Annotated in this window: 51 protein-coding genes (2 of these 51 running past the window's edge); 30 read left to right on the forward strand and 21 right to left on the reverse strand. The window is 63.8% G+C overall.

The window, feature by feature from the left end:
- Positions 1-350, forward strand: partial view of a hypothetical protein gene (locus NLM32_RS12090; protein ID WP_375143555.1) — the 3' end only. It extends 751 nt beyond the left edge of the window; the window shows 350 of its 1,101 coding nt (coding positions 752-1,101); its start codon lies beyond the left edge, outside the window; it ends in the stop codon at positions 348-350.
- A 35-nt stretch (positions 351-385) separates the two neighbouring features.
- On the opposite strand, the gene NLM32_RS12095 is transcribed toward NLM32_RS12090, so the two are convergent.
- The 6 genes from NLM32_RS12095 to NLM32_RS12120 form a co-directional block, all read right to left on the reverse strand.
- The gene (locus tag NLM32_RS12095) at positions 386-1,132 is read right to left on the reverse strand and encodes a hypothetical protein (protein ID WP_254129199.1); all 747 of its coding nucleotides are present in this window, start codon (positions 1,130-1,132) and stop codon (positions 386-388) included.
- Positions 1,133-1,176: 44 nt separating this feature from the next.
- Entirely contained in the window at positions 1,177-2,619 is a 1,443-nt protein-coding gene (locus NLM32_RS12100) for an oligosaccharide flippase family protein (RefSeq protein WP_254129200.1), read from the reverse strand.
- Between the two features lie 182 nt (positions 2,620-2,801).
- Complete coding sequence (locus NLM32_RS12105) at positions 2,802-4,214, reverse strand: hypothetical protein (RefSeq protein WP_254129201.1); 1,413 nt, start codon at positions 4,212-4,214, stop codon at positions 2,802-2,804.
- Positions 4,215-4,283: 69 nt separating this feature from the next.
- Entirely contained in the window at positions 4,284-5,483 is a 1,200-nt protein-coding gene (locus tag NLM32_RS12110) for a glycosyltransferase family 4 protein (protein WP_254129202.1), read from the reverse strand.
- A 51-nt stretch (positions 5,484-5,534) separates the two neighbouring features.
- The gene (locus NLM32_RS12115; protein WP_254129203.1) at positions 5,535-6,722 is read right to left on the reverse strand and encodes a glycosyltransferase family 4 protein; all 1,188 of its coding nucleotides are present in this window, start codon (positions 6,720-6,722) and stop codon (positions 5,535-5,537) included.
- Between the two features lie 229 nt (positions 6,723-6,951).
- On the reverse strand, positions 6,952-8,055 hold the full coding sequence (locus NLM32_RS12120) for a polysaccharide biosynthesis/export family protein (RefSeq protein ID WP_254129204.1): 1,104 nt from the start codon (positions 8,053-8,055) through the stop codon (positions 6,952-6,954).
- Positions 8,056-8,721: 666 nt separating this feature from the next.
- Here NLM32_RS12120 and NLM32_RS12125 point away from each other — a divergent pair.
- On the forward strand, positions 8,722-8,859 hold the full coding sequence (locus NLM32_RS12125) for a hypothetical protein (protein WP_254129205.1): 138 nt from the start codon (positions 8,722-8,724) through the stop codon (positions 8,857-8,859).
- 11 nt (positions 8,860-8,870) lie between these two features.
- Here the strand turns inward: NLM32_RS12125 and NLM32_RS12130 are convergent, their stop codons facing one another.
- Positions 8,871-10,028 carry a glycosyltransferase gene (locus tag NLM32_RS12130; protein ID WP_254129206.1) on the reverse strand — a complete coding sequence of 386 codons (1,158 nt, stop codon included), beginning with the start codon at positions 10,026-10,028 and terminating at the stop codon, positions 8,871-8,873.
- A 67-nt stretch (positions 10,029-10,095) separates the two neighbouring features.
- A complete protein-coding gene (locus NLM32_RS12135) occupies positions 10,096-11,211 on the reverse strand; it encodes a glycosyltransferase family 1 protein (RefSeq protein ID WP_254129207.1) in 1,116 nt (371 codons plus the stop codon).
- Between the two features lie 272 nt (positions 11,212-11,483).
- Here NLM32_RS12135 and NLM32_RS12140 point away from each other — a divergent pair, with 272 nt between their 5' ends.
- The 3 genes from NLM32_RS12140 (at position 11,484) to NLM32_RS12150 (ending at position 14,978) form a co-directional block, all read left to right on the forward strand.
- Positions 11,484-12,503, forward strand: coding sequence for an NAD-dependent epimerase (locus NLM32_RS12140; protein WP_254129208.1), 1,020 nt, complete (start codon positions 11,484-11,486; stop codon positions 12,501-12,503).
- Between the two features lie 161 nt (positions 12,504-12,664).
- Positions 12,665-13,978 carry a UDP-glucose/GDP-mannose dehydrogenase family protein gene (locus NLM32_RS12145; protein ID WP_254129209.1) on the forward strand — a complete coding sequence of 438 codons (1,314 nt, stop codon included), beginning with the start codon at positions 12,665-12,667 and terminating at the stop codon, positions 13,976-13,978.
- 115 nt (positions 13,979-14,093) lie between these two features.
- Positions 14,094-14,978: an aldose 1-epimerase family protein gene (locus NLM32_RS12150; protein WP_254129210.1), complete on the forward strand. Its 885-nt coding sequence runs from the start codon at positions 14,094-14,096 to the stop codon at positions 14,976-14,978.
- Between the two features lie 103 nt (positions 14,979-15,081).
- On the opposite strand, the gene NLM32_RS12155 is transcribed toward NLM32_RS12150, so the two are convergent.
- The gene (locus tag NLM32_RS12155) at positions 15,082-15,930 is read right to left on the reverse strand and encodes an MBL fold metallo-hydrolase (protein ID WP_254129211.1); all 849 of its coding nucleotides are present in this window, start codon (positions 15,928-15,930) and stop codon (positions 15,082-15,084) included.
- A 296-nt stretch (positions 15,931-16,226) separates the two neighbouring features.
- Here NLM32_RS12155 and NLM32_RS12160 point away from each other — a divergent pair, with 296 nt between their 5' ends.
- Entirely contained in the window at positions 16,227-17,042 is an 816-nt protein-coding gene (locus tag NLM32_RS12160; RefSeq protein WP_254129212.1) for a response regulator transcription factor, read from the forward strand.
- A gap of 34 nt (positions 17,043-17,076) precedes the next feature.
- Here the strand turns inward: NLM32_RS12160 and NLM32_RS12165 are convergent, their stop codons facing one another.
- On the reverse strand, positions 17,077-18,228 hold the full coding sequence (locus NLM32_RS12165; protein ID WP_254129213.1) for a S9 family peptidase: 1,152 nt from the start codon (positions 18,226-18,228) through the stop codon (positions 17,077-17,079).
- 317 nt (positions 18,229-18,545) lie between these two features.
- On the opposite strand from NLM32_RS12165, the gene pgm reads away from it, so the two are divergent.
- The 4 genes from pgm to NLM32_RS12185 all read left to right on the forward strand — a co-directional run bounded on the left by pgm (position 18,546) and on the right by NLM32_RS12185 (position 23,300).
- Positions 18,546-20,192: a phosphoglucomutase (alpha-D-glucose-1,6-bisphosphate-dependent) gene (pgm, locus tag NLM32_RS12170; RefSeq protein WP_254129214.1), complete on the forward strand. Its 1,647-nt coding sequence runs from the start codon at positions 18,546-18,548 to the stop codon at positions 20,190-20,192.
- Positions 20,193-20,492: 300 nt separating this feature from the next.
- Positions 20,493-21,542, forward strand: coding sequence for a Rieske 2Fe-2S domain-containing protein (locus NLM32_RS12175; RefSeq protein WP_254129215.1), 1,050 nt, complete (start codon positions 20,493-20,495; stop codon positions 21,540-21,542).
- Between the two features lie 5 nt (positions 21,543-21,547).
- On the forward strand, positions 21,548-22,309 hold the full coding sequence (locus NLM32_RS12180) for a GntR family transcriptional regulator (protein WP_254129216.1): 762 nt from the start codon (positions 21,548-21,550) through the stop codon (positions 22,307-22,309).
- A gap of 10 nt (positions 22,310-22,319) precedes the next feature.
- Positions 22,320-23,300 carry a PDR/VanB family oxidoreductase gene (locus NLM32_RS12185; RefSeq protein WP_254129217.1) on the forward strand — a complete coding sequence of 327 codons (981 nt, stop codon included), beginning with the start codon at positions 22,320-22,322 and terminating at the stop codon, positions 23,298-23,300.
- Positions 23,301-23,306: 6 nt separating this feature from the next.
- Here NLM32_RS12185 and NLM32_RS12190 read toward each other — a convergent pair whose 3' ends face one another.
- Together NLM32_RS12190 and NLM32_RS12195 are read right to left on the reverse strand one after the other, a co-directional pair.
- On the reverse strand, positions 23,307-25,268 hold the full coding sequence (locus NLM32_RS12190) for a bifunctional diguanylate cyclase/phosphodiesterase (protein ID WP_254129218.1): 1,962 nt from the start codon (positions 25,266-25,268) through the stop codon (positions 23,307-23,309).
- Between the two features lie 356 nt (positions 25,269-25,624).
- Positions 25,625-25,765 carry a hypothetical protein gene (locus NLM32_RS12195; RefSeq protein ID WP_254129219.1) on the reverse strand — a complete coding sequence of 47 codons (141 nt, stop codon included), beginning with the start codon at positions 25,763-25,765 and terminating at the stop codon, positions 25,625-25,627.
- 273 nt (positions 25,766-26,038) lie between these two features.
- On the opposite strand from NLM32_RS12195, the gene NLM32_RS12200 reads away from it, so the two are divergent.
- A complete protein-coding gene (locus NLM32_RS12200; RefSeq protein WP_254129220.1) occupies positions 26,039-30,418 on the forward strand; it encodes an autotransporter domain-containing protein in 4,380 nt (1,459 codons plus the stop codon).
- Between the two features lie 92 nt (positions 30,419-30,510).
- Entirely contained in the window at positions 30,511-31,155 is a 645-nt protein-coding gene (locus NLM32_RS12205; protein WP_254129221.1) for an Isoquinoline 1-oxidoreductase subunit, read from the forward strand.
- A 1-nt stretch (position 31,156) separates the two neighbouring features.
- Here NLM32_RS12205 and NLM32_RS12210 read toward each other — a convergent pair whose 3' ends face one another.
- Positions 31,157-31,522, reverse strand: coding sequence for a nuclear transport factor 2 family protein (locus NLM32_RS12210; RefSeq protein WP_254129222.1), 366 nt, complete (start codon positions 31,520-31,522; stop codon positions 31,157-31,159).
- A 100-nt stretch (positions 31,523-31,622) separates the two neighbouring features.
- Here NLM32_RS12210 and NLM32_RS12215 point away from each other — a divergent pair, with 100 nt between their 5' ends.
- The 3 genes from NLM32_RS12215 to hemC are packed head-to-tail and all read left to right on the forward strand — an operon-like array spanning position 31,623 to position 34,897.
- A complete protein-coding gene (locus tag NLM32_RS12215) occupies positions 31,623-32,213 on the forward strand; it encodes a TetR/AcrR family transcriptional regulator (protein WP_254129223.1) in 591 nt (196 codons plus the stop codon).
- Between the two features lie 53 nt (positions 32,214-32,266).
- Positions 32,267-33,892, forward strand: coding sequence for a GMC family oxidoreductase (locus NLM32_RS12220; RefSeq protein ID WP_254129224.1), 1,626 nt, complete (start codon positions 32,267-32,269; stop codon positions 33,890-33,892).
- A gap of 24 nt (positions 33,893-33,916) precedes the next feature.
- On the forward strand, positions 33,917-34,897 hold the full coding sequence (hemC, locus tag NLM32_RS12225; protein WP_254129225.1) for a hydroxymethylbilane synthase: 981 nt from the start codon (positions 33,917-33,919) through the stop codon (positions 34,895-34,897).
- Positions 34,898-35,077: 180 nt separating this feature from the next.
- Here the strand turns inward: hemC and hemE are convergent, their stop codons facing one another.
- Complete coding sequence (gene hemE, locus NLM32_RS12230; protein WP_254129226.1) at positions 35,078-36,112, reverse strand: uroporphyrinogen decarboxylase; 1,035 nt, start codon at positions 36,110-36,112, stop codon at positions 35,078-35,080.
- Between the two features lie 112 nt (positions 36,113-36,224).
- Between hemE and NLM32_RS12235 the strand changes: the two genes are divergently transcribed.
- Positions 36,225-36,440, forward strand: a complete 216-nt coding sequence (locus NLM32_RS12235) for a hypothetical protein (RefSeq protein WP_254129227.1) — start codon at positions 36,225-36,227, stop codon at positions 36,438-36,440.
- A gap of 166 nt (positions 36,441-36,606) precedes the next feature.
- The gene (locus tag NLM32_RS12240) at positions 36,607-38,508 is read left to right on the forward strand and encodes a diguanylate cyclase (RefSeq protein ID WP_254129228.1); all 1,902 of its coding nucleotides are present in this window, start codon (positions 36,607-36,609) and stop codon (positions 38,506-38,508) included.
- Between the two features lie 6 nt (positions 38,509-38,514).
- Here NLM32_RS12240 and NLM32_RS12245 read toward each other — a convergent pair whose 3' ends face one another.
- The gene (locus NLM32_RS12245) at positions 38,515-38,733 is read right to left on the reverse strand and encodes a SlyX family protein (RefSeq protein WP_254129229.1); all 219 of its coding nucleotides are present in this window, start codon (positions 38,731-38,733) and stop codon (positions 38,515-38,517) included.
- On the reverse strand, positions 38,723-39,490 hold the full coding sequence (locus NLM32_RS12250; RefSeq protein ID WP_254135295.1) for a rhodanese-related sulfurtransferase: 768 nt from the start codon (positions 39,488-39,490) through the stop codon (positions 38,723-38,725). Before NLM32_RS12250 ends, NLM32_RS12245 begins: the two co-directional genes overlap by 11 nt.
- A 195-nt stretch (positions 39,491-39,685) precedes the next feature.
- On the opposite strand from NLM32_RS12250, the gene ggt reads away from it, so the two are divergent.
- Entirely contained in the window at positions 39,686-41,272 is a 1,587-nt protein-coding gene (gene ggt / locus NLM32_RS12255) for a gamma-glutamyltransferase (RefSeq protein WP_254129230.1), read from the forward strand.
- 73 nt (positions 41,273-41,345) lie between these two features.
- Complete coding sequence (locus tag NLM32_RS12260; RefSeq protein WP_254129231.1) at positions 41,346-41,810, forward strand: FKBP-type peptidyl-prolyl cis-trans isomerase; 465 nt, start codon at positions 41,346-41,348, stop codon at positions 41,808-41,810.
- 105 nt (positions 41,811-41,915) lie between these two features.
- Here the strand turns inward: NLM32_RS12260 and NLM32_RS12265 are convergent, their stop codons facing one another.
- Positions 41,916-42,134 (reverse strand): CsbD family protein, encoded by a 219-nt coding sequence (locus tag NLM32_RS12265; protein WP_254129232.1) that lies wholly within the window; start codon positions 42,132-42,134, stop codon positions 41,916-41,918.
- A 127-nt stretch (positions 42,135-42,261) separates the two neighbouring features.
- Here NLM32_RS12265 and NLM32_RS12270 point away from each other — a divergent pair, with 127 nt between their 5' ends.
- The 3 genes from NLM32_RS12270 to NLM32_RS12280 all read left to right on the forward strand — a co-directional run bounded on the left by NLM32_RS12270 (position 42,262) and on the right by NLM32_RS12280 (position 43,849).
- Entirely contained in the window at positions 42,262-42,777 is a 516-nt protein-coding gene (locus NLM32_RS12270) for a cupin domain-containing protein (RefSeq protein ID WP_254129233.1), read from the forward strand.
- Between the two features lie 128 nt (positions 42,778-42,905).
- Positions 42,906-43,334, forward strand: coding sequence for a VOC family protein (locus NLM32_RS12275; RefSeq protein ID WP_254129234.1), 429 nt, complete (start codon positions 42,906-42,908; stop codon positions 43,332-43,334).
- 26 nt (positions 43,335-43,360) lie between these two features.
- Positions 43,361-43,849 carry a VOC family protein gene (locus tag NLM32_RS12280; protein WP_254129235.1) on the forward strand — a complete coding sequence of 163 codons (489 nt, stop codon included), beginning with the start codon at positions 43,361-43,363 and terminating at the stop codon, positions 43,847-43,849.
- Positions 43,850-43,975: 126 nt separating this feature from the next.
- On the opposite strand, the gene NLM32_RS12285 is transcribed toward NLM32_RS12280, so the two are convergent.
- Together NLM32_RS12285 and NLM32_RS12290 are read right to left on the reverse strand one after the other, a co-directional pair.
- A complete protein-coding gene (locus NLM32_RS12285) occupies positions 43,976-45,115 on the reverse strand; it encodes a hypothetical protein (protein WP_254129236.1) in 1,140 nt (379 codons plus the stop codon).
- A complete protein-coding gene (locus tag NLM32_RS12290) occupies positions 45,103-45,804 on the reverse strand; it encodes a FecR domain-containing protein (protein WP_254129237.1) in 702 nt (233 codons plus the stop codon). The genes NLM32_RS12285 and NLM32_RS12290 overlap by 13 nt, the downstream gene beginning before the upstream one ends.
- Positions 45,805-46,022: 218 nt before the next feature.
- Between NLM32_RS12290 and NLM32_RS12295 the strand changes: the two genes are divergently transcribed.
- Complete coding sequence (locus NLM32_RS12295) at positions 46,023-47,270, forward strand: phospholipid carrier-dependent glycosyltransferase (RefSeq protein ID WP_254129238.1); 1,248 nt, start codon at positions 46,023-46,025, stop codon at positions 47,268-47,270.
- A 64-nt stretch (positions 47,271-47,334) separates the two neighbouring features.
- Here NLM32_RS12295 and NLM32_RS12300 read toward each other — a convergent pair whose 3' ends face one another.
- Positions 47,335-47,976, reverse strand: coding sequence for an OmpA family protein (locus NLM32_RS12300; RefSeq protein ID WP_254129239.1), 642 nt, complete (start codon positions 47,974-47,976; stop codon positions 47,335-47,337).
- Between the two features lie 522 nt (positions 47,977-48,498).
- On the opposite strand from NLM32_RS12300, the gene NLM32_RS12305 reads away from it, so the two are divergent.
- The 4 genes from NLM32_RS12305 to NLM32_RS12320 all read left to right on the forward strand — a co-directional run bounded on the left by NLM32_RS12305 (position 48,499) and on the right by NLM32_RS12320 (position 52,043).
- Positions 48,499-49,914, forward strand: a complete 1,416-nt coding sequence (locus NLM32_RS12305; RefSeq protein ID WP_254129240.1) for a caspase family protein — start codon at positions 48,499-48,501, stop codon at positions 49,912-49,914.
- 250 nt (positions 49,915-50,164) lie between these two features.
- The gene (locus NLM32_RS12310; RefSeq protein ID WP_254129241.1) at positions 50,165-50,401 is read left to right on the forward strand and encodes a hypothetical protein; all 237 of its coding nucleotides are present in this window, start codon (positions 50,165-50,167) and stop codon (positions 50,399-50,401) included.
- Between the two features lie 101 nt (positions 50,402-50,502).
- Entirely contained in the window at positions 50,503-50,748 is a 246-nt protein-coding gene (locus tag NLM32_RS12315) for a hypothetical protein (RefSeq protein ID WP_254129242.1), read from the forward strand.
- Positions 50,749-50,882: 134 nt separating this feature from the next.
- Entirely contained in the window at positions 50,883-52,043 is a 1,161-nt protein-coding gene (locus tag NLM32_RS12320) for a winged helix-turn-helix domain-containing protein (RefSeq protein ID WP_254129243.1), read from the forward strand.
- Between the two features lie 84 nt (positions 52,044-52,127).
- Here NLM32_RS12320 and NLM32_RS12325 read toward each other — a convergent pair whose 3' ends face one another.
- On the reverse strand, positions 52,128-52,556 hold the full coding sequence (locus NLM32_RS12325; protein ID WP_254129244.1) for a DUF2809 domain-containing protein: 429 nt from the start codon (positions 52,554-52,556) through the stop codon (positions 52,128-52,130).
- 77 nt (positions 52,557-52,633) lie between these two features.
- On the opposite strand from NLM32_RS12325, the gene NLM32_RS12330 reads away from it, so the two are divergent.
- From NLM32_RS12330 to NLM32_RS12340, 3 genes are all read left to right on the forward strand, one after another.
- Complete coding sequence (locus NLM32_RS12330; RefSeq protein WP_254129245.1) at positions 52,634-53,962, forward strand: MFS transporter; 1,329 nt, start codon at positions 52,634-52,636, stop codon at positions 53,960-53,962.
- A 297-nt stretch (positions 53,963-54,259) separates the two neighbouring features.
- Positions 54,260-55,366, forward strand: a complete 1,107-nt coding sequence (locus NLM32_RS12335) for an efflux RND transporter periplasmic adaptor subunit (RefSeq protein ID WP_254129246.1) — start codon at positions 54,260-54,262, stop codon at positions 55,364-55,366.
- Between the two features lie 181 nt (positions 55,367-55,547).
- Positions 55,548-57,671: the 5' portion of an efflux RND transporter permease subunit gene (locus NLM32_RS12340; RefSeq protein ID WP_254129247.1), read on the forward strand. Its footprint extends 1,014 nt past the window's final position; only the first 2,124 of its 3,138 coding nucleotides appear in the window; its start codon is at positions 55,548-55,550; its stop codon lies off the right edge, out of view.

Genomic DNA, 57,671 nt, shown 5'->3' on the forward strand with positions numbered 1-57,671 from the left:
TGTTCAAGAAGCTCGCGACCTATGGCAAGCCGGTGGTCTTCAACGAGGTCAATTGCGCGGAGATCTACAAGCCGGCCTACGAGAACGAAGCCGGCAAGCCTCTCACCGAAACGTGCTTCAAGAGCCTGCACGCCACGTTGAGCTTCATCGCCAATCAGGTCGATGCCGACGTCGAGAGCGTGCTGATCTACGAGCTGTTCGACGAGCCGAAGAAGGCCCCGCCGGAAAACCGCTTCGGCCTGATGTATGACCTCAAGACGCCGAAGATCCCGCTCTACATGGTGTCACGTTTTGCGGGAAAGGAGCTCGCGCCGCACGAGGCTGAAGAACTCAACAAGCGCGGAATGTAGACGCGGCACATGCCGCGTCTAGGGGCACATCGGGTCTAGATCCAGAGCCATGGACAGACGGTGTCCAGGGCGACCCGGATATAGAACTTCCAGATGTTGTCGGTTGCATATCCCTTGTTGTCGAGGCCGCGGATGCCGCTCACGAGCGGCACCGTCCGGAACCGTGGAAGGAATTTTGACGTCTTCGGCGCGGCCTCGAAATCATCGCGCAGCGCCTTTTCGGGGAACGCGGCGGCGGAGGTCTCCTCGTAGAGCTTGCACTTGCCCTGCAGGTATTGGCGATAGCCGGCCTTGGTCCACGCCATCATGTACATGTCGACCACCCTTTTGGGGTAGTTCCGCATGTTGACGTAGAAGGCGAACCCCTTCGGGGTTTTCTGGATCAGCTTGGCCAGATTCAGGACGATATAGCGGCCGGTCATCTTCCAGATCGGCGTGTCGGCGTCGCATTCCCTGATGAAGCGCGAGTTCGCCATCGCGTAGTCGAGCAGGAACAGCTCGCCGTAGCCGCGGCCGTACATCTGGGGATAGTCGAGCCCGGGAAAGGAAATGAACTCGATCTTGTCGACGATGTTCAACTGCTTGGCGATGGCCTCGAGACTGGACAAGTCGGATTCCGAGTTCTCGACGAAGACGATCTGGTCGATGCACTGGCCGACCAGCCGGCCGTAGAACCAGAGCGCGTCTTCATAGTCCTTGCGGCGGAGGGCGGGATCCTTCCGGCCGAGGCTTCGCACGTCGGCTTTCGGCGTGATGGTCGCCGTCATGATCAGGATATTCATGGGTCCTTTCGATGTCATCTCATCAATCTCTCGCGGCGGGATGGCTAGGTCGCAGCGACGCGCTCCTTGTTCAGTTCGAGATCCCGCAGGCCGAGCAGGCTCCGTGCCAGTTGCCGATGAAACAGCAGGTAGCTGATCGCGATCGTCAGGACGTATGCGGTCGTGCCGAGCAGCCAGGCTGACTTCGGCGTGGCGGCCATCTCCATGACGCGATTTGCGGCAACGAGGCCGAGCAGCGTGGCGACGGTTGCGGGCGCAAGCGCCTTGACCAGATCGAATACCGGCAGCCTGGTCTCCCAGGAGGTGATCAGCATCGTGGCGACGGACACGATGAGCGTCACCGCAAGATAGATCTTGATGATCCCGATCAGCCCGAATCTCAGGCCGATGACGAACGCCACGATGGTCGAGATGCTGTTCGCGGTCGAAACCCAGAATTGCAGCTGAGCCTTGCCCCGCGACAGCAGCATGGCGCCGCTATAGGCGGTGATCGACTGCGCGGCGCCGGCTATCGACATCAGCCCGACCAGCGGAATGATGCCGGTCCATTTGGCCGGAAAGAACGCGGTGAAAAGATAGTCGGCGCCGAACGTGAGATAGAGCATGCCGGGAAAGACTACGGCCGCCGTCAGCGATAGCACGCCGCAAATGATCTCGTTGCGCTCCTGCAGCGATCCTTTGGCGGCTTGACGGCTGAGCGTCGCCATGAGCACGCCGCTGCCGGGCCAGGTGATCACCATCAGCGGCAGGATCATGATCTGGTAAGCCAGACCGTACAGACCGACGGCGGCCGCGCCCACCGCGCCGCCGATCAGGACGTTGCCAACCGCGCGACCGGCAAAGTTGAGCAGATTGCTCGCCAGCACCCAACCGCCGAAGGTCAGGATCGAACGCACGCGGCCCCATTGAAAGTTGAGCTGCACATCCTTGCGCGCGATGATGGCGAAGGCCGCGGCGCGAACGATCTGGACCACCACGTAATAGGCAACCAGCGCCCAGACGCCCCACCCCAGGAAAGCGCCGAGAACGCATGTGAGCACCGAAACGATGACGGCGACGATCTCGACGCTGGCCACGACCTGGTAGCGCAGGTGCCGTTCCAGCACGGCGCGCGGGCCGAGGGCGGCAATGGAGAGCACCACCGAAATCGACAGCGTGGCGAGCACGCTTCCCAACCCCTCCATCTCGAGACCTGCGGCGAGAGGCGCGGAGATGATCGCCAGGATCACGGCGCAGAGCAGGCCGATGGCGCAGATCAGCGTGATCGCGGCGCCCGCGTCGTCGCGATCGAGCGTTTGCCGCTGCACCATGGCGCTCGACATGCCCAGATCGGTCAACAGCGCGATGAATCCGACGAACGGCAGTGAAAAGGTGACGAGACCGAATTCGGCCGGTGCCGCGAAATACGTCATCATGACGGTCATCGCGAACTGCAGGCCGGATTTGAGAACGTTCATGCCGGACATCGACAGCAGGTTTTTCAGCATTACGTCGATCTCCGGGCGCCACGGGATGACGCCCACTCAGGTTCCATGCGGCCCAGCCCTGCACCCGCGCGTTTATCTCGCACATGCACAACTGGCAAGACAAGCAATCGGGCAGCAGGCATTGCCAAGTTGTTGGGCAGGCCATTTTTCATTCTGGCGAGCATCGCGGCGTCACGCTGTCGTTACACATCCGATCGGGATGCGCCGGCGGGCTCGAGGAAGCGCCCTTTCCACGCGAGGAGCGCGACGATGGCGGTTGCGGCCACAATCTTCGCAACCAGCCCAAGCGCGGACGCCGAGGGCACCGCCGAAAATGCGCCGATGAGCGTGGCGCCCGCGACGGATGCTGCGACGAGCCCCCATCGCGGGGTTGCGCCGAACCGCATCATGGGTCCAGCCGCGAGCACGATGACGATCCCGGTTGCGATGATCGCACCGACCAGGACATAGGTCGGCGCTCCCGTGATCGCCTGCGTCGGCGCGGCTATTGCGAGGACGAGCAGCAATTGGCAGAGGGCGACGACGACGAGACGCGTGGCGGACTTCGTCAGATGGGGCGTAATCGCGAGCGTGGATTGCAGATGGCAGTGCATGAAATAGAAGCCGGCCGCGGCCACCGAGGTCTGGAGAAAGCTCGCCAGAATGGGCGCCGGAACGAATAATTGTCCCGCGTCCGGCAGAAAGCCGATCAGGCCGCCGAGCATCACCAACGTGGCGCATATGATGAAATCGAGCAGATGGGCGACGGCCGCGCGGGAGTCGTCGGCACTGCCGCGCTCATATTGATGGACGACTTCGGGATAGTTGACGGTGTGGATGGCCGCGACCAGCACTGCAAACGGCCGCTGCAGCAGATCGATCGCCATCGAGAAGCCCGCGGTGACCGCGGGAGCGCTTGCGCCCAGCGCTGAAACGACGACGAAGCGGATCGAGACCGGGACCGAAAGGTGGAGCACCGAGGCGCCGGCGGCAAGCATCCCGTAGCCGGCGAAGCCGCTCCAATCCTCCAGCAGGGTCGGGCGCGTTACCTTCTGAAGTTTGTGAGGATGCAGCAACTGCCCGGCGATCAGGCTGGCGATTTGCGCGCCCAGCATGCCGAGCAGCGCCGCCTGCGCCGTGCCGTACAGCCACGCTGCGGCCGTCGCGCCGCCCACCATCAGCGTGGCTCGCAGAATGAGCAGAAACGCGGCTGCGCCAAGCCGGTGCGAGACGCGGACAACCATGAAGTGGAGATCGGTCGCGCCCTGCGCTACGGCCAGTGCAAGGCCGACCAGACCTACGCTCGTGGCGATCGGGGGCGCGATCGACACGGCGAGGCCCCCGATCACCAGAAGCGCGAGTGCGCTGGCGAGCGCGGCGCCGAACAGGGACGTTCTCAGTCGCGCCGCGTCGTCCGGCATGGCGGCGGCCAGAAAGCGCACGCCGGCCAGTTGCAGCCATTCGAACATCAGCACGCTGAGCAGCTGACTGGAGGCGAGCGTGAGGGAGAAATTGGCGTAAGCGAGCGGCGAGAGGATGCGGCCGAGCACAAAGATGAGGATGATCGCCGCCGCACTCTGGTAGACGACGCCGACAAGCGCGAACAGACGGGTCATGGGAGGTTCAGGCCGCGGGCTGAGGCGCAGGACGGAATGGGCTCGTTGCGCAAACCGGTCATCCCAGGGCTATTGCTTGTGCCGGCTCAGGAGCTCGAAGGCGTCGCGATATTCGGCGATGACGTCGGTGAATGTCCGATGGTTGTTCTTTTCGTTGAGCTTGTCGACCATCGCCGCCAGCTCCGCGGGATTCGACATGATGCGCAGAATGCTGTCCGCGAGCGACTTCGGATCGGGCGCGGTCAGCCAGCCGACGGCGCCGCGCTTCACGGCCTCGGGAATTCCGCCGAATTGCGTTCCGAGGAAAGGCTTTCGTGCGGCTTGCGCGTCAGCAACGACGAGCGGGCCCGGCTCCTCCCAGATCGGCGGAATCACGACGACGTCGATCTGACGGTAGAATGTCTCGGGCTCGACGAAGCCGAGAAACTCGATCCTCGCCTTCGGCGCCATGGCCCGGATCTCGTGTTGTATCTCCGCCTCCGCGACGCCCGCGATGACGAGGCGCACCTTGTCATGGGGAAGATAGGCGAACGCCTTGATGAGATTGTAGATGCCTTTTTCTTCGGTCAGTCGGCCGATGAATCCGAGGGTCAGGACGGGACCCGCGGAATACTTCGAAGGCGCGGAGACCGGCATCGTCGATGCATGGGGGATGACCTTGCGCAGCTGCGTATCGGCGAACAGGCCCGTCTCCAGATGGATGTCGAGGATGCGCTGGCTCACGCCGACGACGCCGCGCAGATATCGGGTTGCGCTTCGGCGATTGATGGTCAGCAGCCTGCAGCTCATGCAGGTATGCTCGCAGGCCTTCCCCTTCGAGAAGCGCGAGCACCGCGGGCAGGTCAGGTAGTAGTCGTGCAACGTGTGGAGCACCGGCACATTGAGCTCGGCCGCCGTCTTCCATACCGCCGTGGTGAGGCCCGAGAGGTTGTTCGAATGCAGCACGTCGGGCTTGAATGCCTTGATCCTGCTGGCCACAAGTTCAGCGTTTTGACGCCAGTCCTCCGTCGCGTGCCACAATCCGCGCGCAGGCGCGCTGCGCTGTCCGGTGAAGGGCCGGTAGATGTTGTGGACCGGCGCCGAATATACGTCGATGCCGTTGCTCGTCTCCATCGCCTGCTCAGGCAGCGAGGCGGCGCGAACGACTTCGACTTCATCGCCACTCTTCAAAAGGCCTTCGGCAATGCGGCGCACGAATATCTCGGCCCCGCCGACCACCTTCGGTGCGCCCGGTGTCGGGTACAGTGACGATGTGATCAATATCCTCATGGGAAGGATCTCATCCAATATACATTTGTGAACGAACCCCGAGAGTTCTTCTCATCTTTCTCCATCGGTGTTCGAAGTGCCTTCCAAATAAACGTCGAGATATTGTCCGGTGACAGCTTCCGGTGTGAAGCTGGCTGCAAAGTCAGGCCGAGGCGGGAAAGTCTGCTTCCATTTTGCCGCCTCACTGATTGCCTGCTTCATCAGTTCGGCCAGTTTGTGGTGGTCACTTGGCTCGTACGAGCCGAGTGTCGTCGAGAAATGAGAGATTTCTGGTATTCCGCCGGCGGTTGAGCAAATGGTCGCGCGTCCGGCATTGATGCTTTCTATCAGTGTCCGCGGCAATGGCTCAGGCCAAACCGAGCTAATTAGGCAAACATCCACGGCGGAGTAAAATTCCGCGGACTTCACGAAGCCCAGCCATTTGATCCTCGGATTATCATACCGTCCCTTCAGCTCTCTCACGTAAGCTTCAAGGCCCTTTCCGGCGATTTTGAGTTGCCAGCCCGAATCGGGGAGCAGAGAGACTGCTTTCAGGACGACATCGATGCCTTTTTCGGGCTCAATCCGGCCGATGAAGCCGAAAGCCAGGTCGGCGTCCGGAGACGGCGGGGCAAGTCCCGCGCTGGCGTCCGCGATGTTGTAGATCACCTTGTGAGGTACGCCGGGGAAGAAGCCGGGTTTCAGGTGCCGGTCCAGCACGTACTGGCTGTTGGAGACCACCGCATCGACCATGCGCGAGGCATAGAGATACGGCACGGTCATCGTCTTGCATGCCAGGCAGCGCTCCTTGCACGTATCGCCCTTGCTGAACAGCGTCGACCGTTTGCAGATGAGCGAATAGTCGCGCAGCGTATGGACGACACGGATATTGCGACGCTTGGCCTCTGCCCACAGCGACACGGAGAATCCGGTCAGATTGTTGGTGTGAACGACGTCCGGCTTCTCGGTGTCGAGGATCGCGGCAAAGCGCTTGGCTGCGCGCCTGTTCCAGGTATCCCGCAAGTGCCATCGCAGCCGGTCGATCCGTGGCGGTTTCCGCGTCTGTCCAAACGGCCAATATGTATTGTCGATCTGCACCCGGTAGGTGCGGATGCCGTTGCGATCTCCCACCGAGACGTCGCCCGCTTCCTGCAGGCAGACGACGGCGACCTGGTGGCCCTTGCGCATGAAGGCTTCTGCGAGCAGCGATACCGATACCTCTGCTCCGCCCATGATGTCGGGAGGATAGAGGGTGTTCACGATAAGTATCTTCAACGATCGCCTCATGCGTTGATCGTAGACGGGGGGTGCACCTCGCTTGCCACGCAATAGCTGGCTCTGCAATCGCATTCGAACCCAAAACGACGTGAACGCGCACGTCGGAATGAGGCCGAAATTGTCACACGATATTCAAGAAGCGGGCCATGACATCCCACCCGGATCTTCGCGCGTGGCGAGATCCGGGCAAGAGAGAGTCTCGAGCGTGGCGTTACTTGGAGTTGACCACGACGCTGGAGATGTTCGACGCGTTCGTTGAGGCTGCGTCCAGCGGGGCCATGAGCTTGATGAACTCGGTCGACGGCGATTCAGCGACCGAGATCACGTCGTGGTCGCGCATCCTGAACGTGTCAGCCTGGAACCAGCCATCCGGCTTGCTCATGTCGAACTTGTAGACGGCCGGAATGGTCTTGGTCGGGAACTGCGACACGTCGACACCGATCTGCTGGAGCAGCGGCTTCGGCTCGAAACGATAGACGTAGATCGACTTGGAATCGGCGCGAGAACCATCGAGACCGCCGGCCTTCGCGAGCGCCTCGGCGAGCGACATGTTGTCGTTCTCGAAGGTGAAGCGGCGGTTGTTGGTGCCGCCGATCGAGCCCGGCGACGGCGTCGAGCCGAACGCCATGTACACCCTCGGAATGCGGGTGAGGAAGACGACGTCGCCCGGCGCGAGCAGCACGTCCTGGTCCGGATGGTGCACGACGGAGGACATCGTCTCGTTGTAGGTGCGTCCCTCGCGCTTGATCGTGATCGTGCTCTCGTAGGACGGATATTTCGGGCCGCCGGCGCGCGCGATCGCACCCATCAGGCGAATGCCGCCCGGGTCGACCGGGAAGCGTTGCGGCGAATTGACTTCGCCGAGCACGCTGATCTGGTTGCCGCGCTGTTCTGCGACGCTCACGACCGCTTGCGGATCGATGGCGCGATCCTTGAGGCGTTCGCGGATGATGTTCGAGACGGCGCGCGGCGTCAGGCCCGAGACCTTGATCGATCCGGCGTAGGGGATGTTGATGTTGCCGGACTGGTCGACCTGCTGGCGCGGGATGTCGACGAAGTTGCCCGGCCTCACGCCGGCTTCGCGCGGAATGAACAGGCCGCCGGCCTGGGCTTCGTACACGGTCACGGTGACGATGTCGCCGACGCCGATGGTGACGTCGCGGTAATTGCCGCCGGGGAGGCGCGAGAAGATGAGTCCGTTGCTGTCCGTAAACCCGTTGGTCGCCTGCAGCACTGCCGGATTGACCGGCATCAGGGCATAGGCGAGCGGCGCGGTCGGCTCGGTGACGAGCGCCGCATGTGTTTGCGTGGACACGGCATCGGGAGCGTCTAACGGAATGAAGCCCGAACAGCCAGCCAAAGACATGCTGATCGCAGCAACGGCCAGAATCCGGCTAATCCCGAAATTCGAGTGAGCTTGCTCGGTATTAGCCAATGTCATTCCCTCGTACACACGTAAAATCTGAATCACCGTAGCAACTGTCCAGCTACTGAGTCACTGCTGCGTCTTCGTGATTATGGTAAAGCACTTATGGCTGTGACCTTATTGCAACTTGTGAACACGCGTACACGAGCATTTTTCTGATCAAATCTTGTGCGAGATGTGCTCTTTTCTAAGCAACTCGCAAATTAGACATGCCAGTGTCAGATCGATGTCACGATTGGGTCCTCGGTTCATCCAGCGAGCAGCGCGCGAGCGCGACCGTCGCATCCGACGACATCTCCGCGAGGCGGCGCTGTCAGAAACTCCAGCGATAAACTCCAGGTGTCGAATTCGAATCAGAGCGTCCGTGCGTTGTATTTCGCGGGTCACACGGTGGGCTTGGGTGTGGCCCGTCAGGATTTGCATCGATAATTCCGTCACGGGATTCCGCCTCCATTAACCCCTAGATTTGGAAGCTGGCGTCACGCTGGCGTCCGTAAGGTCTTCCTAATCCCGTTCCGGCTAGGTGTCGGGCAAACAAAAGGGAAGGCGAAGACAATGTTGCAAACCGGGCTGTTCGCGGCCGGCTTTCTCATCTGTGCGATGGCCGTGATGTTCGCGATCGCGTGGTCGTTCTCCGATCAACGCGTCATCGACGCCGATCTGGCGCAGGACGACGCCCGCCGGATGGCTTGATCGACAGGTCTCTACGGTCGCAGATTGTTCGGGAAATCGGACTGCAGCTTGGCCTCGCCGGCCTCGCTCTCGCTCAATTGCAGCACGTCGGCATAGACCGCACTCAGGTTGCGATGGGTCTGCTCGATGTCGTAGAGGCGGGTGAAACGCTCATATCCGGCCCGGCCGACTGCAGATAGGTCGAGCCTGGTTGCGCGCTTGAATCCTTCAACCAGCTTTTCGGGCGAGACTTCGTCGCACAGCACGCCTGTGGCGCCGTCTTCGACGATTTCCGGCAGGGCGCCGATGCGGAATGCGATGATCGGCTTGGCCGCCCGCATCGCCTCGATGGCGACAAGGCCGAATGCCTCCCAGCGCGACGGAATCGCCACCATGTCTGCCTGATCCAGCTCGGCCTCGATCTGGTTGCGGTCCATCCAGCCCAGCAGCGAGACGTTGGAGGGCAGGTCGCTTCTGCGGAATTTGCTGACGACCGAGGCGCCGATCAGGCGCACATCCAGCGTGTCTCCGAGCACGCGGGCCGCCTCGATCAGGAGATCATATCCCTTCTGGCGGTCGAGGCGCCCGATGAACAGGACCTTGATCTTCTCCGACCGCCATGATGCTGCGCGCGTATCGAGCGCGGGGCGCTGCTTGGAAATCCCGTTATGCACGAGGACGAGGCGGTTTGCCGCGATTCCGACCCGCCTGGCATCGACCTGCTCGCTCTCCGAGATGCAGACGATGCGATGGGTCAGCTTCGACAGCAGGAGCTCGGTGAACTCCGTGACCGCGCGGCTGAGACGGCCCGTCTCGCGGCCGAAGGCCCATCCGTGCGGGCAATAGACGATGCGCGAGCGTCGGTAGGTCAGCCACAGCACCGGCCGCACCACGAGCCCGGCGAACGACGAATGCAGGTGAATGATGTCCGGTCGTTGCTGCCGGACCGCGCGCATGGTCGCGGACAGCATGGCAAACAGGCCGATCGCGTTGCGACCGTCGCGCGGGAAGGTGGTGACCGCCTCATCCTCGATGTTGACCAGATCGTCGCGATGATCGGACGGAACGACATAGCTGACGTTGCCGCGTCCGAAGCTCGCGCTCTGATGCGGATGAAGCTCGTTGAGATAGGTTGCGATGCCGCCTCTCACCGTTTCGGCGACATGCAGAACCTTCAGGCCGCTGGACAACGGTCGATCCTTCCTTGTCTTGCAGAGACCATGTGTACCGTCTCCAAGCAGCAATATTTGGGCCGCGTCATCGCGCCGCTCCGCTGGACGTGGCCTGCGGAGCCGATTTGGCGAGCACGTCGAGCATGGCGGCGGCCGATTTGGTCCACGAATAGGTCGCGAGCCGCTCCCGCTGCTTGGCTTGTTCCGCCGGCGAAATCCTGCCGAGATCGATTCTTTCGTGCATTCGTGCGGATAGCTCGCCAGGGTTGAGCGCATCGAAATAGACGGCGGCGTCGGCGCAGGTCTCGCGAACGGCTTCCGCGGAACTCGCAATCACCGGGCAGGCGAAGTACATCGCCTCCAGGGGCGGAATGCCGAAGCCCTCGTAGAGACTTGGAAACACGAAAGCAGCAGCGCGGGCGAACAGTGCGGCGACTTGCTCGTCCTTGAGGCGGCCGGCGATGACGATTCCGGCCTTCTGCTCGGTCACGCCGCCGCCAAAGACCTTGCTGTTGTCGCCTCCGACCACGACCAGCGGAACATCGGTGCGGCCGAGCCGCTCGGCCGCACGAATGGCGGTGTCGACATTCTTGTTCTTCGTCATCGAGCCAACAAACAGGAAGAAGCGGTAGGGTTCGAGACGCAGGCTCTCGATGATCGAGAAGTCGGGCTCGACCGAGGCGAAATGCTCCGCACTGTTTGGAACGATCGGGATCGATCCTGGATCCAGCGAGAGCACGTCGGCAAGTTCATTGCGTGAAAACGTCGAAACCGTTGCAATGGTTGCTGTGCGCGCCAGCAAATGTCCGAGCGACCGATGCAGAGCGAGGTATTTCCAGCTGAAGAAGTCCGGCCGCTTGAAGACTTGCGCATCGTGAATCACCACGAGATGGTCGCGGTGGAGCACCGGCCCCGAATTGGCGAGGCTGACGAGGCGCGTGCCGGCGGCCGCGCGCGCCAGATCGACCTGGTCCCACGCGTGCCCGCGCAAGGTTCCGACTTGTTTCACCTTGATGCGGTCGAGGCCGGCGAGCGTCTGGGCATCCGGGGGCACCAGAATCTGCCACTCCGCATCCAGGAGTTGCTGTGCAGCGTTGCCGCTCGTGAGCAGGCGGTCCATCGCTTTGACGATCTCGGCGGCATAGCGTTGCACGCCTGTCAGCGATTGTGTCAGGAACCTGCCGTTGATGGAGAGTTTCAAAGTCGATCTTTTTCTTTGCGCGTGTCTTGCGCGGTTGGTGCCTCAAGACTGGGCATCCGCGCGGAATGGACGGTTGATATGATCTCTAGCACATGCAGCGCTATCGTCCGAGCATCCTTGCAGCCGGATAGCATGCGTGGATGCATGATGCCATCATGTTTCCTACACATTTCGATGCGCTTACATGATCAAGACTGACTCGATGATATCGTCATCGTCAAAACCTTGCCTCTCATGTCCTGGTCTGGCATTGCATTCGCGGAATGAACGAGATGACAACTTTGCGACCAGTGATCGTGACCGGCGCTGCCGGCTTTATCGGAATGCATGTCTGTGAACGGCTGTTGGCGCGTGGCGAACAGGTCGTTGGTATCGATGCGTTCACACCGTATTACGATCCGGCGCTGAAGCGCGCGCGCCTCGAAAAGCTCAAGCATCTTCCGGGCTTCAGCTTCCACGAGATCGACCTTGCCGATTTTGCCGCGGTGATCCGCGTATTCGATGAGGTCGCGCCCGATCGGGTTATCCACCTTGCGGCGCAGCCGGGCGTGCGCGCCTCGATCGACGATCCCATCACCAGCATCCGTGCCAATTGTGACGGCTTTGTCACCGTGCTGGAGGCCGGCCGGCGCCATGGCCTGGCGCATCTCGTCTACGCCTCGTCGAGCTCGGTCTATGGTGCCAATCGCACCCTGCCGTATTCGACCGAGCAATCGGTGAACCATCCGGTCAGCCTGTATGCCGCGAGCAAGAAGGCCAACGAGCTGATGGCGCACACCTTTGCGCATGTTCACAAGCTGCCGGTGACGGGCTTGCGCTTCTTCACCGTCTACGGTCCGTGGGGCCGGCCCGACATGGCCGCCTATCTGTTCACGCGCGCGATCTTCGCGAATGAGCCGATCAAGATTTTCAATAATGGCGACATGTGGCGCGACTTCACCTATGTCGACGACATCGTCGAGGGCGTGATCCGCACCCTCGATCGGCCCGCAGCTCCGAATCCCGCGTGGAACGCGGAGCGGCCTGAAAATTCGTCGAGCTATGCGCCGTACCGCGTCTACAACATCGGCAACAACAGGTCGGTCAAGCTGCTCGAGTTCGTCGAGACGCTGGAGAAGATCATCGGCAAGCCTGCGATCCGCAAGCTGCTGCCGATGCAGGCCGGCGACGTCCTGGAGACGCGCGCCGACATCTCCGCCCTCCAACGCGACGTCGGTTTCGCGCCGTCGACGCCGATCGCGGCAGGCCTCGCGCGTTTCGTCGAATGGTATCGAAAGTACCACGGCGTGTGATCGCCGAAGCGAACGGCAAGACAACAAAAATACTCGGGTGGCGACGGTTAAGGTTTGTTCGGCTTGCGAAGCAGCTTGCCCTAATGTTGGGCGTGCGACCGGATAGAGAATTGGTCTAGGGTGTTCAATGAAACATCCGTCGTCAACGGAAAGAGTTTTTCATGCGAATCGCGATGATCGGCACGGGTTATGTGGGACTGGTGTCCGGAGCCTGCTTTGCGGATTTCGGTCACGACGTCACCTGCGTCGACAAGGACGAGAAGAAGATCGCTGCGCTTCACCGCGGCGAGATCCCGATCTACGAACCGGGCCTCGACGAACTGGTCGCGACCAATGTGAAGGCCAAGCGCCTCGACTTCACCACTGATCTGTCGAAGCCGGTCGCGGATGCCGATGCCGTGTTCATCGCGGTCGGCACGCCGTCGCGTCGCGGCGATGGCCATGCCGATCTCTCTTACGTCTACGCTGCCGCGAAGGAGATCGCGCAGTCGCTGTCCGGCTTCACCGTCGTGGTGACGAAGTCGACCGTTCCGGTCGGCACCGGTGACGAGGTCGAGCGCATCATCCGCGAGGCCAATCCCAAGGCCGACGTCGTCGTCGCCTCCAATCCGGAGTTCCTGCGCGAGGGCGCTGCGATCCGCGACTTCAAGTTCCCCGATCGCGTCGTGGTCGGCACGTCCGACGAGCGCGGCCGCAAGGTGATGGGCGACATCTACCGTCCGCTTTCGCTGAACCAGGCGCCGCTGATGTTTACCGCGCGCCGCACCGCCGAGATGATCAAATACGCCGCCAACGCGTTCCTGGCGACCAAGATCACCTTCATCAACGAGATCGCGGACCTCTCGGAAAAAGTCGGCGCCAACGTCCAGGAAGTCGCGCGCGGCATCGGCCTCGATAACCGCATCGGCACAAAATTCCTGCATGCCGGTCCGGGCTTCGGCGGCTCCTGCTTCCCGAAGGACACCAAGGCGCTGATCAAGATCGCGCAGGACTACGACGTGTCCTTGCGCATCGTCGAATCCGTGCTGGCGGTCAACGAGAACCGCAAGCGCGCGATGGCACGGAAAGTCAGCCAGGCGCTCGGCGGCTCCTTGCGCGGCAAGACCATCGCCGTGCTCGGCCTCACCTTCAAGCCCGACACCGACGACATGCGCGACGCACCGTCGATTCCTCTCGTGACCGGCCTGATCGACATGGGCGCAAAGGTGAAGGCGTTCGATCCGGTCGGCATGGAGCAGGCCAAGGGCGAGTTGCCCAACATCACCTATTCCGAGGATGCGTATTCCTGCGCGCAAGGCGCCGATGCAATCGTCATCGTCACCGAATGGGTGCAGTTCCGCGCGCTCGATCTCGACCGGCTGAAGAGCGTCATGGCGCAGCCTGTCGTCGTCGACCTCCGCAACATCTACCGCCCCGAAGAGATGGCCGAGGCCGGCTTCGTTTATGAAAGCGTGGGACGGTCGTCCCAGGCTTAGGGTCCCAGGCCTGACCGATCATGCCGAGCTGATCATCGCCCGCCTCCTCGTGAGGCGGGCGAAATCGTCTCCGATGCGTTATGATCCAGCCGCGCCTGCCGCGATGGAGACTGCCATGACCGACGACACCCACACGATCCGCAGTGGCTCCCTCACCGCGACCATCAAGGCGCACGGCGCCGAGATGTGCTCGCTCAGGCATGAGGACGGCACCGAGTTCGTCTGGCAGGCAGGTCCCGCCTGGGCGCGCCATGCGCCATTGCTGTTTCCGATCGTCGGGCGTCTCGCCAATGACGAAATGCGGTACCGGGGCAAGACCTACCGGATGACCCAGCATGGCTTTGCGCGCGACAGCCGTTTTGCCTGGACGGGGCGTGGCGAGAACCGTTGCGCGCTCGTGCTCGAGGACAGCGAGGCGACGCGTGCGCTCTATCCGTTCGCGTTTCGGCTGACGGCGGCCTATGCGCTCGATGCGTCCGGTCTCGATCTCTCGCTCACGGTCGCCAACACCGGCAAGGAGACGCTGTCGGTGTCGCTCGGTGGCCACCCCGCTTTCAACTGGCCGCTTCGTCCTGGTGTGCCGAAGCAGAGCTACGCGCTGACATTCACGCACGAGGAGCCGTCCCCGGTTCACCGTGTCGAAGGCGGCCTCCTGCTCGCGGATACGGATCCGAGCCCGGTCCGAGGCACTGTACTTCCTTTGTCGGAAGCGCTGTTCAGTAACGACGCCGTCATCCTCGATCCCGTCAACAGCCGCGGGGTCCGCTATGCCGCCACGGATGGCACCGGGCCCTGGCTCAAAATGTCCTGGCGCGGCTTTCGCGAACTCGGCGTCTGGTCGAAGCCGTCAGGCGCGCCGTTCCTTTGCATCGAACCCTGGCGCGGCTATGCCAGCCCCAAGGCGTTCGACGGCGAATTCAGCGACAAGCCGGGCTTGATGCACATCGCACCCGGCGCTGAGGAGCAGTTGTCGTTCCGGGTCGACGTGGGAATATCCTAGAGCATGATCCGGAAAAGTGTGAAGCGGTTTTCCGGAAAGATCATGCGCAAACAACAACCTGAAGCGCGATGAAGATTCATCCACATCTCATCGCGCTTTGCTCTCACACCTCGATGCGCGTCAGGTCTTCGCCGAGCACGACGGGACCTGAATAATCCCGCCGGACATCCGCAAGGAGCGCGTTCAGCATGGTGTCGTCGGTGCGGGGACGGTGATGGGTCAGCGCCAGCTTCTTGACGCCTGCTTTGGCCGCGATCTTGCCGACGGTGTCACCGCAAGCCAGCGTGTATTTCGCAAGCCGCCGGAAATGGTCGTTGTTGATCTCCGGCGTCGCGAGAAAGCAGACTTGCACGAGCAGGTCGGCGCCCTCAGCCAGCCGCTCGAGGCCGGGGCAGGGGACGGTGTCGCCCGAAATCGCAATGACCTTGCCGTCCGCCTCGAAGCGATAACCGAGACACATCCAGCGCGCGAGAAACGCCGGTGACATGTCGAGCCCGTCGCCATGCGAAACGAGCTCGGCGCTGATCTTCCAGCGACCGGTATCGAGAACGGGGCCTGGAATGATGTCGGTTGCGACCACCGGTTTCCAGCCGCCGAACGTCGGCTCGCCCTGGTCGCGCCAGGCGATGTCCTTGTCGTAAACCTGCGTCACCAGCGTGTTGACGAGCCGTTCGGTATCCGGTGGCCCATAGATTCGCAGATCGTCCTTACGCCCATGCATCCAGGAATTCAGCATCACGTCGTAGAGGTCGCCGATGTGATCGAAATGATGATGGGTGAGAAAGACCGTGTTGATGGCGCCGAGCGGCACGCCGGCCTTGCTGAGCTGCACCATGACGCCGCGGCCCGCGTCGAACAGGATGTTCTCTTCGCCGAGCCTGATCAACGTCGTCGTTGCCATGCGACGTGGGTCCGGGCGCGGACCGCCGGTGCCGAGCAGAATGACTTCCATGGCGCTTACTCCCGTATGTAGCTCGTCGGTTTGGTCCCGTGAGGTTCGAAGGCGGTGCAGGCCAGATCGAAGCGGACGTTATGTTAACCAGCAGTTGAATCCGAATTCGGATGAGCGGAATTGTCGGCGCCGGGCGCGGCCGAAGCCGGTCCGGCGAGCCAGGCTCACACATCCATGCGCTCAGTGAGAAGTGTGGGCCAATTCATACTTAATACTGCAATACCGTGACCTATATTGTTTGGGCGACACAAGAAGCCTAGTATTCCGGCAGGCAGTTTCGGGGGCTCGAATAAGCCGTGAATGTTCGTTCACATGACAACGCATCACGCGGCGACTCGAATTTTCGAGCCGGGTCGCAGGCACACAGGACATCCAATATCGTGGCTGATTCCGCACTTCAGGAATTGCGTCCCATTGGGCGCGAGCGATTGATCGTGGTCGAAGACGATCCGGTAACCCGCACGATGCTGGTCGGTTACTTCAGCGAGAACAATTTCGACGTGATCGGCGCCGGGACCTGCGCGGAATGTCGCCAGGCGCTGCGCGCGCGTACCGACCTCGTCTTCCTCGACGTGCAGTTGCCCGACGGCGACGGCTTCGAGCTCGCCAAGGAGATCCAGGCGACCAGCAATGCGGGCATCATCTTCGTGACCCGCCGAGACACCGACGTCGATCGCATCCTCGGTCTCGAGATCGCCGGCGATCACTACGTCACCAAGCCGATCAATCTGCGCGAACTGCTGGCGCGTGCGCGCAGCGTGTTGCGGCGGCGCTCGATCGACCGCAAGGCGGCGCGCAACCACAATTCGATCGCCTTCGGCGACTGGATCATCGATCTGACGCGGCGCGAGCTGCTCGGCAGCGACGGCAAGCCGGTGGCGCTGACGCGCGCCGAGTTCGATCTGCTCGCCGCACTCGTCGGTGCGGACGGACGGCCGCTCAGCCGCGACTATCTGATCGAGGTCGTCAGTAACCGCCAGGCCGAGGTCGACATCCGCACGGTCGATGCGCTGGTGGCGCGGCTGCGCCGCAAGCTCGTCGGCAGCGGCACGCCTGTCATCGCCACCGTCACCGGTGTCGGCTACAAGCTCGCGCTCAGCGAACGGCTCTGATCTCATCTCGCGAAAGACCTGATCGCCCGCGCAGCTATCTTGTGCGGGCGCTTTGATCCGTGGTGATTTGCCGCGTCGCTGCCGCGAGCTGGTCGTCGACCGCATAGAGCGTGCAGGTCGGCGACCATTTCATGCAGGCCGCGAGCGAATCGCGTTGCGCATCGTCCACGGTGGTGCGCCCCGAGCGCCAGCCGTAACCGCCATTGGGCGACACCGCGAAAGCCTTGTGCGGCGTGGTGCTGGCGAGATAGCGCGCAAACTCGGCTTTCGCCGCCTCACTGAAATGGCCGGGCGGCGGCAGCGGGTCGGGCGGGCTCAGGATGTCGTGGGCGAGGGCGCGCTCGCGCAGGAAGGCGTCGAGATAAGGCGTCCATTGCGGGCGGCCCGCCACGGAATAGAGGTAGTGGCCGTCGTCGCCGTAAGACGGCGCCGGGACGAATTTCGCATTGCCGCCATTGGCGCGAAAGGCAGCGTAGAGGCGGCGCGCCAGATCCGGGCCGAAGTACTGGTCGTTGGCCGCGTAGACCCACAGCATCGGCACCCGCGAGGTCTTGCCGAAGCTGGCGAACGCCTGCACCAGCCCATCCTCGTTGCAGACGTCTTCGTCATCGTCGCGCGAGCCCCGGCCGCCGGCGAAGCTGATCGCGGCGACGAGACCGGGCGGCGGCTGCGCGGTCAGGGCGACGGTGGCGAGCCCGCCGGCGGAATGGCCGGCTGCGATCATGCCTGTCGTGGTGACGTCGGGCCGACGCGCCATCGCATCGATCGCGGCGCGCAAATCGGCAACCGCTACCGCGGCCGCCGGCAGATAGGCGGCATTGGCGCAGCCGCCGACGCTATCGACCCGGCCGCCGGGCGATGTGCCGTAGCCGCGCCGCATCACGATCAGGGCGGCGAAGCCGCGCCGGGCATATTCCAGCGCGATGCCGTAATATTCGCGCGCGTTCATGGTTGCGCGATCGCCGAAGCTGCGCGGCGTGCCATGGCTGAGCAGTGCCAGCGGATAGCGCTTGGTCCCGGCCGGGCGAACCAGAAACGCCTCCAGCCCCTGCGGTCCGGCTTCGGCCATTGGGATGCGGAGATCCTCGACGTAGAACTGGGCGGCGCGCGCCGACGCGCTGGCCAGGGTGAGGCCCATGGCGAGGCTGGCGATCAGAATAAACGAGAGCCAGTAAAACCGCGTCATGCGCCGACTCGAAAAGGTCCGATTTAAAAGAACACCATAGCACGATCGTCTCCCTTGATATCGTGAAACGCATCCATCTCCGTCACCCTGAGGTGGCCGCTTCTTCAGCGGCCCTCGAAGGGCGACGGCCCGGCGGCATCTCGGCCGTTCATCCTTCGAGGCTCGGCACCCCGCGCGTTGCGCGGCGTACCTCGCACCTCAGGATGACGGAATCGGCCAAGGAACAGCTCCCCCATCGCGCGGGTTGTGGTTTGGCGCAAGGCCCGCCGATGCTATGGTGTGGCGCAATCTCTGGACGGCAGGACGAGGATATTTCAGTGGCTGACATTCATCCCGCGGCGGGCAAGCTGGTTTCGCCGGACGCGCTCGCCAACATTCCGCGGCTCGTGACGGCCTATTTCGCGGGCAAGCCCGACGTCGCCGACCCTGCGCAGCGGGTGGCGTTCGGCACCTCGGGCCATCGCGGCACCTCGTTCAAGAACACCTTCAACGAAGGCCATATCCTGGCGACCACGCAGGCGATCTGCGACTACCGAAAGGAGAAGGGCCTCACCGGTCCGCTTTTCATCGGCATCGACACCCATGCGCTGGCCGAGCCTGCGCTTGCGAGTGCGGTCGAGGTGTTCGCGGCGAACGGCGTCGAGGTGATGATCGACAAGGACCACGGCTACACGCCGACGCCGGTGATCTCGCACGCGATCCTCACCTACAACAAGGGCCGCACATCGGGCCTGGCCGACGGCGTCGTCGTCACGCCTTCGCACAATCCGCCGGAGGACGGCGGCTACAAATACAATCCGCCGAATGGCGGCCCGGCTGACACCGATGTGACCGGTGTCGTCGAGAAGCGGGCCAACGCCTATCTCGCCGACGGGCTCAAGGGCGTGAAGCGCATCGACTACGCCAAGGCACTGAAGTCGTCGAGCGTTCATGCCTACGACTACATCACCCCCTACGTCGCCGATCTCGGCAATGTCGTCGATCTCGAGCTCGTCAAATCCGCCGGCATCAATATCGGCATCGACCCGCTCGGCGGCGCCGCCGTGCATTACTGGCATCCGATCATCGAGCGCTACGGGCTCAAGGCTACCGTCGTGAACGAGGCGATCGACCCGACTTTCCGTTTCATGACGGTCGACTGGGACGGCAAGATCCGCATGGACTGCTCCTCGCCCTATGCGATGGCGAGCCTGATCGCGATGCGCGACCGCTTTGACGTCGCCTTTGCCAACGACACCGATGCCGATCGCCACGGCATCGTGACGCGCACCGGCGGCCTGATGAATCCGAACCACTATCTGGCGACCGCAATCTCCTATCTGTTCGCGCACCGGCCGAACTGGAGCAAGGATGCCGCGATCGGCAAGACCGTGGTGTCGAGCTCGATCATCGATCGTGTCGCGAAAAAGCTCGGCCGCAAGCTGGTGGAGACGCCGGTCGGCTTCAAATGGTTCGTCGACGGCCTCGTCAGCGGCGGCTTCGGCTTCGGCGGCGAGGAGAGTGCGGGCGCCTCGTTCCTGCGCCGCGACGGCACGGTGTGGACCACCGACAAGGACGGTATCATCCTCGGCCTGCTCGCCGCCGAGATCATGGCCAAGACCGGCCGCGATCCGAGCCAGCTGTTCAATGATCTCACCGCCGAGCTCGGCGTTCCCCATTACGCGCGCATCGACGTCGCCGCGACCGGGCCGCAGAAGAACATCCTGAAATCCGTCACACCGGAGCAACTCGGGTTGAAAGATCTCGCCGGCGATCCCGTCCGCTCCACGCTAAGCAAGGCGCCCGGCAACGGCCAGCCGTTCGGCGGCATCAAGGTCGAAACGGATTTCGGCTGGTTCGCGGCGCGGCCGTCGGGGACGGAAGACGTCTACAAGATCTACGCCGAGAGCTTCCGCAGCACCGAGCACCTGAAGAAGATTCAGCAGGAAGCGCAGGCGGGCCTGGCGAAGGTGTTCGGCGCGTAACGGCCGAGGCGGGCTTTCTCTCTTACCCTCCCCTGGAGGGGGAGGGTCGATGCGCATGCAGCGAAGCGAAATGCGCAGCGGGGTGGGGTGAAGGTCCCTCCGCGATGAATAGTGCCCGTATGGAGAGATCACCCCGCCCCGGCGCTTCGCACCGACCCTCCCCCTCCAGGGGAGGTAATCGGCATTCCTGTATCCAAATCTAGTACATAAAGGTATTATAGTAAGCATTTTTGCTCTTGAACGATTTAATATCTCCAGTACTGTATACATAACGCATACATAAGCCCTGGGAGATCGCCGGTGACAAAACCCTTCCCCATGAACGCCTGGTACGCCGCCGCGTGGGACGCGGAGGTGAAGCCGGCGCTGTTGCCGCGGACGATCTGCGGCAAGCACATCGTGATGTACCGCAAGGCCGACGGCTCGGTCGCTGCTCTTGAGGATGCCTGCTGGCATCGCCTGGTGCCGCTGTCCAAGGGCCGGCTCGAAGGCGACACCGTCGTCTGCGGCTATCACGGCCTGAAATACAATGCGCAGGGCCGCTGCACTTTCATGCCCTCGCAGGAGACCATCAACCCGTCGGCCTGCGTGCGCGCCTATCCCGTGGTCGAACGTCACCGTTACATCTGGCTCTGGATGGGCGACCCTGCGCTCGCCGACCCCGCGCTCGTGCCCGACATGCACTGGAATCATGATCCGGCCTGGGCCGGCGACGGCAAGACCATCCGCGTCAATTGCGACTATCGCCTCGTGCTCGACAATCTCATGGACCTCACCCACGAGACCTTCGTGCACGGCTCCTCGATTGGGAATGACGCGGTCGCCGAAGCGCCGTTCGACGTCACCCATGGCGAGAAGACGGTGACGGTGACGCGCTGGATGCGCGGCATCGAGGCGCCGCCGTTCTGGGCCAAGCAGCTCGGCAAGGGAGGCCTCGTCGACCGCTGGCAGATCATCCGCTTCGAAGCCCCGTGCACCATCGCCATCGATGTCGGCGTCGCGCCGACCGGCACCGGCGCACCCGAAGGCGACCGCTCGCAGGGCGTCAACGGCTTCGTGCTCAACACCATCACGCCCGAGACCGAGAAGACCTGCCATTACTTCTGGGCGTTCGTGCGCAACTATCAGATCGGCGAGCAGCGCATCACCACCGAGATCCGCGAGGGCGTCTCCGGCATCTTCCACGAGGACGAGCTGATCCTCGAGGCGCAGCAGCGCGCGATGGACGAGAATCCGGATCGCATCTTCTATAATCTCAACATCGACGCCGGCGCGATGTGGACGCGCAAGCTGATCGACCGGATGGTTGCGAAGGAAAACCCGCCAACACACCTCCAGGCCGCGGAGTAATCCAGGTGAAGGCAGCGCCCGAGCGTGAGGTCGACCGCTCCGTCTCTCAGACCGTGAAGGCGCAGCTCGCGCTGCGTGACCAGATCCTGTCGGGCGCCTTGCGCCCGGGCGAGCGCATCTCCGAGCTGCAGGCGGTGGAGACCACCGGCGCCTCGCGCACGCCGGTGCGCATGGCGCTGGTGCGGCTGGAGGAGGAGGGCCTGCTGGAGGCGATCCCCTCCGGTGGCTTCATGGTGAAAGCGTTTTCGGAGCGCGACATTTCCGATTCCATCGAGCTGCGCGGCACGCTGGAGGGCCTCGCCGCGCGCTTTGCCGCCGAGCGCGGCGTCTCCGCGCGCGAGCTCGAACCTCTGAAGGAGTGTCTCGCCGCGATCGACGATCTGCTGCGGCAAGTGCCGATCTCGATCGAAGCCTTCTCGTCCTATGTCGCGCTGAACGCGCGCTTCCACGCGCTGCTCACCGAATTGTCGCGCAGCCCGCCATTGGTTCGGCAGATCGACCGCGCCTCGGCGCTGCCGTTTGCGTCTCCAAGCGGCTTCGTGATGGCGCAGTCGGCGCTGCCCGAGGCGCAGCAGATCCTGATCATCGGGCAGGAGCACCACCGCGTCGTGATCGACGCCATCGAGAACCGCGAGGGTGCGCGTGCCGAAGCCGTGATGCGCGAGCACGCGCGGCTTGCGGTGCGAAATTTGCGGCTCGCGTTGCGCAACCGCACCCATCTCGATCTCCTGCCGGCGCTCGCGCTGATCAAGACCGCAACCGATTGAGGGCAACGCCATGCGCTTTATCGAAACCTGGATTCCGGCGACGCTGGTGTCGACGCGCGATCTTTCGTCCGGCATCCGCGAATTCCTGATCCGGCCGGATCAATTCGACGGCGCGGCCTATCCGGTCGGCAGCCACATCAATGTCAGCGTCACCATCGATGGCTTGCCGGAGACGCGGTCCTATTCGCTGGTCGGCGAAGCCTCGCCGCAGGGCTTCAGGATCGCGGTGCGCCGCGCCGAGGATTCGCGCGGCGGCTCGCGCTACATGTGGCAGCTCGCACCGGGCGCGCGGCTCGACATCACGCGGCCCGCCTCGCTCGTCGCGGTCGACTGGGCGCGCGAAAACTATTGCCTGATCGCCGGTGGCATCGGCATCACCCCGATCCTCGGTGCCGCGCAGGCGCTGGCGCGCCGCGGTGCAAGCGTTACGCTGCACTACGCCGTACGCGGGCGCGCTGACGCTGCCTATCTCGACGATCTCGCGCGCCTGCTCGGTGACCGCCTGGTCGTCCATGCCAGCGATGAAGGCAAGCGGCTCGACCTCGACACGCTGTTCGCCGCGTTGCCGAAGGGCACGCTGACGCTGTTCTGCGGCCCGATGCGGATGCTCGATGCCGCCCGTCACGCCTGGATCGGCGCCGGCCATCCGCTTCCAGATCTCCGCTACGAGACCTTCGGCTCCAGCGGCACGCTGCCGACTGAGACGTTTCGCGTGCGCCTGAAGGGCTCCGACGTCGAGCTCGAAATCCCGCGCGAGCGTTCGATGCTGGACGTCCTCAACGCCAGCGGCTTCGAGGTGATATCCGACTGCAAGCGCGGCGAATGCGGCCTCTGCGCCATCGATGTCGTCGATGTCGACGGCGAGATCGACCATCGCGACGTCTTCTTTAGCGATCACCAGAAGAGCAGCAACCAGAAGATCTGCGCCTGCGTCTCCCGCGCGCGGGGTACGATCACGGTGGATACGCTGTTGCGGGCGGATGCGGTTTGAAGCGGCCTATGCCGCGAAAATCGCCCGCAGCTTCTTCGAGTTGAGCAGCGCCTGCACGCCATCGGCCGACACCGGCCGGCCGATCAGGTAGCCCTGCACCTCGTCGCAGGCGATCTGGCGCAGATATTCGAGCTGGTCGGCGGTCTCGACGCCTTCGGCGACCACGTCGATGTTGAGGTCGCGCGCCAGCGAGATCACCGATTTCACGATCGCCGCGCAATCCGGCTGCACCAGCATGTCGCGGATGAAGGACTGGTCGATCTTGATGCGGCTGAACGGCAGCTTGCGCAGGTATGTCAGCGACGAGAAGCCGGTGCCGAAATCATCCAGCGCCACCGTGGCGCCGAGCTCCAGCAGCGCATTCAGGATCGAGGCGGCCGAGCCGTATTTCGACAGCAGCATCGATTCCGTGATTTCGATCTCGAGCCTGTCAGGCGCGACCCTGGCGTCGGCCAGCGCCTGCACGATGGTCTGGAGGATGCTCGCGTTGTGAAACTGCGCTGCCGAGAAATTCACGGCGACCCGGATGTCCTCGGGCCAGTCCGACAGCGTCGCGCAGGCGCGGCGGATCACCCATTCGCCGATCTCGTGGATCAGCCCGGTCTCTTCCGCGATCGGGATGAACTCGCTCGGCGGCACCAGTCCGCGCGAGGGATGCTGCCAGCGCAGCAGCGCCTCGAAACCGGTGATGCGGTTGTTGCCGAGATCGAGGAACGGCTGGAACACCAGAAACAGCTCGTTGCGCGCGACGGCACCGGCGAGGTCCGTTTGCAGTGTCTTGCGGTCGCGCGAGGCCTTGTCGTCGGCTTCCTCGAAGAAGCAGATCGTGCCGGGTCCTGCCTTCTTGGCGCGATAGAGCGCGGCGTCCGCGTTCTTCATGATGTCGAGCGGCGTGTTGCCGTCGCGCGGCGCCAGCACGATGCCGACGCTGGTCGCGCCCACGATCTCGCAGCCCTCGATCAGCAACGGTTCGGCAAAGGCCGCGACGAAGCGCTCGGCGATCTCGAGCGCATCCTCGGGCCGCGCCAGATTGGCCATCACCAGCGCGAACTCGTCGCCGCCGATGCGGGCGACATGCTCGGCCGCGCGGGTGCAGCGTTGCAGCCGGCTTGCGACCTGCACCAAAAATTCATCACCGGCGGGATGGCCGAAGCGGTCGTTGACCTCCTTGAAGCGGTCGAGATCGAGCAGCAGCACGGCGAATTCCTCGCCGGACAGCGCAAGCCGCTTCAGCGCGCCATCGAGGGTCTCGTTGAAGGCGACGCGATTGGGCAAATGGGTGAGGGGGTCCTGGCGGACGATGCGCTCGGCCTCGATCTGCCGCATCACCCGCCGGGCAAATCCGATCGAATTGACGAACACGCCGCGCAGCAGCACGCTGCCATAGACGACGACCAGGAAAGCGATCAGCAGGAAGGCGAGGTCGCCGTTCCGGCTGAGGCAGATGGCGATGCCGACGAAGATCGGAGCAGTGAACGCGATGGCCGCGATCGGGATGGTGGCGAAGGCGAGCGCGCCGCCGGCCAGCATGCCCGAGCACAGGCAGGTGATGACGAGCTGGCCGCCGGTCGAAGCATTTGCAAAGAAGGCGACCGGGACGATGCCCCAGGCGGTGCCGAGCACGAAAGTGTTACGCACCAGCCGGTGCATGGCGCGGCGGGAGACGAATTGCGGCTTTGTGATCCGGCGCGAGGCGTGGGATTGCAGGCCGAACGCAATCGCGGCGCCGGCGACGGCGACGGCCCAGATCAGGGCAGGGATGCGGTCCGGTGACTGCCACAGCGCAATGGCGAGCACGGTGGCGTTGCAGGCATTGGCGAGCATGATGCCGACGGAATAGCCGAGCACCAGCGACATCTGTTCCGCGCGGATATGGCCGGCGACGGCTTCGTCGGTTGCGGGACCGCCAAAGGCTGACAGATCGCCGGCAAACAGCCTTGCGACATAGTTGGTCAGTTGAGTCCGCATTCCAGGGCCTAGCAGCATGAGCCGTTTGTCCGGCTCGATCCGGAAAATTCACCGCAAAACTTTGACGAACTATGAATTATCCCCGATTGCCGCAGTCGCCGCGACCACTTCTGCGTGTTCGTGTCGCAGTATCGATAACAAATCGATACAAATGCGACGCCCCGCGTTACGGCTGTAACGATAGGCCGAGCGTCCGCCACTCACTCCGCTGTCATGCCCCGCGAAGGCGGGGCATCCAGTACGCCGTGGCCTATCGAGGAATCGCGACGGTCTCGGAGTACTGGATCGCCCGGTCCTGATGGGCAATTGCGCATAAGGCCGGGCGATGACAGCGGTGTCCGGGACGCGAGTCTCAATCAGACCAGCCCCTGCTCGGCCAGAAAATGCGTGAGCGTATCGGTCTGCTCGGAGCCGACGAAGGCGCCGATGTAGCCGTCGGGACGCACCCGGAAAGCCTCGGCCTGGTCAGGCGGCACGCCAGCGCAGCGGATCGCCATGTCAGCGAAGCCGCCGTCACGCCGAGCGGAAAGGCGATGACGGACGCGGTCGACCGGGCACGCGAACGGATTGTCGAGGAAATGTTTGCGAGCTGTTGCGCGTTCTCAGCCAGCGCACGAGCGCGCTCCCATCGCACCTTTGTGCGTCGAAATACGACGATTGGTATCGGATTGCCGCAGAGTGTTGCCGCGCCGACATAGTGTGAACCATCGGTTCCCCCTATCAATCCAAGCGCGACTTGGAATGCTGGAATGCCGGTGGTTGGAATGGGAATGAAGCGTCTGCTGCTCGCGAGCTCGGCGCTGGCGAGCTGCCTGTTTTCGGTTTCGGCACAGGCCCAGAGTGTGTGGCACGGCTTCGGCAACTCGACAGCCACCAGCGATTACAATCTCGACACGAACTGGTCGAATCCGCCCGCGGGCGCTCCGCCAATCAATGCCGGCCAGTCAGCGCAATTCACGGGAGGGGGCAGTACGACCATCACGGTCACTGCCGGCCCGATCACCCCGGATTCGTGGACGTTCGGGGCAAACGCCAGCAACTATGCCTTGTCGGGCTCCGATGTGAACTTCAACGGCGCCGGACCGAACCTCGTCAACAACGCCAATACCGGTCAGAGCATCTCGATCAGCAACAACATGACGGGAGCGGGCATCTCGCAGGCCGGCGCCAGCACGCTGACGCTGAGTGGGACCAACTCGTTCACGACGACCAGTGTCTCGGCCGGCACCCTCGCCAACAGTGGCACCCTGACGTCTGCCGTTTCCGTCACGAACAGCCTCGCGACCTACGAAAACACCGGCACGCAGAATGGCGGCCTCGACAACAACGGTGTCACGCGCAATTCGGGCACGCTGAACGGCGGCTTGATCAATTCGGGTGGTTATATTCAGTTTGCCGGTTCAACCAATGGCGGGCTGACCAATATTAACTCGGTCGGCGCCCATGCCGGCGCCTTCAACGGCGCGATCGACAATAGCACCGGCGGTCTCTTCGAAATCTTCGGCACGGTCACCAGCGACAGCACGTTCACCAACAGCACCACCTCGTCTGTCCTGTTTTTTTCCAGCGGCTCTTACACCGTCGCTGGACTGATCACGAACTCGGGCACCGATCCGGCCGGAGGCATCGCGGTAAGCGCCGGCTCGACCCTCAACGCCAACGGCGGCCTGACCAACAACGCCAACGCGACGATCGTGAACAGCGGCGGTACCGTGACCGGCAACCTGAGCAACGCGGGCATCGTCACCAACAGCGGTGCGATGGGCGCGGTGACCAACACCGGATCGTTCGACAACCAGAGCGGCGGTTCGATCACGACGCTGACCAACAATTCCGGCACGTTTACCAACGAGAGCGGCGCGACCGTCTCCGGCGCGGCGACGATCTCCGGCGGCACCGTGACCAACGCCGGCACGTTTTCCTCCACGCTCGGCCTGACCGGCGGCACGTTCACCAACAACGCGGGCGGTCAGGTCCAGGGGATGACCACGATGAGCTTCGCCACGGTGAACAACAACGGCACGATGGCCGGAGTGACCATCAACGCGGGAACGCTCAACAACAACAACGGTGGCACGATCGCGACGGTGACGGCCAGCGATGGTAATTTCCGCAACTACGCAGGTGCAACGGTCTCCGGCGCGGTGTCGATCTCTGCTTCAAACATCACGTTGAACCACGGCACATTCGCCAGCACGCTTGACGCGACCGGCGGCATTTTCACGAACGCCGCCGACGGCCAGGTCCTGGGTGCGACGACGCACAGCGGCGGTGGGATGACCAACTACGGCACGATGGCCGGCGTGACCAACTCGTTCGGGAGTTTCACCAACTACGACACCGGTTCGATTACGACGCTGACCAATAGCGGCGGCAGCTTCTATAGTTTAGGGACGGTCTCCGGCGCTGCGACTATATCTGGAGGCAGCGTGGTAAATCACCAAGGTACGTTTGCGAGCACGATCGGGCTGACGGGCGGCTCGTTTGAGAATGATTCTGGCAGTGTGGTCCAGGGCGCGACGACGAACAATGGCGGCGCGGTGGGCAACTACGGTACGATGGCGGGGGTGACCAACACCTCCGGAACGTTCGGCAACAACACCGGCGGCTCGATCACGACGCTGAACAACAATGGCGGCACCTTCACCAACGATACCGGCGCAACGGTCTCCGGCGCGGCGACGATCTCCGCGGGCAGCGTGACGAACGCCGGCACGTTCTCCAGCACGCTCGGCCTGACCGGCGGCACGTTCACCAACAACACCGGCGGCCAGGTCCAGGGCGCGACCACGAACAACGGCGGTACGGTGAACAACAACGGCACGATGGCCGGCGCGATCAACACCTCCGGAACGTTCAACAACAATAACAACGCCACGATCACGACGCTGATCAACAATGGCGGCCTCTTCCAGAACGACAATCAGGGCAGGGTCACGGGCGCTGCGACCGTGTCTTCAGGCACCGTGCAGAATGCCGGTACGTTTGCGAGCACCCTCGGTCTGACGGGCGGCACGTTCAACAACTTCGGCACTGTTCAGGGCGCCACCACGAACAACGGCGGCACGGTGGGCAACGGCGGCACGATGGCTGGCGTGACCAACACGTCCGGAACGTTCAACAACAACGGCACCGGCTCGATCACGACGCTGAACAACAATGGCGGCACCTTCAACAATGACGCCACGATCAGCGGCGCGGCGACGATCTCCGGCGGCACGGTGTTCGTGACCGGCACCGGGACCATCGGCGGCGCGGTGAGCCTCACCAATGCGGCGGGAACGCTCGATATCTCCGGCGTCACCACCGGTCTTTCGATTACGGATTTCTCGGGTGTCAGCGGAAGCACCGTGAACCTCGGTGCGAAGACGTTGACGATCGCGGGTGGCACGCAGACCTTTGGCGGTGCGATGCAGGGCGCCGGCAATCTGGTCCTGTCCAGCGGCGCGGAGACGCTGACGGGCACGAGCAGCTATAGCGGAACGACCACCGTCAACGGTGGCACGCTCAGGGTCGATGGTTCGATTGCCAGCTCCTCGATGACGACGGTGAATGCCACGAGCACACTCTCGGGCGTGGGCACCGTGGGCAATGTTTCCGTCAACGGTGGCCTGTTCGCGCCGGGCCAGGGCGTGGTCGGCGGCTCCATGACCGTTGCCGGTAGCCTCGTCTTGAGCGCAGCTTCGACCTACCTCGTGGAAGTGACGCCGGCGACGTCCACCTCCAGCATCGTGACCGGCAATGCAAATCTCGGCGGCGCGACGCTGGGCGTCAACTTCGCGGCCGGCAGCTACGTCTCGAAGCAATACACGGTCGTCGCCGCGAGCAGCATCACTGGCGCGTTCAATCCCACCATCCTCAGCCTTGGCCTGCCTGCGGGTTTCAGCATCAGCGCGAGCAACGACGGCACGCACGCCTATCTGAACCTCGTGCTGAACTTTGCACCGCCGTCAGGAAACCTGAACGTCAACCAGCAGAACGTCGGCAACGCGATCATCAACTTCTTCAACACGACCGGCGGGATCTCGATGGCGTTCGGCGGCCTGACGCCGGCCGGGCTGACGCAGCTCTCCGGCGAGGTCGGCAGCGCGCCGCAGCAGTCGACGTTCAACGTGATGACCCAGTTCATGGGCGTGATGACGGATCCGTTCGTCGCCGGCCGTGGTGATCCCGTCAGCGCCGGCGGCGCACCGAATGCCTATGCCGACGAGAGCATGGCTTACGCCGCGACCGCAAAGGGACGTTCGGCCAGCGCGCGCGATGCCTTTGCCGCCTACACCAAGGCCCCAATCGCACCGTCCTTCGAGCAGCGCTGGAGCGTCTGGGCCGCCGGCTTCGGCGGTGCGCAGCAGACCGACGGCAACAATGCACTCGGCTCCAACAACACCACCAGCAGCCTTTACGCGACCGCCGTCGGCGCGGACTATCGCGTGTCGCGTGACACGCTGCTCGGTTTCGCACTTGCAGGTGGCGGCACCAATTTCACGGTTGCCAACAATCTCGGCGGCGGGCGCTCCGACCTGTTCCAGGCCGGCGCGTTCTTCCGCCACAACGCGGGTCCCGCCTACATCACGGGCGCGTTGGCCTATGGCTGGCAGGACATCACCACCGATCGCACCGTGACCGTCGCCGGCGTCGATCGCCTGCGCGCCGAGTTCAATGCCAATGCCTGGTCAGGCCGGCTTGAGGGCGGCTATCGCTTCGTCTCGCAGGGCATTGGTCTGACGCCCTACGCGGCGGCGCAGGTCACCGCCTTCGACCTGCCGGCTTATGCTGAACAGGCGATCGCGGGCAGCAACCAGTTCGCGCTCGCCTATGGCGCCAAGAGCGTCACCGATACCCGCAGCGAGCTCGGCCTGCGCACCGACAAGGCCTTCGGTCAGGACGACGGCATCGTCACGCTGCGCGGTCGCGTCGCCTGGGCGCACGACTACAATCCCAACCGTGCGATCGGCGCCACGTTCCAGACCTTGCCCGGCGCGAGCTTCGTCGTGAACGGCGCGGCGATGGCCTCGGAGACGGCGCTGGTCACCGCAGCGGCCGAGAAGAAATGGCTGAACGGCTGGTCGGCGGCCGCCACGTTCGAGGGCGAGTTCTCCAACGTCACGCGCAGCTATGCCGGAAAGGGCGTGGTGCGTTACGCTTGGTAAGGCTGCGGGCTTGAGGGTCACGAGCCGGCGTCCGGACGTCGGCGTCCCGGCGAAAGACAGGAACCAAAGGAGAGGGCGGCCATTAAGGTCTCATGACCGATGCGCCCAAATCAGCCGCTCGTGCTGCACGTCTCGTGATTGTTGCCCTCGCGGCAGTTGCGGCCTTTGCGCGGCCCGTCGGCGCGGATCAATCATCGACAAGCGCTCCGCTGAAAAGTCCTGCCGATTTTTCGTCGATCTCGAACACAAGCGAGCGCTCGCGCGCGATCTTCAACGAAATCGGCAAGGTGGTCATGAATCCGCGTCGCATGAACTGCCACCCGGCGGGCGACCATCCAACGCAGGGCGACGATTTTCACGAGCACATGCCGCCGATCTGGCGGGCCGAGACCGGGCATTTCGAGGCCAACTGCTCGGGCTGCCATGGCTCTCACAACGTCACGCTGCTCGAGGCGGCTTCATACCGAAGCATTCCCGGTCATCCGCGATGGGGCTTTGCGCCGATGTCGATGGCGTGGCAAGGCAAGTCACTGGGTGAGATCTGCCGCCAGTTGAAGGATGTCCAGGCCAACGGCGGCCGCGACCTCGCCGCGTTGCAGGAGCATGTCGCCAAGGACGATCTCGTCGGTTGGGCCTGGAATCCCGGCGAAGGTCGCAGGCCGGCTCCCGGCAGCCAACAGGCTGCTGGCGAGCTCGTGCAAGCGTGGATCGACAGCGGCGCGGAGTGTCCGCGCTAGCTTACCGCCCGAGCTGCTTCGGATCGTAGAAGAACCGCTCCTCGACGATCTGCTCGCCACGCCAGGTCTGCCAGGCGATCTCCTCAAAATTGCGCGTGACACCTTCAGTGTTGGTGAAGCTGAAGATCCAGCGCGTGGCGACTTTATCGCCCTCGATCAGGCTCGGCCCGACGCGGACGGCCTTCACCTCTTTGGACATCGCCAGCACGCCGCGCTCCTTGGTAACGAGAGCGTCGCGGCCAACCGTCGGTGCGGTGTTGTTCTCATAGGTCACGGCATCGGGTGTGCAGTAGTCCTCGATCGCGCCGATAAAGTCTCCGTTCTCGAGGCGCTTCGCAAATTCTTCGACGATGTCACGGCTCGGCATGATGGTCCTCACGATTAAAACCGACTGTTAGTTGGTAAATACCGACCGGCGGTCGAAAAGTCAACTGGCCGCGTGAGACGAATTGGATTAGATGGGACTCATGGCAAAACAGGCGGAGCGGCGGGCAGCGACTTCGGAGGCGATCCTGACGGCGGCGCGCCGGTTGTTCGGGACGCAGGGCTTTGCCGCCACCACCATGGACGCGATCGCCGAAGCGGCCGGCATCGCCAAGGGCGCGGTCTATCATCACTTCAAGACCAAGGAGGCGGTATTTGAGGCCGTGTTCGACCTCGTCTCGCGCGATCTCGTCGTTGAGATCGACAGTGCCGCACGCGCCGAGAAGGACGTGTTGGCCGCGATGGTCGCCGGCACCCAGCATTATTTTGCCGCGACCGCCAAAGGCCCGACCGGCCAGATCATCCTGCGCGACGGTCCCGCCGTGCTCGGCTGGGAGCGCTGGCGCGAGATCGACGCAAAGCATTTTGGCGGCAAGATGCCGCGCGCGCTGTCGGTGGCGATGGAGATGGGCCTGATCGCAAAGCAGCCGGTCGAGCCGTTGGCGCGGCTGCTGCTCGGCGCGGTGACCGAGGCCGCGGTCGCCTGCGCCGGACGCGCCGATATCGCAAGGGCAGGTGCGGAATATGCCCGTGCGTTCAAGTCGCTGGTCGAGGCGCTGCGTCTGCGGGCATGATCGTGCTAGTGACGAACCGGAAACGCCCACACCAACAAGAAGAAGCGTAGCGCATGAACGCAAATTCCGCCCTCGCGCCATCCGATCCTGAGTTCGACTACATCATCGTCGGCGCCGGCTCCGCCGGCTGCGTGCTCGCCAATCGCTTGTCTGCGAATGGCAAGCACAGCGTGCTGTTGCTCGAGGCCGGCCCCAAGGATTCCAACATCTGGATCCACGTGCCGCTCGGCTACGGCAAGCTGTTCAAGGAAAAGACCGTCAACTGGATGTACCAGACCGAGCCGGAGCCCGAGCTGAAGGGCCGGCAGGTGTTCCAGCCGCGTGGAAAAACGCTCGGCGGCTCGAGTTCGATCAACGGCCTGCTCTACGTTCGCGGCCAGCACGAAGACTACGATCGCTGGCGCCAGCACGGCAATGCCGGCTGGGGCTATGACGACGTGCTGCCCTATTTCAAGAAGGCGGAGAACCAGACGCGCGGTGCCGATCAATATCACGGCACGGGTGGGCCGCTGCCGGTCTCCAACATGGTCGTGACCGATCCGTTGTCGAAAGGTTTCATCGACGCCGCGGTCGAGACCGGTCTGCCCTACAATCCCGATTTCAACGGCGCCACGCAGGAAGGCGTCGGCCTGTTCCAGACCACGACGCGCAACGGCCGTCGCGCCTCGACGGCGGTGGCTTATCTCGGCCCGGCGAAGAGCCGCAGCAATCTCAGGGTCGAGACCGAAGCGCTCGGCCAGCGCGTGCTGTTCGAGGGCCGTCGTGCGGTCGGCGTCGAATATCGGCAAGGCGCGAATGTACGCCGCGCGCGGGCGCGAAAAGAGGTCGTGCTGTCGAGCGGCGCCTACAACTCGCCGCAGCTCCTGCAGCTCTCCGGCGTCGGGCCTGCCGATCTCCTGCGCAAGCACGGCATCGACGTGGTGCTCGATGCGCAGGGCGTCGGCCACGATCTGCAGGATCACATGCAGGTGCGCATCGTGATGCGCTGCTCGCAGAAGATCACGCTGAACGACACCGTCAACAATCCGCTTCGCCGCACGCTGGCGGGCGCACGCTATGCGCTGTTCCGGAAGGGCTGGCTGACGATCGCGGCCGGCACCGCGGGCGCGTTCTTCAAGACCAATCCGCGGCTGGCTTCGCCCGACATCCAGGTTCACTTCCTGCCGTTCTCGACCGACAAGATGGGCGAGCGGCTGCATGATTTTTCCGGCTTCACGGCATCTGTGTGTCAGCTCCGGCCCGAGAGCCGCGGCTCCTTGCGTATCAAGAGCGCGGATCCGACCGTGCCGCCGGAGATCCGCATCAACTACATGTCGACCGAGACCGACCGCACCACCAATGTCGAAGCCATCAAGATCCTGCGCAGGATCCTGAACGCGCCGGCGATGAAGCCGTTCGTGGTCAGCGAGTACGATCCCGGGGCGAAGGTATCCACGGATGCCGAAATTCTGGATTATTGCCGCGAGCGCGGCAGCACCATCTACCATCCGACCTCGACCTGTCGTATGGGCAACGACGCGCTCGCGGTGGTGGACCAGCGGCTGAAGGTGAGGGGGCTCGAAGGCCTTCGCGTCGTCGACGGTTCGATCATGCCGGACCTCGTCTCGGGGAACACCAACGCGCCGATCATCATGATCGCAGAGAAGGCGTCCGATATGATATTGCAGGATGCGCGATAAATTCGTGATGGAGAGGATTTGGACTTGGCACCGCGATTCAAGATCGGCACCCGCAAGAGCGCGATGGCCCTGGCCCAGACGGACGAGATTGCGCGCCGCCTGATCGCTGCCGTGCCCGGCCTCGACGTCGAGATCGTCAAGTTCGACACCACGGGCGATCTCGACCAGACCAGCAAGCTGCTGCCCCATGGCGGCAAGGGCGGCGCCTTCGTCGCACAGATCCGCGCGGCGGTGCTTGCGGGCGAATTGCAGGCGGCGATGCATTCGCTGAAGGACATGCCCGGCAACGAGGACACGCCGGGCCTCGTCATCGGCGCCACGCTGTCGCGCGATCCCGCAAGCGATGCGCTGGTGCTGCGGGATGGCGTGACGTTGGAAGCGCTGCGCCAGTCGCGCGGCAAGGGTTTTAAAATCGGCACCAATGCTGTCCGCCGCGCCGCTTATGCGCGACGGTTGTTTCCGGACATTGAAGTCATTCACTTCCGCGGCGCCGCCGACACGCGCGTGCGCAAGCTCGACAATGGCGAGATGCAGCGCCTGCCGGATGGCGGCGCCGTGGGGCCGGCCGATGCGCTGATCATGGCGCGCTCCGGTCTCGACCGCGTTGGTCTTTCCAGCCGCATTGCCTATGAGTTCACCGCGGCGGAGATGCTGCCGGCCGCGGGGCAGGGCATCGTCGCCGTCGAATGCGCCGCGCAGGACTGGCACACGCGACAAGTCCTGTCATCGATCGACGACGCCGACGCGCATGCCTGCGCCGATGCCGAGCGCGAGGTGCTGTGGGTGCTGAACGGCCACTGCAATTCGCCGGTCGCGGGTTTTTCGACCATTGCCGGCGATCAGATGTCGTTGACCGCATCCGTGCTCGATCTCTCCGGCAACACCATCATCGAAGCCGCACGCACCGGCCCCGCCAATCGCCCGCGTGAGCTCGGCCGTGCCGTGGGACTTGATCTGCTCGGGAAGGGCGCCGCCGAAATCATCGAGCGCAGCCGTCCGCGCTAGGCGTTGTTGCGAAATCACGATCGTCGGGATGGTGTCATCGTGCGCCTGTTTTGCCCGACGTGTCAAATGTCGGTGCGCGAGGTGCTCAACCCGCGCGAAGCGAAATCCTTCAACGATTTCTACTGTGCATGGGGTTGTTTTCGCGGTTTTGATTTCCGCCCCCTGACGGGCGGAACTTTTTTACCCCCGTACGCGCTTGATCATCTGCTCGACATGGGCGATCGGCGTCTCCGGCTGGATGCCGTGGCCGAGGTTGAAGATGAAGCGGCCTTGCGAAAAATTCGCGAGCACATTGTCGACCGCACGGTCGAGCGCCGCGCCACCCGTGATCAGCACCAGCGGATCGAGATTGCCCTGCACGGCGACCTTGCTCTGAACGTGTTCGCGGATGAAGGCGGGCTCGGCGGTCCAGTCCATGCTGACCGCGTCGACACCGGTCGCCTCGACGTAACCAGGCAGCTGCGCGCCGGCGCCGCGCGGAAAGCCGATGATCCTCGCATCCGGCACTTTGGCGCGCACGCCTTCGACGATGCGGCGGGTCGGCTCGGTTGACCAGCGCGCGAACTCGGCCGGTGGCAGCACGCCCGCCCAGGTGTCGAAGATCTGCAGCGCGTTGGCGCCGGCGTCGAGTTGCGCGAGCAGATATTGGATCGAGTTGTCGACCAGCACGTCGATGATCTTCGCAAATGCCTCCGGATGCCGGTAGGCCATCATCCGCGCCGGTGCCTGGTCCGGCGTGCCATGGCCCGCGACCATGTAGGTCGCAACCGTCCACGGCGCGCCGCAGAAGCCGATCAGCGCAATCTTCGGATCGAGCGCGCCGCGCACGATCTTCAGCGCCTCGAACACCGGCTGGAGCTTGCCGAAGTCCGCCTGCGCCGCGAGCGTCGCCACCTTGGCGGGATCATCCAGCGGCTCGAGCCGCGGACCTTCGCCGACTTCGAAGCGCACGGAGCGGCCGAGCGCGTAGGGGATCACCAGAATGTCGGAGAAGATGATCGCCGCATCGAAGCCGAACCGCCGGATCGGTTGCAGCGTCACTTCGGCGGCAAGCTCCGGATCGAAGCAGAGATCGAGGAAGCCGCCGGCCTTGGCGCGCACCTCGCGATACTCCGGCAGATAGCGGCCGGCCTGCCGCATCATCCAGAGGGGCGGGACGGCTTGCCGCTGGCCGGAGAGCACGTCGATGAAGGGCTTTGTCGCAGACTGGGGCACGAATGGTCCTGATGCAGTTTTGAGGTTCCTGATACACCGTGCGCGGCCCGAGCGGAACAGGGGAACCAGCGCAATTGCGCCGCGTTGACCCCGCCAATGGAGGAGGAATTCCATGGCTCAGACATTCAACCCCGCGCCGCACGACAAGCACGCCGACAATCTGCACGAGGCGCTCGCGGCCGATCGCCACGCCAAGCTTGACACCGGGCTGGAAGATACCTTCCCCGCCTCCGATCCCGTGAGCGCCACGCAGCCGACGCCGTCGAAGGCCGATGCGGATGCCGACAATCCCTCGCTCTGGGACAAGGTTAAGTCGATCTTCAGCTAGCGGCCGCCGGTTTCCGATAGGCTTGATAAGACCTTGTTAGTGATCTGCGGAAGCCCCGGTCCGTAGGAGTACGGAAAACCCCGTAGATGAATGCGAATCCGCGCGGGTGCTTCAGGGTTCAATAAGAGAAGCGGCAGAGTTTCCGACTATTGGAGAATTCTGCCGCATGAACCTCGCCTCCCAGAGAGCCGGATGGAGCCGCCTGCCGCTGCGCGCGGCGGCGTTCGTCGTGCTCACCTGTGTGGCGATCCTCGGCGTCAGCGGCTGGCGTGAATGGGCCGCGCGGGACGCGGTGCTCAAGGGCGCCGAGACCGAGATGGCGAACGTCGCCCGCTCGTTGACGCAGCATGCCGAGGACAGCCTCGATCTGCTGGATTCCGGCGTCGTCGGCGTCGTCAGCCGGCTGGAGATGGATGGCGCCGATCCCGCGACGATCAACAAGCTGCGTACCCTGCTCGAGGCGCGCAAGAAAGCGATGGAGCGCGTCCACAGCCTCGCCATCATCGACGACCAGGGCAATTGGCTGACCTCGCCCGGCACGATCGCCTCGACGCTCAGCGACGACACGTTCTTCCGCCATCATCAGCTCTCGCCCAAGCGCGAGCCCTATGTCGGCCGTCCCGTGAAGAGCCTTGTCGACGGCGAATGGGTCGTGACCCTGTCGCGCCGCTTCAACAAGCCGGACGGCAGCTTCGGCGGCGTGGTGCTCGCGGCCATCGGCTCCCGATATCTGTCGCATTTCTACGAGCAGTTCGAGATCGGCCGCAACAGCTCCGTGACGCTGATGTACGGCGACGGCATGATCATCGCGCGCAACCCGAACAACGAAAAGTTCGTCGGCCGCAGCGTCGCCGACACCGCGCTGTTCCGCGACGCCAGCCTGCAACGGCCGTTTGGCGCCTATCATTTCAAGTCGCCGCTCGACGGCGCCGAGCGCGTCAGCTTCTTCAAGCGTTCCGGCCGTTACCCGCTGGTGCTGCTCGCAACCGTCGACAAGGACGAGCTGCTTGCGCCATGGCGGGCTGCTGCGATCTCCCGCATGCTGTACGTGGTCGCGCTGGTGATGCTGATCGCGGTGATCGGCGCGGTGCTGGTGCGGCAGCTGCAGCGCGGCCAGCGCATGGCCGCGGCCCTGATCGAGAAGGAGGCGCATTTCCGCCTGCTCGCGGAAGGCTCCAGCGACATGGTCACCCGCATCGGGCTCGACGAGCGGCTGCGCTACGTTTCGCCGTCGTCCAATCAGGTCGTCGGCTGGCGCCCCAATCAGCTGATCGGCACCGACGCGCTCGCCGGCATCCATCCGGAGGACCGGCCGCACGTGCAGGCCATTGTCGATGCCATGAAGCGCGGCGACACGGACGAAGCGCGCCTCACCTATCGCAACGTGCACCGGCAGAAGTCCGAAGTCTGGCTGGAATCGACCATGCGCGTCACGCGCAAGGACAACGGCAATGTCGACGGCGTGGTCGCGATCTCGCGCGACATCTCCGAGCAGAAGAAACTGGAGACGCGGCTCGAGACCCTCGCGATCGAGGATAGCCTCACCGGGCTTGCCAATCGCCGCCGCTTCGACGAGCGGCTGAAGGAAGAATGGGCGCGCGCCTATCGTGACCGCTCCAGCCTCGGCCTCCTGATGATCGACGTCGATCACTTCAAGTCCTACAACGACGAATACGGCCATCCCGCCGGTGACGCCTGCTTGCGCGTGGTCGCCAAGATCATCGCAGCCGAGATGCAGCGGGTCGGCGATCTCGCGGCGCGTTACGGCGGCGAGGAATTCGCCATGCTGCTGCCGAACACCGATGCCGCCGGCTGCGCCCGGATCGGCGAGCGGATCCGCGGCGCCGTCCACGACGCAGGCCTCGTTCATGTCTCCAGTGCGGTGGCGCCATGCGTCACCGTCTCGATCGGCGGCGCGGCCTGCCGCCCCTCATTCGAGCGCACCGCGGGTGCGGGATCGCTGGTGGAATCCGCCGACCGCGCGCTCTACGCCGCCAAGGCCGGCGGCCGCGATCGTCTGATGATGTCGGGCGAGGTCATGAGCCTGCTGAAGGCTTCTGGTCAGTAATGTCACTCAATAATGCGGAGGGCGCTCATTGGTGGGGCCCGGCGCATTCGCCTCGGCCTCCTGCAGTCGCTCGTTGAGCTGCGCCAGCTGCCGCGTCAGCACATCGATCTGCTTCCACTGCGCGGTGATGGTCTCGTTCAGGGTCTCGATGGTGTCGTCCTGATAGGCAAGACGCGTCTCCAACGTGTCGATGCGTTCGGCGAGCGTCTTGATGTCATTCGTCACGTGCGTGCCCCAATTCCTGTTCGCGCAGGCCTCGCTCGCGCAGGCCATGGCCAAGGGCGACGCGCTCGTCGAACACAAAACATTCGCCGCGCCAGCGGCTCTGCACCTCCGGCACCTCTTCCAGATATTTCAGGATGCCGCCCTTGAGGTGATAGACCTCGGCAAAGCCGCGGGCCAGCAGATGCGCGCTCGCCTTCTCGCAACGGATGCCGCCGGTGCAGAACATCGCGATCTTGCGATGTTTCGCGGGATCGAGCTTCGCAGCGGCAAAATCCTTGAACTGGCCAAAGCTCTTGATGTCCGGGTCGACCGCACCCTCGAACGTGCCCATCGCCACCTCGAAGGCGTTGCGGGTGTCGAGCACCAGCGTGTCGGGTGAGGCGATCAGCGCGTTCCATTCGGCGGCATCGACATAGGTGCCGACCTGCCGGGTCGGATCGGCGGCTGCATCGCCGAGCGTGACGATCTCCTTCTTCAGCCGCACCTTGAGTCGGCCGAACGGCATGGTTTCCGCGGTCGAGCACTTCAGCTCGAGATTGTTCAGCCGGCCGCCGAACATCGCCCCATGCGCGAGCTCGTGAGCGAAGGCGTCGATGGCCTCAGGCGCGCCCGCAATCGTGCCGTTGATGCCCTCCTGGGCCAGCAGCACGCTGCCCTTCACCGAAAGGCCGGCGCAGAACGCGCGCAGCGGCTCGCGCAGTTCGCGGTAGTCGGGCAGGGCGGCGAATTGGTAGAAGGCGCAGACCTTGTAAATCATGCGCCCGTTTAGCAGGCGGCCGGCGCCCAGAAAACCCGCAACCGACAGCTCTATTCCCAGCGAATGGCAGCCATTTCCCTGGTATGCCAGCATTGCCCGGGCGCCCCGGAATGTGTCATGAAGACCCGGTTTTTCGAGATGGCGCCGCGCGCGCCCCAAGACTTCGCCTAGACGGCCCTGAGAGAGCAAACTTCGATGAGAAACTTCCATTTCCCCGGCAGGTCCACGGTCCACGCCACCAACGCGATGGTCGCGACTTCGCATCCGCAGGCATCCCTTGCCGCGATCGAGGTGCTCCGCGAGGGCGGCACGGCGGTGGACGCGGCGGTGGCGGGTTCGGCGATACTCGGCGTGATCGAGCCGCAATCGACCGGCATCGGCGGCGATTGCTTTGCGCTGATCCAACCACGCGGCGAGGGCAAGATCATCGCCTATAACGGCTCCGGCCGGGCGCCGAAGGCGGCCAACGCCGACTGGTATCTCGAGCGCAAGATCAATTCCGTGCCGCTGACCTCGGCCCATGCGGTCTCGATCCCCGGCGTGATCGACGCTTTCGCGACCGTGCTGCGCGACCACGGCAAGTTCGGCTTCGACCGTTTGCTGCAGCCTGCGATCAAGGCGGCGGAAGAAGGCTATGTCGTCGCCCCCCGCATCGCGTTCGACTGGAAGAACCAGTTCGAGAAGCTGAAGGGCGGCACCAACACCGTGCGCTACCTGTTGCCGGGCGGCAAGCCGCCGGTCGCCGGCGACGTCATCCGCCAGGCCGAACTCGGCAAGACGCTGCGTGCCATCGCCAAGGACGGCCGCGACGCCTTCTACAAGGGCGCGATCGCGGAGGACATGGTCGAGACCCTTCGCGGCATCGGCGGTCTGCACACGCTCGACGATTTCGCCGCGCACACCACCGAGACGACGACGCCGATCGGCACCGTGTACAAGGGCCACGACGTCTGGCAGTGCCCGCCGAACGGCCCGGGCGTCACCGCGCTGTTGATGCTCAACATCCTGTCGCGCTTCGACCTGACCAAATACGCCCCCGTGAGCGTCGAGCGTTTCCATCTCGAAGCGGAAGCCGCGCGCATCGCCTACATGAACCGCGAGATGTACGTCGCCTCTCCCGAGCACATGAAGATCAACGTCGCCGAGATGCTCGAGAAGGGCTTTGCCGACGAATACATCAGCAAGATCCGAATGGACGGCATGCTCGACCTGCCGAATGTCGCGCCGCCGATGAATCCGTCGACCATCTACATCACGGTGGTGGACAAGGACCGCAACGTCTGCTCGTTCATCAACTCGGTTGCGCATTCCTTCGGCTCGGCGATCGTCTCGAACAAGACCGGCGTCCTGTTCCAGAACCGCGCCGGCGGCTTCCGCATCCAGCCGGGTCATCCCAACTGTATCGAAGGCGGCAAGCGTCCGCTGCACACGATCATGCCGGGTCTGCTCACCAAGGGCGGCCGGTCCACGATGTCGTTCGCCGTGATGGGTGGTCAGTACCAGCCGACCGGCCAGACTCACCTGCTGACCAATATTCTCGACTATGGCTGTGACGTGCAGGAGGCGATCGACATGCCGCGCGGCCTGCACTACGAGGGCCAGTATCAGCTGGAGGACAGCGTGCCGGCCGATGTCGTCGAGGGCCTGAAGAAGCTCGGCCACAAGACCACCAGCGTGGTCGGCCCGCTCGGCGGCGCCCAGGCGATCTGGATCGACTGGGACAAGGGCACGCTCACCGGCGGTTCCGATCCGCGCAAGGACGGCTGCGCACTGGGCTATTGATCGAAGGTATCGAGGACTGGAAACGACCACCGCATTGCGCTAGACACCTTCCGCCTCAAACGGAAGGTGTTCTATGCAGCGTTTTCAGCGCGCACTCCTCGCCATCATGTCGGCCCTCGCGATCACTTTGGTCGCGAGCGTATCGACATTCCTCTCCACCACGGCATCGGCCCAGACCGCAGGAAAACCCATGACCACAGCTTCAGGCTTGCAGACCATCGACAGCGTCGTCGGCACCGGCGCTTCGCCGAAGCCCGGCCAGATTTGCGTGATGCACTATACCGGCTGGCTCTACGAGAATGGCCAGAAGGGCAAGAAATTCGACTCGTCCGTCGATCGCAACGAGCCGTTCGAATTCCCGATCGGCAAGGGCCGCGTCATCGCCGGCTGGGACGAGGGCGTTGCCACGATGAAGGTCGGCGGCAAGCGCACGCTGATCATCCCGCCGCAGCTCGGCTACGGGGCGCGCGGCGCGGGTGGCGTGATCCCGCCGAACGCGACGCTGATGTTCGACGTCGAACTGCTCGCGGTGAAGTGACCCTTCTCGTCATGCCCGGGCATGTCCCGGCCATGACGGATCGAGATCGGCACAAACAAAAAGACCGGCCTCTCGGCCGGTCTTTTCATTTCTATGTTGCGCGCGTTACTCGGCCGCGCGACGTGCCGCCGCAGCGGCGCGGTCGATTGCTTCCTTCGCGGCATCCTTGGCGTCGCCCATGGCCTTCTGGCCCTTGCCCTTGACCTCCTGGACCACGCCTTCGCCCTGAAGACGTTCGGAACCGGTGGCTTCACCGATGCCCTGCTTGGCCTTGCCGATGGCTTCGTTGGCGGTGCCCTTGATCTTGTCGCTCGTGCTACCCATGAAACTCTCCTTCCAGATTGCTCGGAATAACAACGCTGGGCGGCTATGAGGGTTCCGATTTTGGTATGGCTTGATAGGCGGCCTTTGGTTACTTTCGCACGCACGGAACCAACAGAAAGCAAGACCCATGACCGGCCATGACCATTCGCATTCCCACCATGACCACGATCATGACGATGATCGCTGGAAACATGACGGGGTGCGCGTCATTCCCGGCAACCAGCTCGATACCAACGTTCCGTCGACGGCAGGCATGGATCGCGCGGCCGCGATCAATTTCGCCCGCGTCGGCGCACAGAAATTGTGGGCGGGCACGGTCAGCATCAAGCCGGATGCGAAGACCGGCGCGCATCACCACGGTCATCTCGAAAGCGTCATCTATGTGGTGAAGGGCAAGGCGCGGATGCGCTGGGGCGAGAGCCTGCAGTTCACTGCCGAGGCCGGCCCCGGCGATTTCATTTTCGTGCCGCCCTACGTGCCGCACCAGGAGATCAATGCCAGCGCCGACGAGGTGCTGGAATGCGTGCTGGTGCGCAGCGACGGCGAGGCGGTCGCGATCAATCTCGACATCGAGCCGGTCGAAAAGCCCGAGACGGTGCTGTGGATCGATCCGGTCCATCGGGATCCGAACGAGAAGAAGTAAGGCCGAAGCGCGCGGGGTTCGGTGCGACAGAACCCCGCAGCTCGCGATCGGAAAAATATTTCGGAAGCCGTGTCGGATGGCCGCTCAGCCATCCGTCCTTGGGCAGAACCCCGCCCAAGGAGCTTCCGATGCCCAGGATGATTTTCCTCAATCTACCGGTGACCGACCTCAAGCGTGCGACCGCGTTTTACGAGGCGGTCGGCGCGACCAGGAACCAGCAATTCAGTGACAATACGGCGAGCTGCATGGTCTTTTCCGAGGCCATCTACGTGATGCTGACGACCCACGACAAATTCCGTCATTTCACGCCGAAGCCGATCGCGGATGCCAAGACCTCGAACCAGGCGTTGTTCTGCCTGTCCGCCGACAGCCGGAACGAAGTCGACGAGATCGTCGACAAGGCCGCGGCCGCGGGCGGGGTGGCCGATCCGAGCCCGAAGGACGAGTACGACTTCATGTATGGCCGCAGCTTCGAGGATCCGGATGGCCATATGTGGGGTGTGAACTGGCTGGACATGGCAGCGGTTCCTCCGAAGCCCGCCATGGCGAACGCCTGATCGAAAGCTGACGAGGAGCATTCGCAATGTCCAAGCTCGTGCCCTGCATGTGGTTCAACGGCGATGCCGAGGAGGCCGCGAAGTTCTACGTCTCACTGGTGCCGAACTCCGAGATCACGCACGTCCAGCAGAACGTTTCGGACGGCCCGTCCGGCAAGACGGGCTCCGTGCTCGTCGTCGAGTTCACGGTGGCCGGACAGCCTCTGGTCGCGCTCAACGGCGGCATGAAGATGGAGTACACGCACGCGATCTCGCTGATGATCCATTGCGACGACCAGGCGCAGGTCGACAGCGTCTGGAATGCATTCCTCGCCCATGGCGGCAAGGAAGAGCAGTGTGGCTGGCTCAGGGATCGCTGGGGCGTTGCCTGGCAGGTGGTGCCGAAAGTGATGTTCGACTTCCTGACGAGCCCCGACAAGGCCGCCGCCGCCCGCGCGATGCAGGCCATGATGAAGATGGTGAAGCTGGATGTGGAGGTCCTGCGCCGCGCGTTCGAAGGCAAGTCGGCGGCGTGACGTCAACACGGGTGCCGTAGGGTGGGCAAAGGCGCGAGAGCGCCGTGCCCACGATCTGTTCTTGGTTGAGAAGAGTGGTGGGCACGCTTGCGCTTTGCCCACCCTACGAGACCGTCTTCAGTCGTCTCAGTAATTGATCCGCAGCCCGACGCCGCCATGGATGGTGTTGCCGACCGGCTGCGGGCCCAGCGTGCCGTTGGCGAAGAGGTCCACGACCCAGCCCTTCTGCACGCGGAAGCCGAGGCGGCCGCCATATTCGAACCAGCCCTGGTTGCCCATCGTCGGCACCACCATGCCGTCGCCGGTCACGGTGGCGACGATGCCGCTACGGCTGGCGAACGACTGCACCCAGCCGCCATTGATGTTGGTCTCGATATTGCCGGCGAAGAGATGGGTCCACTGGCCGCCGATCTTGACCAGGCTGGTGCGGTCGGTGCCGGTGGCAATGGTGGCGTCGAACGGATTGAACGCGATCGTGTTGTCCGCATAGCCCGATACGCGCTGCCAGAGTTGCCAGACCTCGACGGAGGCTGCGACCTCATCCTGCGGTGACAACCGGCTCATCCAGCCGGCGCGACCGTAGACCGCGTAGTTCGCGGCGTTGGTCGAGCTGGTCACGCTCACCGGGCCGAGGCTGGTGTTGTAGCTGCGGGTGTAGTGCGCCTTCTCCCACGGCGTCAGGATCGTGCCGACGTCAAAGAACGGACGCGACGAGCCCCAATCGGTGAAGTCATAACGCAGCGCGAAGGCGCCGATCGGTGCGCTGGTGATGTTGTAGCCGCCCTCGCTGTATTGCGTGTAGGCGAGGCCGGCGAGCAGCGACAGATTGGGCGTCAGCTCCTTGCGGCCGTGGACGCCGGCCGAGAACGAGCCGGCCGAGCCGAACGCGCTGATGCAGTCGCTGCAATTGACCTGCTCGTTGACGCCAAGCAGCACCGTACCGAGCACGCGGTTGGTGATCATCTGGTTGAAGCGCTGGTTGGCGAGACCGCCAACCGAGTTGCCGCTGGAATCGGAGCCCGTCGGCGTGGGGCTGGGCGACGGGCTTGGCGACGGGACCGGGTTCGGCGACGGGGACGGACTCGGCGACGGATAGGAGGTTGGTGACGGATAGGGGTTGGGCTCGCCGCATTCAGACTCGCAGGTGCTCGCGGCTGCGGCCGAACGGGTGTTGAGCCCGAACAGCGCAAGCGTCGCGCACGCAGCCAACGCGCCGGCCAGGACAAGCCTCTTGAAGCCGAGCTGCGTCATCGTCAGCGCCCGCATAGCATGCCGTCGTCATGGACGGCGGGCGTAATGGTCGGCGAGGCATCGGCATACTGGTTGACGGCGCACAGCCCCGCATTCGCGGCGCAGTTGGCGGCGAAAGTCCAGGGCGGCGTGTTGGTCTTGGTGATGGAGACCTTGCCGCCTGTCGAGGTGATGACCGCGGTGTCGCCCGGCTGGGTGAGCTGGATGCACTGGAAGTTCAGCGTGCAGACGCTGGCCGCCCCCTCCTGAAGCACGACGACCGAGCGGCCGCGCTGCGACAGGATGTCGAGCGTGGTGCCGCGGACACCGATGGTCGCGAGCGGCGTCGTGATCTTGTAGGCGGTCTTCTCCGAATGCCCGGTCACGAAGCGGAAGGCGCCGGTGGCCATGCGAATCGCGACGTCGCGATAGCTGTGCTCGTCGTTGAAGACGGTGCGATCGAGCTTCAGCGTGGCGCTCGGTCCAAGCGACAGATTGGTGCTGTCGGCCATGACGAAGCGCGCTGCGCTGTCGGTGCCGGTGCGTACGGTCTCGTCGCGCAGCATGCTGTCGCCAACGCTGATCGGTGACGTGGTCGCGGCGACGCGCACCACCTCGTTTTGAACCAGGACGGCTTCGCCGACACGCGTTTGGGCCTGCGCGCAGGTCGCAGCGCAGAGCGTGGCCGACAGCAGCGCAGGGAAAAGCAGAAAACGAAAATTCATATGGTACCCGATCGAAGTCCCTGATCGCGCGCCTGCGTTGTGGTAGACTGATCCGTGGCGGCGCGAGACGAGCGTTAGCTTAGTGACAGTTGCGGCAGAATGCGTTCAATGGATCGGCTGAGTTGTTTTTTATTCGCGGTGACGCAGATTTGCCACGCAAACTAGCCCCACTTCAGTCGCTTGAGGCACATGCGGTTCCGCAACTGTCGCGAAGCGCAGTGATCGCTGTCGCGATCTTCCTAGCTGCGCATCTCGCGCTGCTGGTCGGGCTGGTGACGCCGGAAAAATTCGTCTTCGACGAGGTGCACTACGTGCCGGCGGCGCGGCAGATGCTGGGCTTCGGCACGTCGGATCCGATGCTCAATCCGATGCATCCGCCGCTGGCGAAAGAGCTGATCGCGGGTTCGATCGCGGCATTCGGCGACAATGCGCTGGGCTGGCGCTATCCGGCGACGCTGTTCGGTGCGCTCGCAATCGTCGCGATCTATCTCTGCGGTCTGGCGCTGTTCGGATCGCAAGGGCCCGCGATCGCAGCCGCGCTGATCGCGGCGTTCAACCAGATGCTCTATGTGCAGGCGCGCATCGCGATGCTCGACATCTTCGCGCTCGGCTTCGGTCTGCTCGCCATTGCCGCCTTCATGCACGGCTTTCGACGAGAGCGGCCGCAGGCGCTGTTCGCGCTCGCGGGTGCGTTGTTCGGTCTGGCCGCCGCCTGCAAATGGAGCGGCCTGTTTCCGCTCGGTGTTTGCATCGGGATCGTTGCATTGATCCGCCTGATGCAGGGTTGGCACACGCGGTTTGCCGATGCCAAGCCAAGCGATTGGTACCGGCCCGATCTGTGGCCGGAATTCAGGCTTCATCATGCCGCGCTCTGCTTCGCGCTGCTGCCGGCCGTGACCTATCTCGCCGCCTTCGTGCCGCTCTATGGTGTGTCGCTGCCGGATCTGGTCGAAGCACAGCGCCGCATCTTTGCCGACAACACCACCACCGCGATCGCCGGGCATACTTACATGAGCTCGTGGCCATCCTGGCCGCTGCTCGCGCGTCCCGTGTGGTTCCTGTTCGACAAGACGTCGGACGACAACGTCGCGGCGGTGGTTTTCCTCGGCAATCCGCTGGTGCTGTGGCCGGCGCTGCTCGCGCTCGCAGTGGTGTTGCGCGACTTCATCGTCGCGCGTCGCTGGGATGCTTTCCTGATCGCGGCGTTCTATTTCGGCCCCTGGCTCGCCTGGGCGCTGCTGCCGCGCACGCTGGGCTTCATCTATTATTATCTGCCGGCCGCAACCGCGGCCTCGCTCGCGCTGGTCTATGTGATGCGAAGAGAGGGCCTGCCACGCTGGCTGTTGTGGGCCTATGTCGGCCTCGCCGCGATCGGCTTTGTGGTGATGCTGCCGGTCTCGGCCGCCTTCATCGGCACGTCGATGCAGACGTTCAACCGGCTGATGCTGTTCCAGAGCTGGATCTGACACCAGAAACCGCCTGCCGTTTTCGCGGCAGGCGGTTTATCGATTTCGGCGATCAGGTCCCGGATCACTTCGACGCGGTCTTGGTGTCCATGTTCACGACCTGGACGCGACGGTTGATCGGGTCGGCGCCGTTGGCGGTGTCCTTCAGCTTGGTCTTGCCGTAGCCGACCGTGACGAGATCATTGCCGCTGAGGCCATAGTTCTGCACCAGGTACTTCTTGATCGTGTCGGCGCGACGCTCCGAGAGGCCCTGATTGTACTCTTCGGTGCCGATCGCATCGGTGTGGCCGGCGACCACGAAGGTCGAGCCCTTCAGCGACGGATCGGACAGCGCCTTGCCGAGCGCCTGCACCGACGGTACCGAGGTCTTGGCGATGTCGGCCGAGTTGTAGTCGAACTGGATCTCCAGATCGATGTTCGGCTTGGTCGACGCGAGCTCGGCAATCTGCTCGCGCTCGCCCATCGAAAGCGAACGGGTCTGCCGGTTGCGCACGGTGTTGAGGAAGGTCGCTTCCTTGGCTTGCGCCGTCGGATCGGCCTGCGGACCTGCGGACAGGCCGCGGGTAATCGGCTTCGGCTTCAACGCATCCAGGATCTGGTTGGTGGAGACGTTGGTGTCGCCGGCGAAAGCGAGGCCCGCCGTCAGCGACAGCGCGGCCGTGAGTGTGATCGCCTTCAGTCCAAAAAATTTATTGAAATGGGTCATTGTCGTATCCTCGCTGTGACGCCCGATGGCGATTTGATGCTGCGAGCATAGGGAAGGTTCAAAGGCCCGGATGTGATGCGGGTCACATTCAGAACCAGCCACAATTCGAAGCGCATCCTGGCGCCGGCGCCGGTCGGCATCCATGGCAGCCAGCCAGCGGTAGCGGCTTATCGCCGGTGCTGCACGAGGCTCGCGTCAGGAAGCAGCGCTGTCTCATTCGATCGTCGAACGCAGCGGGTCCTCCTGCAGGGTCTTTTCGAGATCGTGCCCCGCGAACCGCTGGACTCACGGCCGATGTGGGTACAATCTCCCGCTATTGCTCGTCACCAGCCGTTGTTGTCCGCTGCGTCAGCAGCCCGAAAAGCAATCGTCGCAGCGTCTCTCAGCTCGGTTCGAGCAGCAGAAATCCCCGGGTGATCCAGATCACAGTATTCCGTCGTGAACTGGATCAGGTTGCTCTCATCGGATCGGCTCAAGCTGATCCGAGAGCAGCGAAGAAGTTTAGATCAGGGGAGAATGATCATGCGCTTCTTGATCGCAGCAATTTCAATCGTAGCATTCATTGTCAGCGGCAACGCGGCTCTTGCGGACAAGCGCGTCGCTTTTGTGGTCGGCAACGCCGCCTACAAGAATGTCCCGCAGCTCCCTAATCCCGCAATCGATTCCAAGGCTATCGCCAGGGTGCTCCGCAACGTCGGTTTTGATGTCGTCGAGGGCGCCAACCTCACCCGCGACGCCATGACCGCAAAGCTCCTGGAGTTTGGCAAGAAGAGCGAGGGTGCGGATGTCGCCGTGTTCTTCTATGCCGGCCACGGCATTGCCGTGAATGGCGTCAACTACCTGTTGCCGATCGACGCGGACCTGAAGTCGGAGATGGATGTCAAGCTCGGCGCGGCGATCAATGTCGATCTCACGCTCGACCAGACCATGTCGGATGCGAAGGTGAAGCTCGTGTTCCTGGACGCCTGTCGTGACAACCCGTTTGCGGCAAAGATCCGGTCGGCCAAGGCCACGCGCTCCGTCAACGTGCAGACCGGCCTTGCCGAGATGAAGTCGGGCGAAGGCACGCTGATTGCCTTTGCCACCGGCCCCGGCCAGACCGCGCTCGACGGCGAGGCCGGTACCAACAGCCCGTTCACCCGCGCACTGGTCGCCAACATTGCCCAGCCCGGGATCGAGATCCAGCAGGCGATGACCAAGGTCCGCGCCCAGGTCAGTGACGAGACCAACAAGGGACAATTGCCCTGGGGGCATACCAACCTCACCGGCAACGTCTATCTCAATCCGGTCAACACGCCCGCTGTGGCCACGACCGACACATCGCCGATGTCGTCCGCGACCAGGCAAGGGTCCGACATCGAGCTCGAGTTCTGGCGCTCGATCAAGGACACCAACAAGGTGGAAGAGCTCAACGCCTATCTCACCAACTATCCGAACGGCACGTTCAAATCGATCGCGCTCGCCCGCATCGCGGCGTTGCAGGATGGACCGTCCAACACCACCCGCAACCTCTCGGCCGGGATCGATCCCGCGACGTTCACCGACGAAGCCAATCAGGTGTCCGAAGACCAGATCGGTTTGGACAAGAGCCAACGTCGCGACGTGCAGCGCCGCCTCACCGGGCTCGGCTTCGACGTCAAGACGACGGGCAAATTCGACGACGAGACCCGTTCCGTGATGAAGCGGTGGCAGGCGGCACGCGGCTATCCCGCGACCGGTTATCTGAACAAGCTCCAGCACAAGGCGCTGCTGTCTGAAATCATCTCGACCCGCGCGGCCTCCTCCGAGGAGCAGGCGGACGATGAGCCTTCGCGTCGCCGGTCCTCCGGTGGCGGCGGCCGGCGCCATTATAGCGGCGGTGGTGGCGGTGGCGGTCCGATGGGCGGCCCCGGCGGTCTGTTCGGCGGTATGATGGGCGGGTTGTTCGGCCGCCGCTGAGCGATAGGCAAGCAAAAGGCGGCCCGGTTCGGGCCGCCTTTTCGTTGCGGAAACCCTTGCTCACCGATTGTCGCAAAGCCGTCGTGTGATGGCCTGTCTGCGAACAAGAATTCGGCCAGATGCACGCCTAGCAGGATTCACCATCAGACAATCACCAGCAAGGGGAGCCGAGTTCCGTCCAGTGGCCAGGTCGAGTGATTATCAGTTCTATCGTGGCGGCCCGCCGGATCGGACAGTCTTCCTGGGCTCCATGCCCATTTATATCGGCGCGGCGATGATTGCGGTGGCGATCCTGCTCTCGACGCTGATCACAGGGCTGACCTCCCGCTATGTCGGCCTCGAAGCTCCGACCGACGAGAACATGTGGCTGGTCGATCGCCTCACCGGCAGCGTCTATCGCTGCCAGGCGGAGGGCCGGGGCAAGGCCGCATGCGAGCCCGATATCGCCACCGGGAGCGTAGGGGAGCGCCCAAAAGCCGCACGTTAGATCGAGCGAAACTCTCTTCCTCCGCGAGACGCTATCCCGGAAAGATAGCTGTCGCGTAGGCCGGCATCACGCTGGTTTCGTTTTCCGGAGGAGGAAACTTGATGAAGACCCTGTTGCTCGCGGCGGCGTTCGCTGCACTTGCTCTGTCTCCCGCATCGGCTGCCAAGATGGCCTGCACCAGCGCGAATATGGCCAAGCTTGTTGTCGGCCTGGGCGGTGAAGACACGCCCGGCAAGATCGCGGCGCGGAAGTCGATGGCTTCGGCCAATTCCGACATGAGCAAAGGCAACATGCGCAGCGCCTGCAAGCACTACGTGAGCGCCGAGAAGGCGATGGCGATGAAGTAAGCTTCGCGCCAATCCGGTTTGATCCGGCCGCGCTGTCAGCAGATGGCAGCGCGGCTTTTCTTTGCCTCGATCCTTCTCCTGTTCTTTTTCTTGTTCTTTTTCCTGGCGCGAATCCCGCTACATTGCCTGCCGCAATGTCCCGCGCACCAAAACCCCTTCCGCTCCCGACGACGCAGGCCCGGCAGATCTGGCTGCGCGCCCAGCGGCTCGACACGCGCGCGCCGTTCGGCGAGGGCGCCCAGGCCGTGGCGGAGGCGATCGCCCATCTCGGCTATGTACAGATCGACACCATCAACGTGATCGAGCGCTGCCATCACCACATCCTGTTCAGCCGCATCCCGTCCTATGGCCGGGCCGATTTGCGCCATGCCCAAAGCATCGACAAAAGCGTGTTCGAATACTGGACCCACGCGCTGTCCTACGTGCCGTCGAACGATTTCCGGTTCTTCCAGCCGGCGATGCGCGAGCACAAGCGCGAGGGCCACAGATGGTATGCCTCGGTGACGCCGGCCGACACGCGCAAGGTGATGCGGCTGCTCCGCGCCGGCCCGCTGACGATCCGCGACATCGAGGACGACGTGCTCACCGAGAAGGAGCATCTGTGGCAGAGCCGCAAGCCTTCGAAGCGGGCACTTCAGCTTGCCTTCTACACCGGCGTCGCGACCATCAGCGCGCGCCAGGGCATGCTCAAGACCTATGATCTGATGACGCGGCATTTCGGCTGGGACAAGCTGCCGAAGCCGGCCTCGGCCAAGGAGATCACGGCCTATCTGCTGGACCGCGCGCTGCGCTCGCAAGGCGTGGTCAGCCTCGATTCGATCTGCCATCTCGATGCGCCGAGCAAGAAGGCGGTCGCGGCCCTCATCGCCTCGCGCGTCCGCCGCGGCGAACTCCTGCCTGTCGCGATCGAGGGCGCCGGCAAGCAGGAGCACTGGGCCACGCCTGCGGCGCTGGAGCCGCATGAGGTGTCACCCGATCTCGTCCACATCCTGTCGCCGTTCGATCCGCTGATCATCCAGCGCAAGCGCACCAATCTCATCTTCGGCTACAACCATCTGTTCGAGGCCTATGTGCCGAAGGCGAAGCGCAAGCTTGGTTACTTCGCGCTGCCCGTGCTGGTCGGCGACGAGATCGTCGCCGCGCTCGATCTCAAGACCGACCGGCAGGCCAAGAAGCTGTTGATGCAGAAATGGACTTGGCTCGGGCAGGGCAAGAAGACGGCGGGGCGCAAGGAGCTGAAGCAGAAGATCGAGGAGGAGCTCGATCGGTTCGAGCGGTTTCAGCTGGCGGATTAGATCCCACTTCGTAGGGCGGATTAGCCGAAGGCGTAATCCGCCATCCCTGTCATCGCGGAGAGAGGATCGGTGGATTACGCTGCGCTAATCCGCCCTACGGATCACCGCGAGCTGGTCGATCCAAACGCCCAACAGAATCCCGGCCGCATACGCCACCAGATTCCACAGCGAGAAGATCCGGCCCAACAGCAACGCGCCGGCGGTGGTGAGCCGGAACGCATCGAGCCAGGGCGTATGCACCGGCCGCGAAAGCTCGACCACGATCGCGATCACCATGGCGACGGCCGCGATCTGGCTCCGCGACATCAGCGGCAGCACAACCCCGACCAGTAAGAACACCATCGTCGCCCACAGCAGCGAGCCGCCGTACTTGACCACGAAGGCCGGAAGGCCGATCGGAAAGCCGTACCAGCGTAGGGACAGCCCGCAGGCGATCACGGCGAGCGCCAGCCCGGCTCGGACCAGCATCCGTCGTCGCAGCGCAAGGGTGTTGACCGGCTGCGCTCCGTGCATGGCTTCCATTGACTCTTTGCCCGTGATGCTGAAAACCGCCAATTAGCCCATAAAAGCAACAACCCTGGGGGGAAGCCATGAGCCAGACCACGACCTATACCGGTTCCGCCGGTGCGAAAAGCGCCATCGAAACCTCGACCATTCGCGCCATCTCCTGGCGCCTGATCCCGTTCCTGGTGCTGGCCTACTTCTTCTCCTATCTCGACCGCGTCAATCTCGGCTTCGCCGCGCTGACCATGAACGCCGAGCTGAAGTTCACGCCGCTGATCTTTTCCTGGGGCGCCGGCATCTTCTTCATCGGTTATTTCATCTTCGAGGTGCCGAGCAATCTGGCGCTGGAGAAGTTCGGCGCCAGCCGCTGGATCGCCCGCATCATGGTGACCTGGGGCATCATCTCGGCCCTGATGGCGCTGGTGAGCGGCGTGACCAGCTTCTATGTCCTGCGCTTCCTGCTCGGCGTGGCCGAAGCCGGCTTCTTCCCGGGTATCATCCTCTATCTGACCTATTGGTACCCGGCCGAGTATCGCGGCCGCTTCCTTGCGGCCTTCGCGATCGCCGTGCCGGTCTCGACCGTGATCGGCGCGCCGATCTCGGGCCTGCTGCTCGGGCTCGACGGGGTCATGGGACTGAAGGGCTGGCAGTGGCTGTTCATTCTCGAGGGCATCCCTTCGGTGCTGCTCGGCATCGTCACCTGGTTCTATCTCACCGACAGGCCGGAGAAGGCGGACTGGCTCTCGGCCGAGCAGAAGGCCTGGCTCAAGGCGAGGCTTGATGCCGAGATCGCGGCCAAGCAGGCCGTGAAGCATCTGACGCTTGGCGAGGCGCTGTCCTCGCCCAAGGTGATCATGCTGAGCCTGATCTATTTCGGCTTCGTCGGCGCGCTTTACGGCATGCAGTTCTGGCTGCCGCAGATCGTCAAGGCGTTCGGCCTCACCAACGCCCAGACCGGCTTCGTCACCGCGATCCCCTATGTGTTCGGCACGGTCGCCATGATCCTGTGGGCGCGGCATTCGGATGCCACGCGCGAACGCGTGATGCATGTCGGCGCGCCCATGATCCTGATCGCGGTCGCGCTCGCCATCTCCAGCTACCTCACCGATCCCACCATGACGATGGTGGCGCTGACCTTCGCCGCGATCGGCGTGTTCTGCGTGTTCGGCGTGTTCTGGACCTTGCCGACCTCCTGGCTGTCGGGCACGGCGGCCGCCGGCGCCATCGCGCTGATCAACTCGATCGGCAATCTGGCCGGCTTCGGCGGCCCGTATCTGATCGGCTGGGTCAAGGAAGCGACCGGACAGACTTCGACGGGTCTGCTGGTGCTCGCGGTCCTGCCGCTGCTCGCCGGCATTTTGGTCTTTGTCGGCGGCCACGAGACCAAACACGAGTTCGCCGAGCAGGGGCGGTAGCGCCGAGCGAACGGTCCCGTAGGGTGGGCAAAGGCGCATTTGCGCCGTGCCCACGAGCTCTCTCGATCACGAAAAATGCGTGGGCACGCTTCGCTTTGCCCACCCTACGGCATCGCGCCTGAGGCGAGGGATTCGGGCTACAAGCCTCCGCGAAGCCTACTATAGCACCTCCTCAACCGTGCCCTCGCAATCCTTACCACCCCTTAACGATCACGCTTTTCTGATAACTGACGATTATTGACTTTTATCAGTGATTAGTCGACATTCCTCTCATTACAGACGCAGGAGTGTCCTCCGATGTTCGTTCGGTCCGTTTTGTCCAGCTATTCCAGGCTCTTGGCGGGTGTGTCGCTGGCCCTGATGGCCGCCGCGCTGGCTGGGTGCAACGATACCGTGGCGCAGAAGGCCGAGCCGCCGCGGCCGGTTCTGGTCGCAACCGCCCATTATGATGCCGAGACCCCGGAGCGCAGCTTCGTCGGGACCGTCCGCCCCCGGATCGAGAGCGACCTCGGCTTTCGCGTCGCCGGCAAGGTCGACAAGCGTCTGGTCGAGGTCGGCCAGACCGTCGAGATCGGCCAGCCGCTCGCCACCCTCGACGAGATCGACCTGAAGCTCCAGGCCGAGCAGGCCGTCGCGGAGCAGACCGCGGCCACTGGCGTGCTGGCCCAGGCCGCCGCCGCCGAGCAGCGCGCCAAGGATTTGAAGGCCAAGGGCTGGACCACGGATGCGGCGCTGGATTCGAGCCGCGCTGCTGCCGACGAGGCCCGTGCGCGCCTCGACCGCGCCGTCCGCTCGGTTGAACTGACCAAGAATTCCCTTTCCTACGCGACGCTCAACGCCGACGCCCGTGGCGTCGTCACCGCAACGCTGATCGAGCCCGGCCAGGTGGTTGCCGCAGGCCAGACCTCGATCCGTGTCGCCCGCTTTGCCGAAAAGGAAGCGGTCGTCGCGATCCCTGAGACGCTGGTCGGACGTGCCAAGTCGGGCGCCGCCAGCGTCACTCTTTGGTCGGAGCCGGACAAGAAGTACACGGCGAAGCTGCGCGAGATCGCGCCCACCGCGGATTCCGCCACGCGCACCTATCTCGCAAAGTTCTCGCTGCCCGAAGCCGACGACAAGGTTTCGCTCGGCATGACCGCGACGCTGACGCTGTCGGACGCCGCCACCGAGCGCGTCGCGCGTCTGCCGCTGTCGGCGCTGTTCAACGAGGGCGGCAAGCCGTCCTTCTATGTCGTCGACGACAATGGCGCGGTCACGCTGAAGCCGGTGGCGGTGAAGTCCTACGACAGCAATGACGTCGTCATCACCAGCGGTGTCGACGAGGGTGCCAAGATCGTCACGCTCGGCGTGCAGAAGCTCGATCCCGGCCAGAAGGTGCGGGTGGTGTCGTCACTGTCTTTCTGAGCGTTACGACCAGTTACGTCGTGTGAGGTGAGTTTCGGCCTTTGCCCCTACGCAACGGCTGAAGCGGCGAAGCGATCCAGAACCTGCCCAGCCCCCTGGATTGCTTCGCTGCCTCGCGACGACGCCTTGAACAGAGCGGCTGTCGTTTTTGGCAAGTGGATCGTTTTTTCCGGAGAGTGCGATGAAGCGCTTCAATCTTTCGGCCTGGGCCGTCAGCCATCCGACGCTGGTGTTGTTCCTGATGCTCGTGCTCGGCGTCGCCGGCTTCTTCTCCTATCAGAAGCTCGGCCGCGCCGAGGATCCGTTCTTCACGGTGAAGGTGGTCAACGTCTCGGTGATGTGGCCGGGCGCGACCGCGCAGGAAATGCAGACCCAGGTCGCCGATCCCATCGAGAAGAAGATCCAGGAGCTGCCCTATTTCGAGAAGGTGCAGACCTACTCCAAGCCCGGCTTCACCGCGCTTCAGGTCACCTTCCGCGACTCCACGCCGCCGAAGGACGTGCCTTATCTCTTCTATCTCCTGCGCAAGAAGCTCGTCGACGTGCAGGGCCAGCTGCCCGCAGGGATCCTGGGACCGGTCGTCAACGACGAGTTCTCCGACGTCGATTCCATCCTCTATATGATGACCGGCGACGGCGCCGATTACGCCCAGCTCAAGAAGGTCTCCGAAGGTTTTCGTCAGCGCCTGCTCAAGGTGCCTGGCGTCACCAAGGTTGACGTCTACGGCAATCAGGACGAGCGCATCTTCGTCGAGTTTTCGCATGCGAAGCTCGCCACCCTCGGCATCACGCCGCAGGCGCTGTTCGATTCGCTTGCCAAGCAGAACAACGTGACCCCGGCCGGCACGGTCGAGACCTCGTCGCAGCGCGTGCCGCTGCGCGTCACCGGTGCGCTCGACGGCGCCAAGGCCGTGGCCGAGACCCCCGTCGAGAGCAACGGCCGCGTGTTCCGCCTCGGCGACATCGCCACCGTCACCCATGGTTATGTCGATCCGCCGAGCTTCGTCGTCCGTCAGGAAGGCAAGCCCGCGATCGGCATCGGCGTCGTCACCGCCAAGGGCGCCAACATCCTCGAGCTCGGCAAGGAGGTCGAGAAGGCGACCGCGGAGTTCATGAAGGCCGTGCCGCAGGGCGTCGACGTCGCGCTGATCGCCGATCAGCCCAAGGTGGTCGAGCACGCCGTCGGCGAGTTCGTGCACTCCTTCATGGAAGCGCTCGTCATCGTGCTGTTCGTCTCGTTCCTCGCACTCGGCTGGCGCACCGGCATCGTGGTCGCGCTGTCCGTGCCGCTGGTGCTCGGCATCGTCTTCATCGTCATGAACACGATGTCGCTCGACCTGCACCGCATCACGCTCGGCGCGCTGATCATCGCGCTCGGCCTGCTCGTTGACGACGCCATCATCGCGGTCGAGATGATGGTGGTGAAGATGGAGCAGGGCTGGGATCGCATGCGTGCGGCGTCCTTTGCCTGGGAATCCACTGCGTTTCCGATGCTCACGGGAACGCTGGTCACGGCCGCTGGCTTCCTCCCCATCGGCTTTGCCAATTCCGCGGTCGGCGAATATGCCGGCAGCATCTTCTGGATCGTGGCGATCGCGCTGGTCGCGTCCTGGTTCGTGGCGGTGATCTTCACGCCCTATATCGGCGTCATGCTGCTGCCCAACATCAAGGTGCATCACAATCACGATCCGCACGCGGTCTACGAGACCCGCATGTACCGCGGCCTGCGTGCCATCGTGCAATGGTGCGTCAATCACCGCATCACCGTGGTGGTCGCGACCGTCGGCGTCTTCATCGCCTCCATCGTCGGCTTCGGCCATGTCCAGCAGCAGTTCTTCCCGCTGTCGGAGCGGCCCGAGCTGTTCCTCCAACTGCGTCTGCCCGAGGGTACCGCCTTCAACGTTACCGAGAAGGCCGTGAAGAAGGCCGAGACGCTGCTCAAGGACGACAAGGACATCGAGACCTATACGTCTTATGTCGGCCAGGGCTCGCCGCGCTTCTGGCTTGGCCTCAACCCGCAACTGCCGAACGAGGCCTTTGCCGAGATCGTCATCGTCGCCAAGGGCGTCGAGGCACGCGAGCGAGTCAAGGCCAAGATCGAGGGTGCGGTTGCCGACGGCATGCTGACCGAGGCGCGCGTGCGCGTCGACCGTTTCAATTTCGGCCCGCCGGTCGGCTTCCCCGTGCAGTTCCGCGTGATCGGCCCCGACGCCAACAAGGTGCGCGAGATCGCCTACCAGGTTCGCGACGTCATGCGGCAGAACAAGAACGTCAAGGACGTCCAGCTCGACTGGAACGAGCAGTCG

It is taken from the genome of Bradyrhizobium sp. CCGUVB14, from assembly GCF_024199935.1.
Lineage (GTDB): Bacteria > Pseudomonadota > Alphaproteobacteria > Rhizobiales > Xanthobacteraceae > Bradyrhizobium.

What these genes read in the sequence shown, in the direction of transcription:
- NLM32_RS12185 (WP_254129217.1), top strand. Translation starts at nt 22,320, where the DNA reads ATGCGCTTTATCGAAACCTGGATTCCGGCGACGCTGGTGTCGACGCGC.
- NLM32_RS12110 (WP_254129202.1), bottom strand. Translation starts at nt 5,483, where the DNA reads ATGAGGATATTGATCACATCGTCACTGTACCCGACACCGGGCGCACCG.
- NLM32_RS12280 (WP_254129235.1), top strand. Translation starts at nt 43,361, where the DNA reads ATGTCCAAGCTCGTGCCCTGCATGTGGTTCAACGGCGATGCCGAGGAG.
- NLM32_RS12140 (WP_254129208.1), top strand. Translation starts at nt 11,484, where the DNA reads ATGACAACTTTGCGACCAGTGATCGTGACCGGCGCTGCCGGCTTTATC.
- NLM32_RS12195 (WP_254129219.1), bottom strand. Translation starts at nt 25,765, where the DNA reads ATGGCGATCCGCTGCGCTGGCGTGCCGCCTGACCAGGCCGAGGCTTTC.
- NLM32_RS12155 (WP_254129211.1), bottom strand. Translation starts at nt 15,930, where the DNA reads ATGGAAGTCATTCTGCTCGGCACCGGCGGTCCGCGCCCGGACCCACGT.
- NLM32_RS12165 (WP_254129213.1), bottom strand. Translation starts at nt 18,228, where the DNA reads ATGACGCGGTTTTACTGGCTCTCGTTTATTCTGATCGCCAGCCTCGCC.
- NLM32_RS12205 (WP_254129221.1), top strand. Translation starts at nt 30,511, where the DNA reads ATGACCGATGCGCCCAAATCAGCCGCTCGTGCTGCACGTCTCGTGATT.
- NLM32_RS12125 (WP_254129205.1), top strand. Translation starts at nt 8,722, where the DNA reads ATGTTGCAAACCGGGCTGTTCGCGGCCGGCTTTCTCATCTGTGCGATG.
- NLM32_RS12290 (WP_254129237.1), bottom strand. Translation starts at nt 45,804, where the DNA reads ATGAATTTTCGTTTTCTGCTTTTCCCTGCGCTGCTGTCGGCCACGCTC.
- NLM32_RS12330 (WP_254129245.1), top strand. Translation starts at nt 52,634, where the DNA reads ATGAGCCAGACCACGACCTATACCGGTTCCGCCGGTGCGAAAAGCGCC.
- NLM32_RS12320 (WP_254129243.1), top strand. Translation starts at nt 50,883, where the DNA reads ATGTCCCGCGCACCAAAACCCCTTCCGCTCCCGACGACGCAGGCCCGG.
- NLM32_RS12105 (WP_254129201.1), bottom strand. Translation starts at nt 4,214, where the DNA reads ATGACCCGTCTGTTCGCGCTTGTCGGCGTCGTCTACCAGAGTGCGGCG.
- NLM32_RS12285 (WP_254129236.1), bottom strand. Translation starts at nt 45,115, where the DNA reads ATGCGGGCGCTGACGATGACGCAGCTCGGCTTCAAGAGGCTTGTCCTG.
- NLM32_RS12275 (WP_254129234.1), top strand. Translation starts at nt 42,906, where the DNA reads ATGCCCAGGATGATTTTCCTCAATCTACCGGTGACCGACCTCAAGCGT.
- NLM32_RS12325 (WP_254129244.1), bottom strand. Translation starts at nt 52,556, where the DNA reads ATGCACGGAGCGCAGCCGGTCAACACCCTTGCGCTGCGACGACGGATG.
- NLM32_RS12240 (WP_254129228.1), top strand. Translation starts at nt 36,607, where the DNA reads ATGAACCTCGCCTCCCAGAGAGCCGGATGGAGCCGCCTGCCGCTGCGC.
- NLM32_RS12265 (WP_254129232.1), bottom strand. Translation starts at nt 42,134, where the DNA reads ATGGGTAGCACGAGCGACAAGATCAAGGGCACCGCCAACGAAGCCATC.
- NLM32_RS12335 (WP_254129246.1), top strand. Translation starts at nt 54,260, where the DNA reads ATGTTCGTTCGGTCCGTTTTGTCCAGCTATTCCAGGCTCTTGGCGGGT.
- NLM32_RS12145 (WP_254129209.1), top strand. Translation starts at nt 12,665, where the DNA reads ATGCGAATCGCGATGATCGGCACGGGTTATGTGGGACTGGTGTCCGGA.
- NLM32_RS12190 (WP_254129218.1), bottom strand. Translation starts at nt 25,268, where the DNA reads ATGCGGACTCAACTGACCAACTATGTCGCAAGGCTGTTTGCCGGCGAT.
- NLM32_RS12260 (WP_254129231.1), top strand. Translation starts at nt 41,346, where the DNA reads ATGCAGCGTTTTCAGCGCGCACTCCTCGCCATCATGTCGGCCCTCGCG.
- NLM32_RS12270 (WP_254129233.1), top strand. Translation starts at nt 42,262, where the DNA reads ATGACCGGCCATGACCATTCGCATTCCCACCATGACCACGATCATGAC.
- NLM32_RS12305 (WP_254129240.1), top strand. Translation starts at nt 48,499, where the DNA reads ATGCGCTTCTTGATCGCAGCAATTTCAATCGTAGCATTCATTGTCAGC.
- NLM32_RS12200 (WP_254129220.1), top strand. Translation starts at nt 26,039, where the DNA reads ATGAAGCGTCTGCTGCTCGCGAGCTCGGCGCTGGCGAGCTGCCTGTTT.
- NLM32_RS12220 (WP_254129224.1), top strand. Translation starts at nt 32,267, where the DNA reads ATGAACGCAAATTCCGCCCTCGCGCCATCCGATCCTGAGTTCGACTAC.
- NLM32_RS12250 (WP_254135295.1), bottom strand. Translation starts at nt 39,490, where the DNA reads ATGATTTACAAGGTCTGCGCCTTCTACCAATTCGCCGCCCTGCCCGAC.
- NLM32_RS12150 (WP_254129210.1), top strand. Translation starts at nt 14,094, where the DNA reads ATGACCGACGACACCCACACGATCCGCAGTGGCTCCCTCACCGCGACC.
- NLM32_RS12215 (WP_254129223.1), top strand. Translation starts at nt 31,623, where the DNA reads ATGGCAAAACAGGCGGAGCGGCGGGCAGCGACTTCGGAGGCGATCCTG.
- NLM32_RS12095 (WP_254129199.1), bottom strand. Translation starts at nt 1,132, where the DNA reads ATGAATATCCTGATCATGACGGCGACCATCACGCCGAAAGCCGACGTG.
- ggt (WP_254129230.1), top strand. Translation starts at nt 39,686, where the DNA reads ATGAGAAACTTCCATTTCCCCGGCAGGTCCACGGTCCACGCCACCAAC.
- NLM32_RS12210 (WP_254129222.1), bottom strand. Translation starts at nt 31,522, where the DNA reads ATGCCGAGCCGTGACATCGTCGAAGAATTTGCGAAGCGCCTCGAGAAC.
- NLM32_RS12315 (WP_254129242.1), top strand. Translation starts at nt 50,503, where the DNA reads ATGAAGACCCTGTTGCTCGCGGCGGCGTTCGCTGCACTTGCTCTGTCT.
- NLM32_RS12100 (WP_254129200.1), bottom strand. Translation starts at nt 2,619, where the DNA reads ATGCTGAAAAACCTGCTGTCGATGTCCGGCATGAACGTTCTCAAATCC.
- NLM32_RS12300 (WP_254129239.1), bottom strand. Translation starts at nt 47,976, where the DNA reads ATGACCCATTTCAATAAATTTTTTGGACTGAAGGCGATCACACTCACG.
- NLM32_RS12310 (WP_254129241.1), top strand. Translation starts at nt 50,165, where the DNA reads ATGCCCATTTATATCGGCGCGGCGATGATTGCGGTGGCGATCCTGCTC.
- NLM32_RS12235 (WP_254129227.1), top strand. Translation starts at nt 36,225, where the DNA reads ATGGCTCAGACATTCAACCCCGCGCCGCACGACAAGCACGCCGACAAT.